Annotated in this window: 52 protein-coding genes, 1 tRNA gene and 1 other annotated feature (1 of these 54 running past the window's edge); of the genes, 45 read left to right on the forward strand and 8 right to left on the reverse strand. The window is 42.2% G+C overall.

What is annotated here, in order from left to right:
• Nucleotides 1–244 precede the first annotated feature (244 nt).
• On the forward strand, nt 245–2,188 hold the full coding sequence (locus tag HMPREF0623_RS00585) for a PTS sugar transporter subunit IIA (RefSeq protein WP_002831314.1): 1,944 nt from the start codon (nt 245–247) through the stop codon (nt 2,186–2,188).
• Between the two features lie 212 nt (nt 2,189–2,400).
• On the opposite strand, the gene HMPREF0623_RS00590 is transcribed toward HMPREF0623_RS00585, so the two are convergent.
• Together HMPREF0623_RS00590 and HMPREF0623_RS00595 are read right to left on the reverse strand one after the other, a co-directional pair.
• Nucleotides 2,401–3,360 carry a beta-galactosidase small subunit gene (locus tag HMPREF0623_RS00590; RefSeq protein ID WP_002831316.1) on the reverse strand — a complete coding sequence of 320 codons (960 nt, stop codon included), beginning with the start codon at nt 3,358–3,360 and terminating at the stop codon, nt 2,401–2,403.
• Complete coding sequence (locus tag HMPREF0623_RS00595) at nt 3,344–5,224, reverse strand: glycoside hydrolase family 2 TIM barrel-domain containing protein (RefSeq protein ID WP_002831317.1); 1,881 nt, start codon at nt 5,222–5,224, stop codon at nt 3,344–3,346. The genes HMPREF0623_RS00590 and HMPREF0623_RS00595 overlap by 17 nt, the downstream gene beginning before the upstream one ends.
• Nucleotides 5,225–5,503: 279 nt before the next feature.
• Between HMPREF0623_RS00595 and HMPREF0623_RS00600 the strand changes: the two genes are divergently transcribed.
• The 3 genes from HMPREF0623_RS00600 to HMPREF0623_RS00610 are packed head-to-tail and all read left to right on the forward strand — an operon-like array spanning nt 5,504 to nt 9,190.
• Nucleotides 5,504–6,667, forward strand: a complete 1,164-nt coding sequence (locus HMPREF0623_RS00600; protein WP_002831319.1) for a galactokinase — start codon at nt 5,504–5,506, stop codon at nt 6,665–6,667.
• 55 nt (nt 6,668–6,722) lie between these two features.
• Nucleotides 6,723–7,712, forward strand: a complete 990-nt coding sequence (gene galE / locus HMPREF0623_RS00605) for a UDP-glucose 4-epimerase GalE (RefSeq protein ID WP_002831320.1) — start codon at nt 6,723–6,725, stop codon at nt 7,710–7,712.
• A 14-nt stretch (nt 7,713–7,726) separates the two neighbouring features.
• Nucleotides 7,727–9,190, forward strand: coding sequence for a UDP-glucose--hexose-1-phosphate uridylyltransferase (locus HMPREF0623_RS00610; RefSeq protein ID WP_002831321.1), 1,464 nt, complete (start codon nt 7,727–7,729; stop codon nt 9,188–9,190).
• Between the two features lie 297 nt (nt 9,191–9,487).
• On the opposite strand, the gene HMPREF0623_RS00615 is transcribed toward HMPREF0623_RS00610, so the two are convergent.
• The gene (locus HMPREF0623_RS00615) at nt 9,488–9,826 is read right to left on the reverse strand and encodes a helix-turn-helix domain-containing protein (RefSeq protein WP_002831322.1); all 339 of its coding nucleotides are present in this window, start codon (nt 9,824–9,826) and stop codon (nt 9,488–9,490) included.
• A gap of 298 nt (nt 9,827–10,124) precedes the next feature.
• Here HMPREF0623_RS00615 and HMPREF0623_RS00620 point away from each other — a divergent pair, with 298 nt between their 5' ends.
• The 7 genes from HMPREF0623_RS00620 (at nt 10,125) to HMPREF0623_RS00650 (ending at nt 17,724) form a co-directional block, all read left to right on the forward strand.
• Nucleotides 10,125–11,570 (forward strand): amino acid permease, encoded by a 1,446-nt coding sequence (locus tag HMPREF0623_RS00620; protein WP_002831323.1) that lies wholly within the window; start codon nt 10,125–10,127, stop codon nt 11,568–11,570.
• Nucleotides 11,571–11,790: 220 nt separating this feature from the next.
• Complete coding sequence (locus tag HMPREF0623_RS00625; RefSeq protein ID WP_002831324.1) at nt 11,791–12,036, forward strand: hypothetical protein; 246 nt, start codon at nt 11,791–11,793, stop codon at nt 12,034–12,036.
• 1 nt (nt 12,037) lies between these two features.
• Entirely contained in the window at nt 12,038–12,334 is a 297-nt protein-coding gene (locus HMPREF0623_RS00630) for a hypothetical protein (RefSeq protein ID WP_002831325.1), read from the forward strand.
• Nucleotides 12,335–12,571: 237 nt separating this feature from the next.
• Nucleotides 12,572–14,044 (forward strand): Na+/H+ antiporter NhaC family protein, encoded by a 1,473-nt coding sequence (locus tag HMPREF0623_RS00635; RefSeq protein ID WP_002831326.1) that lies wholly within the window; start codon nt 12,572–12,574, stop codon nt 14,042–14,044.
• A complete protein-coding gene (locus tag HMPREF0623_RS00640; protein ID WP_002831327.1) occupies nt 14,037–15,224 on the forward strand; it encodes an NAD(P)/FAD-dependent oxidoreductase in 1,188 nt (395 codons plus the stop codon). Before HMPREF0623_RS00635 ends, HMPREF0623_RS00640 begins: the two co-directional genes overlap by 8 nt.
• 11 nt (nt 15,225–15,235) lie before the next feature.
• A complete protein-coding gene (locus HMPREF0623_RS00645) occupies nt 15,236–17,047 on the forward strand; it encodes an aryl-sulfate sulfotransferase (protein ID WP_004165660.1) in 1,812 nt (603 codons plus the stop codon).
• A gap of 23 nt (nt 17,048–17,070) precedes the next feature.
• Nucleotides 17,071–17,724: a Crp/Fnr family transcriptional regulator gene (locus HMPREF0623_RS00650; protein ID WP_002831329.1), complete on the forward strand. Its 654-nt coding sequence runs from the start codon at nt 17,071–17,073 to the stop codon at nt 17,722–17,724.
• A 317-nt stretch (nt 17,725–18,041) separates the two neighbouring features.
• On the opposite strand, the gene HMPREF0623_RS00655 is transcribed toward HMPREF0623_RS00650, so the two are convergent.
• A tRNA-Gly gene (locus tag HMPREF0623_RS00655) sits at nt 18,042–18,112 on the reverse strand.
• 194 nt (nt 18,113–18,306) lie between these two features.
• Here HMPREF0623_RS00655 and HMPREF0623_RS00660 point away from each other — a divergent pair.
• The 9 genes from HMPREF0623_RS00660 to HMPREF0623_RS00700 all read left to right on the forward strand — a co-directional run bounded on the left by HMPREF0623_RS00660 (nt 18,307) and on the right by HMPREF0623_RS00700 (nt 30,205).
• On the forward strand, nt 18,307–19,167 hold the full coding sequence (locus tag HMPREF0623_RS00660; RefSeq protein ID WP_002831331.1) for an aldo/keto reductase: 861 nt from the start codon (nt 18,307–18,309) through the stop codon (nt 19,165–19,167).
• A 247-nt stretch (nt 19,168–19,414) separates the two neighbouring features.
• Nucleotides 19,415–21,103, forward strand: coding sequence for an arginine--tRNA ligase (argS, locus tag HMPREF0623_RS00665; RefSeq protein ID WP_002831333.1), 1,689 nt, complete (start codon nt 19,415–19,417; stop codon nt 21,101–21,103).
• A 257-nt stretch (nt 21,104–21,360) separates the two neighbouring features.
• Entirely contained in the window at nt 21,361–22,032 is a 672-nt protein-coding gene (locus HMPREF0623_RS00670) for a Crp/Fnr family transcriptional regulator (RefSeq protein ID WP_002831335.1), read from the forward strand.
• Nucleotides 22,033–22,051: 19 nt separating this feature from the next.
• Nucleotides 22,052–22,516 (forward strand): arginine repressor, encoded by a 465-nt coding sequence (locus tag HMPREF0623_RS00675; RefSeq protein WP_002831336.1) that lies wholly within the window; start codon nt 22,052–22,054, stop codon nt 22,514–22,516.
• Nucleotides 22,517–22,728: 212 nt separating this feature from the next.
• Nucleotides 22,729–24,876 (forward strand): PBP1A family penicillin-binding protein, encoded by a 2,148-nt coding sequence (locus HMPREF0623_RS00680; protein WP_002831338.1) that lies wholly within the window; start codon nt 22,729–22,731, stop codon nt 24,874–24,876.
• Nucleotides 24,877–24,939: 63 nt separating this feature from the next.
• Entirely contained in the window at nt 24,940–25,284 is a 345-nt protein-coding gene (locus HMPREF0623_RS00685) for a YlbF/YmcA family competence regulator (RefSeq protein WP_002831341.1), read from the forward strand.
• Between the two features lie 176 nt (nt 25,285–25,460).
• Complete coding sequence (locus HMPREF0623_RS00690) at nt 25,461–26,672, forward strand: metallophosphoesterase family protein (RefSeq protein ID WP_036671182.1); 1,212 nt, start codon at nt 25,461–25,463, stop codon at nt 26,670–26,672.
• Between the two features lie 2 nt (nt 26,673–26,674).
• Nucleotides 26,675–29,242: an ATP-binding protein gene (locus HMPREF0623_RS00695; protein WP_004165664.1), complete on the forward strand. Its 2,568-nt coding sequence runs from the start codon at nt 26,675–26,677 to the stop codon at nt 29,240–29,242.
• Between the two features lie 15 nt (nt 29,243–29,257).
• Nucleotides 29,258–30,205, forward strand: a complete 948-nt coding sequence (locus HMPREF0623_RS00700; RefSeq protein WP_004165665.1) for a 3'-5' exoribonuclease YhaM family protein — start codon at nt 29,258–29,260, stop codon at nt 30,203–30,205.
• Nucleotides 30,206–30,434: 229 nt separating this feature from the next.
• On the opposite strand, the gene HMPREF0623_RS00705 is transcribed toward HMPREF0623_RS00700, so the two are convergent.
• From HMPREF0623_RS00705 to HMPREF0623_RS00715, 3 genes are all read right to left on the reverse strand, one after another.
• Nucleotides 30,435–31,328 (reverse strand): peptidylprolyl isomerase PrsA, encoded by an 894-nt coding sequence (locus tag HMPREF0623_RS00705; RefSeq protein WP_002831349.1) that lies wholly within the window; start codon nt 31,326–31,328, stop codon nt 30,435–30,437.
• Between the two features lie 106 nt (nt 31,329–31,434).
• Entirely contained in the window at nt 31,435–31,797 is a 363-nt protein-coding gene (locus tag HMPREF0623_RS00710) for a hypothetical protein (RefSeq protein ID WP_002831350.1), read from the reverse strand.
• Between the two features lies 1 nt (nt 31,798).
• The gene (locus HMPREF0623_RS00715; RefSeq protein ID WP_002831352.1) at nt 31,799–32,230 is read right to left on the reverse strand and encodes an HIT family protein; all 432 of its coding nucleotides are present in this window, start codon (nt 32,228–32,230) and stop codon (nt 31,799–31,801) included.
• 142 nt (nt 32,231–32,372) lie between these two features.
• On the opposite strand from HMPREF0623_RS00715, the gene HMPREF0623_RS00720 reads away from it, so the two are divergent.
• From HMPREF0623_RS00720 to trmB, 3 genes are read left to right on the forward strand one after another with little or no spacing between them, the layout of a single operon-like run.
• A complete protein-coding gene (locus HMPREF0623_RS00720; protein ID WP_004165668.1) occupies nt 32,373–33,110 on the forward strand; it encodes an ABC transporter ATP-binding protein in 738 nt (245 codons plus the stop codon).
• Nucleotides 33,103–34,302 carry an ABC transporter permease gene (locus tag HMPREF0623_RS00725; RefSeq protein WP_004165671.1) on the forward strand — a complete coding sequence of 400 codons (1,200 nt, stop codon included), beginning with the start codon at nt 33,103–33,105 and terminating at the stop codon, nt 34,300–34,302. Before HMPREF0623_RS00720 ends, HMPREF0623_RS00725 begins: the two co-directional genes overlap by 8 nt.
• An 11-nt stretch (nt 34,303–34,313) precedes the next feature.
• On the forward strand, nt 34,314–34,952 hold the full coding sequence (gene trmB / locus HMPREF0623_RS00730; protein ID WP_002831357.1) for a tRNA (guanosine(46)-N7)-methyltransferase TrmB: 639 nt from the start codon (nt 34,314–34,316) through the stop codon (nt 34,950–34,952).
• A 78-nt stretch (nt 34,953–35,030) separates the two neighbouring features.
• On the opposite strand, the gene HMPREF0623_RS00735 is transcribed toward trmB, so the two are convergent.
• A complete protein-coding gene (locus tag HMPREF0623_RS00735; protein ID WP_002831359.1) occupies nt 35,031–35,357 on the reverse strand; it encodes a PepSY domain-containing protein in 327 nt (108 codons plus the stop codon).
• An 81-nt stretch (nt 35,358–35,438) separates the two neighbouring features.
• Between HMPREF0623_RS00735 and ytpR the strand changes: the two genes are divergently transcribed.
• From ytpR to HMPREF0623_RS00845, 22 genes are all read left to right on the forward strand, one after another.
• Nucleotides 35,439–36,074, forward strand: coding sequence for a YtpR family tRNA-binding protein (gene ytpR / locus HMPREF0623_RS00740; protein ID WP_002831360.1), 636 nt, complete (start codon nt 35,439–35,441; stop codon nt 36,072–36,074).
• Nucleotides 36,075–36,090: 16 nt separating this feature from the next.
• The gene (locus HMPREF0623_RS00745) at nt 36,091–38,169 is read left to right on the forward strand and encodes a DNA translocase FtsK (RefSeq protein ID WP_004165672.1); all 2,079 of its coding nucleotides are present in this window, start codon (nt 36,091–36,093) and stop codon (nt 38,167–38,169) included.
• 43 nt (nt 38,170–38,212) lie between these two features.
• Nucleotides 38,213–39,529 carry a UDP-N-acetylmuramate--L-alanine ligase gene (murC, locus tag HMPREF0623_RS00750; RefSeq protein WP_004165261.1) on the forward strand — a complete coding sequence of 439 codons (1,317 nt, stop codon included), beginning with the start codon at nt 38,213–38,215 and terminating at the stop codon, nt 39,527–39,529.
• Nucleotides 39,530–39,543: 14 nt separating this feature from the next.
• Nucleotides 39,544–40,314: a Bax inhibitor-1/YccA family protein gene (locus tag HMPREF0623_RS00755; RefSeq protein WP_002831365.1), complete on the forward strand. Its 771-nt coding sequence runs from the start codon at nt 39,544–39,546 to the stop codon at nt 40,312–40,314.
• A 98-nt stretch (nt 40,315–40,412) separates the two neighbouring features.
• Complete coding sequence (gene polA / locus HMPREF0623_RS00760; protein ID WP_004165675.1) at nt 40,413–43,070, forward strand: DNA polymerase I; 2,658 nt, start codon at nt 40,413–40,415, stop codon at nt 43,068–43,070.
• Between the two features lie 15 nt (nt 43,071–43,085).
• A complete protein-coding gene (gene mutM / locus HMPREF0623_RS00765) occupies nt 43,086–43,925 on the forward strand; it encodes a bifunctional DNA-formamidopyrimidine glycosylase/DNA-(apurinic or apyrimidinic site) lyase (protein WP_002831369.1) in 840 nt (279 codons plus the stop codon).
• The gene (coaE, locus tag HMPREF0623_RS00770) at nt 43,918–44,538 is read left to right on the forward strand and encodes a dephospho-CoA kinase (RefSeq protein WP_004165259.1); all 621 of its coding nucleotides are present in this window, start codon (nt 43,918–43,920) and stop codon (nt 44,536–44,538) included. Before mutM ends, coaE begins: the two co-directional genes overlap by 8 nt.
• A 1-nt stretch (nt 44,539) precedes the next feature.
• Entirely contained in the window at nt 44,540–45,016 is a 477-nt protein-coding gene (gene nrdR, locus HMPREF0623_RS00775; RefSeq protein WP_002831371.1) for a transcriptional regulator NrdR, read from the forward strand.
• Entirely contained in the window at nt 45,016–46,404 is a 1,389-nt protein-coding gene (locus HMPREF0623_RS00780) for a replication initiation and membrane attachment family protein (RefSeq protein ID WP_004165257.1), read from the forward strand. Before nrdR ends, HMPREF0623_RS00780 begins: the two co-directional genes overlap by 1 nt.
• Before the next feature lie 3 nt (nt 46,405–46,407).
• A complete protein-coding gene (gene dnaI / locus HMPREF0623_RS00785) occupies nt 46,408–47,337 on the forward strand; it encodes a primosomal protein DnaI (RefSeq protein WP_004165677.1) in 930 nt (309 codons plus the stop codon).
• Nucleotides 47,338–47,633: 296 nt separating this feature from the next.
• Nucleotides 47,634–49,577 carry a threonine--tRNA ligase gene (gene thrS, locus HMPREF0623_RS00790; protein WP_004165255.1) on the forward strand — a complete coding sequence of 648 codons (1,944 nt, stop codon included), beginning with the start codon at nt 47,634–47,636 and terminating at the stop codon, nt 49,575–49,577.
• Between the two features lie 161 nt (nt 49,578–49,738).
• Entirely contained in the window at nt 49,739–51,484 is a 1,746-nt protein-coding gene (locus HMPREF0623_RS00795) for a LytS/YhcK type 5TM receptor domain-containing protein (RefSeq protein WP_004165254.1), read from the forward strand.
• Nucleotides 51,484–52,218 (forward strand): LytR/AlgR family response regulator transcription factor, encoded by a 735-nt coding sequence (locus HMPREF0623_RS00800; protein ID WP_004165678.1) that lies wholly within the window; start codon nt 51,484–51,486, stop codon nt 52,216–52,218. Before HMPREF0623_RS00795 ends, HMPREF0623_RS00800 begins: the two co-directional genes overlap by 1 nt.
• A 287-nt stretch (nt 52,219–52,505) precedes the next feature.
• Nucleotides 52,506–52,916, forward strand: a complete 411-nt coding sequence (locus HMPREF0623_RS00805) for a CidA/LrgA family protein (protein ID WP_002831377.1) — start codon at nt 52,506–52,508, stop codon at nt 52,914–52,916.
• Nucleotides 52,916–53,644 carry an LrgB family protein gene (locus HMPREF0623_RS00810; RefSeq protein ID WP_004165679.1) on the forward strand — a complete coding sequence of 243 codons (729 nt, stop codon included), beginning with the start codon at nt 52,916–52,918 and terminating at the stop codon, nt 53,642–53,644. The genes HMPREF0623_RS00805 and HMPREF0623_RS00810 overlap by 1 nt, the downstream gene beginning before the upstream one ends.
• 58 nt (nt 53,645–53,702) lie before the next feature.
• Nucleotides 53,703–53,828 (forward strand) — a sequence feature (ribosomal protein L20 leader region).
• A 41-nt stretch (nt 53,829–53,869) separates the two neighbouring features.
• Nucleotides 53,870–54,370: a translation initiation factor IF-3 gene (infC, locus tag HMPREF0623_RS00815; RefSeq protein ID WP_002831380.1), complete on the forward strand. Its 501-nt coding sequence runs from the start codon at nt 53,870–53,872 to the stop codon at nt 54,368–54,370.
• A 24-nt stretch (nt 54,371–54,394) separates the two neighbouring features.
• Nucleotides 54,395–54,595, forward strand: a complete 201-nt coding sequence (rpmI, locus tag HMPREF0623_RS00820; RefSeq protein WP_002831382.1) for a 50S ribosomal protein L35 — start codon at nt 54,395–54,397, stop codon at nt 54,593–54,595.
• A gap of 53 nt (nt 54,596–54,648) precedes the next feature.
• On the forward strand, nt 54,649–55,002 hold the full coding sequence (gene rplT / locus HMPREF0623_RS00825; protein WP_002831385.1) for a 50S ribosomal protein L20: 354 nt from the start codon (nt 54,649–54,651) through the stop codon (nt 55,000–55,002).
• 249 nt (nt 55,003–55,251) lie between these two features.
• Entirely contained in the window at nt 55,252–55,776 is a 525-nt protein-coding gene (locus HMPREF0623_RS00830; protein ID WP_002831387.1) for a YqeG family HAD IIIA-type phosphatase, read from the forward strand.
• Nucleotides 55,777–55,778: 2 nt separating this feature from the next.
• On the forward strand, nt 55,779–56,888 hold the full coding sequence (gene yqeH, locus HMPREF0623_RS00835; protein WP_004165681.1) for a ribosome biogenesis GTPase YqeH: 1,110 nt from the start codon (nt 55,779–55,781) through the stop codon (nt 56,886–56,888).
• Nucleotides 56,889–56,936: 48 nt separating this feature from the next.
• Nucleotides 56,937–57,248 (forward strand): ribosome assembly RNA-binding protein YhbY, encoded by a 312-nt coding sequence (yhbY, locus tag HMPREF0623_RS00840; RefSeq protein WP_004165249.1) that lies wholly within the window; start codon nt 56,937–56,939, stop codon nt 57,246–57,248.
• Nucleotides 57,249–57,265: 17 nt separating this feature from the next.
• On the forward strand, nt 57,266–57,671 hold the 5' portion of the coding sequence (locus HMPREF0623_RS00845; RefSeq protein ID WP_002831391.1) for a nicotinate-nucleotide adenylyltransferase. The gene runs 236 nt beyond the window's last position; the window shows 406 of its 642 coding nt (coding positions 1–406); its start codon is at nt 57,266–57,268; the stop codon falls past the right edge of the window.

The raw sequence follows: 57,671 nt of genomic DNA on the forward strand, positions 1-57,671 counted from the left end.
ATCCCTAAAAAACTGTTTAAAAGCGCGAGGTAAAACTACGCAAAATATATTAAAAGTTTTGAAATTAAGACCCAAAGTGGTTGGAAAGGCTGTTTTATAAGGCTTGGTAATGGAGGGTGGAAAAATCATTTCAAGATTAATCTAATAAAATAATTAAGCAAATTTTACTAAAAATATATTGACATCTCTTCTGGAAACGATTACATTTAGTGCATAGATAATTAAAGGAGATTTGATAGAGATTATGGATGCAGAAGTTAAACAAAGTAAGGGTCGTAAGATCACTTCACGACTAGCTTACTCATTTGGTGCATTTGGTCATGATGCATTTTATGCAACACTTTCGACATATTTTATTATGTTTGTAACCTCCCATTTATTTGATAAAAGTAGTGGGGCACAAGGTACAAAGATGATCGCGTATATTACGATGATTATCGCGGTATTACGTTTCGTCGAACTGGCCATTGATCCGCTGATCGGAAATGCGATTGATAATACTAATTCACGCTGGGGACATTTTAAGCCGTGGATTGTGATCGGTGGGACAATCGGTTCGGTTGTTTTAGCGCTTTTATTTACCAGTTTAGGAGGATTGAACACTTCCAACCCAATTTTGTACTTGATCGTTTTTGCTATTTTATATATCACGATGGATATTTTTTATTCCTTCAAAGACGTTGGATTCTGGTCAATGATTCCTGCCATTTCATTTGATTCGGCAGAACGTGAAAAGACGGCAACCTATGCCCGGGTTGGTTCCAATATCGGACAAAACATCGTTGGTGTCGTCGTTATGCCAATCGTTTTAATGTTTTCAACGAAGGCTAACAGCGGCCAGGGTGATAATCGCGGCTGGATGGCCTTTGGGATTATCATCGCTGCGGTTGCCTTAATTTCAGCCTTTGCGGTAGCCATTGGAACTAAAGAAAACGATTCGGAATTACGTAAAAATACTGAAAAAACTACGTTCAAAGAAGTTTTCAAAGTGTTGGCCCGTAACGACCAGTTGATGTGGTTATCTTTAACTTACGGAATTTACACTGCCGGAATGGCAATTACCAACTCACTTGAACTTTATTACTTTACTTACATTTTAGGCGACGCTTCGAAGTTTACGTTGCTTGGTTCGTTAAATGCCATTATTGGGGTCTTCGCCGTATTGGCCTTTCCTCCATTGGCGAAGAAATTTAGCCGTCGGAAGGTTTTCTTCTTAGCAATTTCAGTTATGGTGATTGCGTTGGCAATGTTTGCCTTTGCGGGTCAATCATTACCAATGATATTAACCGCTGCCGTGCTATTCTATATTCCACAACCACTGATTTTCTTGGTTGTTTTGATGGTACTCAGTGATTCTGTTGAATACGGACAATTGAAATTTGGTCACCGGGATGAATCGTTGACGTTATCCGTGCGGCCATTACTTGATAAATTAGGTGGAGCTATTTCAAATGGTGTCGTTGGTTTAACAGCTGTTTGGGCTGGAATGACTGCTGGCGCAACAGCTGGTGACGTTACTTCCCATGGACAAGCAATTTTTAAATTGATGATGCTTGGAGTTCCTGCAGTAATGATTTTAACTGGAGCATTCATCTTCTTTAAGAAAGTTAAGTTAGATGAAAAGATGCACGCCCAAATCGTTGATGAACTCGAAAAAACTTGGTCAAAACATTTGGAAACGGATGAAACTCCTGCAGAAATCGAAACAAACTCTGAAGTAACCATTTACCATAGTCCCGTTGCTGGGAAACTGATCAGCTTAGATGAAGTTGCAGACAAGACCTTTGCCAGCGGTAGCATGGGGAAGGGATTTGCAATTCAACCAACGGATGGTCGGGTTTTGGCGCCGTTTGATGGCGAAGTGGTTGCAACCTTCCCAACTCGGCACGCCATTGGCCTTCGCTCTGATCAAGGGATTCTAACCTTAATTCATATCGGAATTGGTACCGTTAACATGCGAGGAACTGGTTTCGTTCAGTACGTTGAAGAAGGCGATCACGTTAAACAAGGCGAAGAGTTGATTGAATTCTGGCAACCGGCAATTAAAAAAGCTGGGCTTGACGATACCGTAATGGTAGTCATCACCAACAAAGAAATGCCTGAATTTGAGTATCTTAAAGACATGGGCAACCTTGTTCAAGATAATGAAAACGTTTTGAAGTTATCGAATACGGAATTACCGGATTAAATTTTAGTTATAAGAAGAACTTCTCCATTTGAGGAAGTTCTTTTTTGTATGTCCCAAAGACGCTGTAAAAAATATTTCGATATATAGATTTGGTAGGGACCAAACGTGGGACAAAAGTCAATTTGTTCCGGTTAGCTGCAAAATAGCCATTATGCCAGTTTCGGGCATAATGGCTATTTTTACTTTAACGTTCGCAAACTACCGACTTTTATTTAGAAATGGATATTGAAATCGAAATCAATGTCTTGGTCAGCGGGAATGTGGTAACGTTGTTCGACATCCGCACCCCAACTGTCGATCCCACCGACACCGCGAACTGCGCCGTATATGGAGAGCACGGTGCGCCTTGGTAATGGAAGCTCTTCGATGTGCGTGGCATTTTCAAGTTCTGCGGCGGTATACGGTAAACAACTGAAGGCAAATGGCTTTTTGGTTTGGCTAAAAGTCAGGCTAAACGGTTGAGAATCGGGATCTGCATTGTTTTGGGTGGTTGAGCGGGTCACGGTTAGTTGACTGGTTTGCATGTGCATCCCGCATTCTTGAGGCACCAGGTAGGGGGTGACTGGTAATCCGGCAACGTGAAAATGTCCATGAGTTGCGCCTGCTAGCCGGTCGGGATAGGTTTCTCCCGAAAGCCCCGTATAATCAAAACTAGTGGCTGTCGTGGACATAATAAAGCGTAGACCAAACGCGGGTAGTTCAGGCAAATCTGCCCGTCCGGTGAAATGAACCGCCACGTTAATATTACCGTCACTAGTAACGGTGTAAGTGATCGTTACCGAAGTACTTGGTACGGTCGGCGTAACCAAATGGTAGGCTAGGGCAACCTCATTTGCGTACTCCCGGTTAGTGTAACGATTATTAAACGGCGCGATGGGCAAGGGTTGTAGCGCCTGGCCATCAACCGCTAATTCAATTTTTTGACAAGTGGTGAACCGGTCGGCTGCGTACCATTGAGCTGCCTTAACGTCAAAACCATTTCCATGGTCGTTATCAGTAGTTGCCCGCCAGAATAGCGGAGTCGGGGTGCGATAGAGCCATTCTTTATTATCAACCACTAAAGACTCGAGGCCCCCGCGCTCGTAGCTAAAAAGATAGTGAAAATTGGGGCCGGCCACTCCTAAACTACCGTCACCATATATTACGTGTAATTGGCTATTTGTGTAATCCATAATAGTATTTCACCTCCTGCATTGCTGGTTTGGGTGTTCGATCAGCAAACAATAATCCATCTCCCGAAAACTCATAGTCAGAATGGCGTTCATCGAAGTCACCGCCGTAACGAAGGACTTCTTGATTGGTTACCGGATCGTGAACCAAGAGGGCTTGGTCAATGAAATCCCAAATAAACCCGCCTTGGTACATTGGATACTGATCAATTAAGTCGTTATATGATTGCATGCCACCCAAAGAATTACCCATATCATGCATGTATTCACAGTTTAGGAAGGGTTTATCCGGGTTATTTTCTAGGTAACGCGCAATGTTAGCTGGGGTTTCGTACATCCGACTTTCCACGTCAGAAATGCGATCCCGAAATTCGGGCGCCCGGACCACCCCTTCGTAATGAACTAGACGCGAAGAATCGTGTTCTTTATAGAAAGCTTGCATGGCTGCAATGTCTTCTCCCGCAAAGGATTCGTTACCGAGGGACCAGAAAATGATTGATGGATGATTTTTAAACCATTCGTAATTAGAACGGGCACGGTCAACCACGGCTGCTAACCAGTGGGGATTATCGCCGGGAACGTTATAAGAAGGCTCCACTGCGCCCATTTTTTGCCAGGAGCCGTGAGATTCCAAATTGTTTTCGGCCATCACGTAAAGCCCAGCTTTGTCGCAAAGGTGATACCAGGGAAGCTGGTCCGGGTAATGGCAGGTTCGGACAGCGTTGATGTTGTTATCCAGCATAATCTGAATATCCTTGCGCATGTCATCCACTGAAATGACTCGACCACTGTGAGCATTCCATTCGTGACGGTTAACCCCGTTGAGAATTAGACGGTGGTTGTTAACGTAAATAACCTTGTCCTCGCGCAATTCCACTTTCCGAAAGCCGAATTGATAGGGAACCGCTTCTAAGAGTTGGTGCTGATCATCATAAACTTTAATCAGTAATTGATATAAAGTCGGTGAGGTTGGTGACCAGAGTTTTAAGTTGTTGAAGGCAATCTTTTTAAATGAAACTTTACCAGTTCCCGTTTGGGTTTGCGTTGCTAGAAGCTGTTGATCTTGATCAGTCACGCTTAACTCTAAAGTAGCGTTAGTGCCAGAAACAGTAGCCTTAACCGTAAGAATGCCACTCTTAAAATCGGCGTTCACCTCGGGTTTAAGATCTAAATCAACAATGTGCGCATCGGGAAGGGCAAGTAAATTAACGTCCCGGAAAATCCCGGAAAAACGGTACATGTCTTGGTCTTCGATAAAGGAAGCGGTACTCCGTTTATAAACGCGCACGGCCAGGAGATTATCACGATCCTGAACGTAAGGGGTTAGATCGAATTCAGAAGGGGTAAAACTGTCTTCAGCATACCCAATAAAATGCCCGTTTAACCAAACGTAGAGGGCTTCCTCGACCCCTTGAAATTGAATGATAACCCGGTGATTTTTAAAAGAATCGTCAAGGTCGAATTTTTTCAAGTATGAGCCAACACTGTTGTCGCTCGCGTCGCTAAATAAACCAGGTTCTAGTTGATCTTGATTAAGTGTGTACGGCGGGCGCCGATATATTTTACCTTCCCAGGGATACAAGGTATTAATATATTGGATCTGGCTGTAACCTGCTAATTCGATGTGTCCGGGGACTTGAATGGTATCAAAGTCGGCATCATCAAAATTAGGTGAATAGAACTGGAGCGGGCGTTCGGATGGCGTCGAAGCAAAATGGAACCGCCAAGTCCCGTTAAGGCTTTTCACAAAGCTACTGCCGCGATTAAGTTCAGCTAAATTGCGGTAGTAATGATGATCGCTGTGGGCGGGAAGTTGGTTCACCCGAAAAACCTCAGGATCATCAAGCCATTGGAGGTTTGCTTGCATAATAAAACTCCTTTCGTAATTAAAAATAAAACGCTTACAACAAAATGATAGAACATAAAGTTAAGTTTGTATACATAGTTTTAGTTAAATTTTAACCAAAAATAATAGTTTCTTGGGGTTCAAAAAATGACTTTATCGGAAAAATTGGAGTTATTGGTTTTTTTGTGTAAAAACGCTACCATTTTCGTTTATAAAGGGTTAAGCGGGTGTTGACAAGTGACCTTTAAAGCTATATATTCAAGTTAATAAAATTTTAGTAAAACACGGAGGATACATATTATGAACGCAACCGACTTAAAGAAAGAATTTTCCGAAATTTTTGACACTAAACCTGAAAGGGTTTTCTTCTCCCCGGGACGGATTAACTTAATTGGTGAACACACTGACTACAATGGTGGTCACGTATTCCCATGCGCAATCACAATCGGAACTTATGGTGTTTACGCACCCCGGACGGATAGTACGGTCAGAATGTACTCGGCTAATATTCCGGATTCAGGAGTAGTTACGTTTGACGTGAATAACTTGGAATATGACAAAGCAGCGGGTTGGACGAATTATCCAAAAGGGATGATGAACGAATTGGTTAAAACGGGAGCTAAGTTTGACCATGGATTTGACCTTTACGTACACGGCAACATGCCAGATGGTGCAGGTTTATCTTCCTCAGCTTCCATTGAATTATTGACCGGAGCAATTTTAAACACCGCTTTTAATTTAGGCGTTAGCCAATTAGACTTAGTCAAAATTGGCCAAAAGTGTGAAAATAACTACGTAGGGGTTAACTCTGGAATTATGGACCAATTCGCAGTTGGAATGGGTAAGCAAGAACAAGCGATTTTACTGGACACTAATACCTTAGATTATTCATACGCTCCAGTTAAGTTAGGCAATCACGTAATCGTAATTATGAATACGAACAAACGCCGTGAACTTGCGGACTCTAAATACAACGAACGCCGTTCAGAATGTGAAGAAGCGTTGCGTCGTTTGCAAACTAAGCTAGACATCAACTCTTTAGGTGACTTAACAAATGATGAATTTGACGAAGCAGCTTACTTAATTAACGATGAAACTTTAATTAAACGTGCTCGTCACGCCGTTTCTGAAAATCAAAGAACCATTCGGGCAGCTAAGGCGTTGGCAGACGACGATTTGAAGACGTTTGGTGACTTAGTTACGGCTTCCCATGTTTCACTCCACTTTGATTACGAAGTAACTGGTAAGGAACTAGATACTTTGGCAGAAGCAGCCTGGAAACAACCCGGCGTACTTGGAGCTCGGATGACCGGTGCTGGTTTTGGTGGTTGCGGTATTGCAATCGTGGAAAAAGACCAAGTAGAAGCTTTTAAGGAAAACGTGGGCAAAATTTATCGCGATAAAATCGGCTACGACGCTGACTTCTATATTGCAGAAGTTGCCGATGGACCTAAAGAACTTTAATACTAAAAGAATTTTAAGTGACGATTACGCATTGAGAGATTGAGGAGGAATTAGAATGGCTGTCTTAGTTTTAGGTGGTGCTGGTTATATTGGCTCACATGCAGTTGATCAATTGATTACAAAGGGTTACGACGTGGCGGTGGTTGACAACCTTGTTACCGGACACCGCGCAGCAGTAAACGACCAGGCTCGTTTTTACGAAGGAGATATCCGAGATACTGAATTTATGGATTCAGTTTTTACTAAAGAAGATGTGGAAGGCGTGATTCACTTTGCGGCCTTTTCAGTTGTCCCGGAATCAATGAAAAATCCTTTGAAATACTTCGATAACAATACTGCTGGAATGGTGAAGCTTCTCGAAGTAATGGCTAAGCACGGGGTGAAACGGATTGTATTTTCATCTACTGCGGCAACCTATGGTGAACCTAAGCGGGTGCCGATCCAAGAATCGGATCCCCAAGTGCCTACCAATCCATATGGTGAAAGTAAGTTAGCGATGGAAAAAATTATGCATTGGTCAGACATTGCCGACGGAATTAAGTTTGTCGCGTTACGCTACTTCAACGTGGCGGGGGCTAAACCAGACGGTAGCATTGGCGAAGATCACCATCCCGAGACCCACATAGTACCAATTATTTTACAAGTGGCAGCTGGCGAACGCGACCAGTTACAAATCTTTGGGGGCGATTACCCAACTGCTGACGGAACTAACGTGCGCGATTACGTTCACGTGGTTGACTTAGCAAATGCTCACATCTTGGCATTGGAATATCTCAAACAAGGTCATGATAGCGACGTATTTAACTTAGGATCGTCAACTGGTTTTTCAAATAAGCAGATGTTGGATGCCGCTCGTGAAGTAACCGGAAAAGAAATCCCTGCAGTTATGGCACCTAGACGTGCAGGTGACCCCAGCACTTTAGTAGCCGCTAGCGAAAAGGCCCGGAAAGTGCTCGGTTGGCAACCGCAATATGATGACGTTAAGGAAATTATTAAAACCGCTTGGAATTGGAAAGTAAGTCATCCCAAGGGTTACAATGATTGAGGAGGACAAGCATCATGAATAGTTTAGAACAATTTGTCCAAGCCGTAATTGATTCAACATCGCAGTACACCAACTTGGACCATATTTATGTTTATAATCGTGTTTTAGGCTTGGTTGGCGAAGGTGAACCAGCTGAAGCCGTTGATGGACAGTTGACGAGTTTGGTAGATGCGTTAGTTAAGACGGCTATCCAAAACGGTAAAATTGAGGATACTCAATCAGATAAGAGCATTTTAGCAGACCAACTAATGGACTTGGTGACGCCGTTGCCTTCCGTTTTAAACCAGCTTTTTTGGGATAAATATCAGGTGAGTCCTAAAGCGGCTACGGATTATTTCTTTAAATTAAGTAAAGATAACGACTACATTAAAACCCGGGCAATCGCTAAAAACGTATCTTTTCCGGCTAAGACGGACTTTGGGCAACTTGAAATTACCATTAATCTCTCGAAACCGGAAAAGGATCCTAAGGCGATTGCCGCGGCCCGTAACCAACCGCAAAATGGCTACCCTTTGTGTCAACTATGCATGCAAAATGAGGGCTATTTAGGTAGGTTAGGTTACCCATCCCGCAGCAATCACCGGATTATTCGGATGACGGTAGGCGGCGAAACTTGGGGCTTCCAATACTCACCGTACGCGTACTTCAACGAACATTCGATTTTCTTAGATCAAGTTCACCGACCAATGGTGATTAACCGACAAACCTTTGCCAACTTATTGGAAATCGTTAAACAGTTACCACATTATTTTGTGGGCAGTAATGCTGATTTGCCAATTGTTGGGGGATCAATGTTGTCACATGAACACTATCAAGGTGGCCGACATGTATTTCCAATGATGAAGGCGCCGGTTGCTAGAACCATTGAATTAGGGGTGAATGGCGTAGAAGCTGGAATCGTGAAGTGGCCAATGTCGACCATTCGCTTGACCAGCAAAGATCCGGTTGCGCTGACGGATGCGGCCGTTAAAATCCATAATACTTGGATGAATTATACCGATGAAAGTGTGGATGTCAGAGCGTATACCGATGGAACGCGTCATCATACAACTACTCCGATTGCCTATAAAGATGGGGAGAACTACGTGATGGACGTGGTATTGCGGGATAATCAGACTTCGGCAGCATTTCCAGACGGCATTTTCCATCCGCACCAAGACGTACAACACATTAAAAAAGAAAATATTGGCTTGATTGAAGTAATGGGGAGGGCAATTTTACCAGCTCGGTTAAAGACGGAATTGGTAGAAGTGGAAAAGTACCTGTTAAATCAAGACAACCAAATGGCAGAAATGCATAAAACTTGGGCTGATCAATTAAAAGAAACTAAGTCGATTACGCCAGCAAACGTTACTGAAGTGGTCAATACGGCCGTTGGTAATGTTTTCGCGCGGGTTTTAGCTGATGCCGGCGTTTTCAAATGGGATGAAGCTGGTAAGGCAGCCTTTGCTCGTTTCATTTCCGCAGTTAAGCAATAGGACCGGAATAGGGACCGCTGAACACCTTGGTTTAAACATCCCCACGAATCTTTATACGCTTAGCGCGGTAAAGTCAATAAAATAAGAGGCTGGAAAAAATAAAGCAATATTTTCAAGGATAAAAAGATTCTTAACAAGCTGTTTTGGCGGCAAGTAGGGTCAAAGCATGCGCCAAAATCCAGTCTGTTCCGTTTAACCAAAAAACGACCGTTACGCCAAATTCAGGCATAACGGTCGTTTTTGACTAGAGCAAACTACCCGACTTTTGGCGCACGCTACTTTTAGGCCGTGGTTAGATTAATCCTTCCGCAAATAGGCCTTCGCAATGGCTTTTAAACCACGTCGCTTAAAATCGGTAACCGGCTCGCCGTTAAAGTAGCGAATGCCGTCGACGGCTTCTTCAATAGTCATACTTACGGGGTGGTTTTGAATTTGGGAATCTTCCGAGCGTCCCATTAAGTAATCAAGGGACACGTCAAGAGCTTCCGCAACCTGAAGTAACTTGTCAGCTCGGGGAGCTTGCGTTTTCCAACGGTAAATACTATTAACCCCAATTCCAGCGTGTTGCGCGGTGGTTTTAAGATTCCAATTTTTCTTTAGCTTTGCGGTTAATTTGATCCGGTCGACGAGGTCCATCGAATTCCTCCATTCTAATTATCGAATTCAGTACTTTTAGCGATAACAAATTTTGCTAAAAGTCTGCAGAATAAATAAAAAAATTTTTACGCGGGCTAAATCCCCAAACAACGGGCTTTTAGGGCGTTATTATGCCAAAATTATTTTACTGAATTCAGTACTTTTTTGTCAATTTGGTTATCTTAAGCGTTGTTAAAGCAAACAAAATTAAAATTTAATTAACTTTTTAATGGAAATCTATTTATTTTTACAGCGTTTTCTGGTGTAATAGGGTATAAATATTTAAGGAGGACAATTTATGGAAACTACGGGTAACAACCGCAATTTTCGTTGGTACAACATTGCTTTGATTTCGTTTACGGCCGTTTGGGGCTTGAACAACGTGGTCAATAACTTTGCTAATCAAGGCCTCGTGGTCATCGTTTCTTGGATATTGATCATGGCGCTATATTTTATCCCTTATACTTTAATGGTTGGTCAGTTGGGAGCTACTTTCCAAGATGCGGAAGGTGGCGTTTCTTCTTGGATGAAGGAACTCTCCACTAGTCGGTGGGCTTATTTAGCAGCTTGGACATATTGGATTGTGCACGTGCCTTACTTAGCCCAAAAACCACAGGCGATCCTAATTGGGTTTAGTTGGCTTTTCCAGAGTAACGGGAACTTTGTTAACCAAACCCCGTCATACGTTGTTCAAGCACTAAGTTTAGTAATATTCTTAATCTTCTTATGGATGGCTACTAAAGGTGTCACCACGCTTAATCGCGTGGGGAGTATTGCAGGGATTGGGATGTTTACCATGTCGATTCTCTTCATTATTTTAGGTTTAGCGGCGCCGTTTATTGCGCATTCATCGATTGCTACGGCACACATGGATCAAGTCAGCACTTATATGCCAAAATTTAATTTTAACTACTTCACCACGATTTCCATGTTAGTTTTCGCAGTTGGGGGAGCGGAAAAAATTTCCCCGTACGTTAATAAGACGCGAAATCCTTCCAAAGAATTTCCTCTAGGGATGATTTTACTTGCAATCATGGTGGCACTGTCTGCTGTCCTAGGTTCGTTTGCGATGGGGATGATTTTTGACGCCGACCACATTCCTAATGATTTGATGGCGAACGGGTCGTATACGGCTTTCCAAATTTTAGGAAATTACTTCCACGTGGGGAACTTGTTGACCTGGATTTTTGCAATTTCCAATATTTTATCGACTTCGGCAGCGCTTGCGATTTCAGTTGACGCTCCGTTACGAATCTTTTTAAATGACGCTGATAAAAACTTTGTGCCGGCAAGTTTGCGGCGGAAAAATAAGAACGGCATCGCGATTAACGGTTACAAATTAACTGGAATTTTGGTTTCGATCATTATTATCGTTCCTGCATTGGGAATCGGTGGAATGAATGATTTATATAACTGGTTAATGAACCTTAACTCGGTTGTAATGCCAATGCGCTATCTCTGGGTATTCGTAGCGTACATGCTATTGTCGAAGCAAATCAAGAAGTTCAACTCCGACTACGTCTTTGTTAAAAACTCGAAGATTGGCTTTGCTTTTGGATTATGGTGCTTCTTATTTACGGCATTTGCATGTATTTTAGGGGTGATTCCTAAGATTGACTACGCAGCAAATCCAACAACTTGGTGGTTCCAATTGGCAATGAATATCATCACGCCATTTGTTTTAATCGCATTAGGGGTCATTATGCCAATGATTGCCAAACGACAAGTTAAGGAAGAACTATAAAGATCACGGATAATTTAGGAATAAAGCTGGTAGTTATTGATAACTGTGTTAGCTTGGCGAAAGCTTTGGATTCGATTTTAAAATTAAGGGCTTCTCAAGAATTTTAGATTCTGAGAGGCCTTTTTTAGACTCAACGACCTTACTTTTAATGCTGAAAAATTTGACAAATACGAACGTACGTTTGTATAATTAACCCAATATATTAGTGAGGGTGATGGTTATGCAAAAGTTAAGCGGAATTATTACTTCGTCGATTAAAATCATTAGTTATTCGCCACTCTTAATGCGGTTTCAGCTGACGGATCGTCGGCAGCAAAAATACAATATGCTGATCCATACACACGCGCTACGGTTTTTCCAAGAAGCACGTCCTGGATCAGCGTTAACCGCATTGGTGCGGCCTAACCAACGTGGCCAAATGGTGGTTCGCCAGTTTACAGTCTTCAACGCGGAAGTGCTGGTTTAAAATGAATGCGGATGCTAGGGTGATTTTACAGCGAATTCAACGGTATTTTAAAAAGATTCCGAACACATATTATGCAATTAACATTGTCGACGACCGGTTTGACGATTGTTATAACTTCTTTTTCATTGTTCATAAAAAGAACAGTCGGCCACATTCGATTCCTTTGCGGAGGGTGACCCCTTATGATCTTGAATCTTTGAAAGAAGTGGTACGTGAGGTTCGGAAAGTCTATCAATTAACGATTAAGTACACTGGATTTACAACGGAACAAATTCGATGGTTGCAGTCTCCTAAGTAGTGTGTGTTGGCGGACGATTTGCATTAGAGTAGCGGTAATCATCTTCAAAAATTATTCAATAATGAATTAATCTCTTCCCACTGTGGAAGGGATTTTTTAGTACAGGTATAAAAATAATTACTTTATTTGGGGAACTGTTGGGTATCGAACAGTTTTTTTAGCAGAATTTTGGTAAATTAATTGTGAAATAAATATCAAACTTTCGCTTGGATTTTATCGAAAAAGGGGGTTGGTGGAGTGGATAGTTTAAAAGGCGGTGAGCAAGGGTACGCAATTGAGTTTTATGGTGGCAAAAAAATGGGGATGGTCCCCATCGTGGTTTACATCATCATTAGTGCCGGGTTAGCAATCTTTTTCCAAGTGTATTCAATGAAAGGTTTGGCTGTAGCCTCGGTAATTGGTCTCTTTGCGGACTTTTTCTTTGTAAAGGAGAAGGCTAAGTATTGGAAAGTCATCATTAAAGGGTTAACGCAGTTTGGTAACTCTAAATTGATTTTTACCTTCATTTTAATTGGGTTATTTACCAAATTGCTAACGGTAGGCAACATTGGCAGTGGCTTTGTCTGGTTAAGTACCCAACTGGGAATTACCGGAAGCGGCTTCGTGGTTTTTACGTTTATCGCCTCCACAATTATTTCCATGGGAACCGGTGCTCCCATTGCGGCGGTATTTGCGGTAGTACCCATTTTTTATCCGCCAGGAATTATGTTAGGAGCCAAAGCAGCGGTTTTAGTAGGTGCAATTTTAAGCGGCGTTTTCTTCGGGGATGCAATGTCGCCCAGTTCGCAGGTGATTAATACCACCATTGATACACAGCATGACAAACAGACCCATAAGCCCGCTGATTTACAAGCCGTGATGAAAGCCCGGAGTCCGTACTTGGTGGGGGTTGCACTACTGAGCGCAATTTTGTTTTACATGTCTGGCGCGACGGGTGCGGTGATTAATCCAGCTAAATTGGCGATAATTAACCAAAATGCCGATGGAAAAGGTCTGTTCATGCTGATACCGATTGTAATTTTATTGGTGATTAGTTTTATTAAGAAAGATTTGTTTTTAGGGCTATCATACGCCACAGTAATTGGATTAATTTTAGGGGTCGTTTTAGGTAACTTTCAAATGAGGGACATTCTAATGACTAATCGGCAACATGAACTCCTGGGAATTTTGACCACCGGGACCTTTAGCATGACTGATATTATTATTTCTTCCATATTATTGTTTGGCATGATTGCGGTGGCCGTGGAGTCGGGATGCTTGGACATGTTGTGCGAATGGATTTTAAAAAAGAAGGTTATCCAATCTCCAATGGGGGCTGAGTTGGTTTTAGTGCTTAGTATTGGGGTAATCAATATTTTGCTTTCAGGCTGTGTTTTACCAGCCATTCTACTGTTTAGTAACGTGGCGGACCAAATCGGGCAGAGTGCGAATATTTCACCCAACAAGCGCTCGTATCTACTAACTGGGGCAGCAACGACGGTGACGGCGATCATTCCCGTTAATAGTGCATTTGTTATGGGTGCAGTTACGTTAATTAATCAAATTAATGTAACCGGTTACGGCAAGGTAGCGGTTAATCCGTTTGAGATTTTTGCTTCCAGTTATTACTGCATCTTGCTAACCCTCGTTTGTTTCTTATGGGTCTTTAAACGAGAAAAGCAAAATAATACGGAAAAAGTAGGGATTAAAGGAGTATCGAGAAATGCGTAAAGAATATGATGTGCTAATTGTCGGTGGCGGGCCGGGTGGTTTAACGGCGGCAATCTATGGCGGACGCGCGGAACTAAAAACCCTTTTAATTGAAAAAAGTGGTTATGGCGGCCGAATTACCGAAACGGCCGAGGTTAAAAACTACCCTGGGGTCGAACTAGATTCTGGAAATCACCTAATGGAAACTTTTAAAAAGCACGCTGAAGATGCAGAGAGCGTGGAATTGAAACGTACCACGGTAACCAGGGTTCAGCCCGTTGAAGATGGATTTATTGTATCAACGAAACGGCGGGGCGATTTTACAGCTAAAACGGTGATCTTAGATCTGGGGACTGTCCCGCGTGAATTAAACATTAGTGGTGAAAAAGAATTTGTCGGCCAAGGGGTTTCGTACTGCGCTACCTGCGACGCGGAATTTTTTAAGGACCAAGAAATTTTCGTGGTTGGAGCAGGGGACCAAGCCATCGAGGAATCCGAATATTTAGCTAAATTTGCTAAAAAAATTAACATTGTCGTGCTCCATGATGGAGGCATTTTGGATTGCAATGAGGTGGCTGCTAAGAATATTAAGAACAATCCGAAGGTTAGCTTTATTTGGAATTCAACGTTAGCGGAAATCAAAGGAGGCGAAAAAGTTGAAGAGGTAGTTGTTAAAAATGTAAAAACTGGAGCATTAACTACCCACACGACCAAGGGGGTGTTCTTCTTTATCGGAATGACGCCCCAAACCAGTCTGGTAAAGGGATTAGTTGAAATGAATGGACACGGATACATTCACGTAAATGAGAAGCAAGAAACTAACCTTCCAGGATTATACGCAATTGGGGATTGCACGGATAATTATTTAAAACAAGTAATTACAGCTTGCGGTGATGGCGCTTGCGCGGTGGTCGCAGCGGAACGCTACCTGACTGAAGAAAAACAGCTAGCTCAAATTTTAAACGATTTCGATGCGAAAGTGGCGTTCATCTTTTTCAATCCATACGAATCCCAGGACATTGACCAAGCAACCAAGTTTGAAAATGCCCTGGTAGAAAAATATAAAGTCTACCGTCAGGACGTTTCACACCAAACCGTCTTATTTAACCAATTGAAACTTAATCACACAGTGGTGGCAGCGCTATACGAACATGGACAGTTAACGAAAATTATTAATAGCATTGAAGAATTAGAAAAATAGGGGTGAATAAAATGGGACAACCTTCAGTATTTCCACACGGAACCACAATTTACAAACCAGAAAAATGTTTTAACGGTTACACAATCGTGCCGCTGATTAACGACGGGGTTTTACTATTTGACATGAACGGAAATGAGATTCGCCGTTGGAATATGCATGCGATGCCGCCTAAACTCTTTAAGGGTGGCTATGTAATGGGATCTTCGGGGAACCGTCACCCTGATTATGGAATGCAAGATGGAGTTAACTTGATTGAAATTGACTACGACGGCAACATTGTTTGGAAATTTGATAAACTTGAAAAAATTGACGATCCGGGCCGGGATCACCGCTGGATGGCGAGGTCACACCACGATTTTCAACGGGAAGGCAACCCGGTTGGCTATTACGTTCCGGGCCAAGAAGCAAAGCCACTTTCGGGCAATACGTTGATTTTAGGGCACCAAACGATCCATAACCCTAAAATTTCTGACAAGCGGTTGTTAGACGAAATTATGTATGAAGTGGATTGGCAAGGAAACATCGTTTGGCAGTGGTCCATTAACGAACATTTTGATGAACTAGGGTTTGATGAGGCTGCCAAAAACGTCTTGTTCCGCGACCCTAACATGCGTTCATCTGATGGGGGCGTGGGGGATTACCTGCACGTTAATTGCATGAGCTACTTAGGGCCAAACAAATGGTACGACGCTGGAGACGAGCGTTTCAAACCAACCAATATAATTTTTGATAGTCGGGAAGCAAATATCCTAGCCATTTTAGATAAGGATACGGGAAAGATTGTTTGGAGAATCGGTCCGGACTTTAATGCTTCACCAGAGCTAAAGAAGTTAGGGTGGATTATTGGGCAACATCACCTGCACATGATTCCTAGAGGACTACCTGGCGAAGGTAACTTACTAGTTTTTGATAACGGCGGTTGGGCAGGTTATGGTCTTCCTAATCCGGCTTCTCCAATTGGAACGAAGAACGCAACCCGGGATTATAGCCGGATTATCGAATTTGACCCAACTACTTTAAAGGTGGTTTGGGAAGTTACCCCTAAAGATTTTGGACACGCTATTCCAGTGGACGCAAGTAAATTTTATAGTCCGTACGTTTCTTCGGCACAACGGTTACCAAATGGGAACACGCTGATTGACGAAGGGTCGGATGGGCGCTTAATTGAAATTACAAACGAAAAAGAAATCGTGTGGGAATGGATTTCACCATACTATTCACATACCGAACCTGGCCAGCCTAAAAATAACATGATTTACCGTGCGTACCGCTATCCGTATGACTATGTACCGCAAGAACCAGTTCCTGAAGAAGTGGCGATTGAACCGATTGACAACCCGACTTACCGGGTCCCGGGAGCTGGTAAACTAGGTGCTAAGAAAGTTATCGATGTAGAAGGAACTTTGCCGTATTACGCTGACGTTGCTTTGTGTGTGGCTACGGATGACGAGGATGATACAATTAATAAGGAAAAAGTGTTTGACGTTGATAAAGACTTTTTTGCGCCCCTGACCACTGCTAACTTCGACGAAGCTGTCTTAGGAAACCAGGAGAAGCCGGTTCTAGTCCTATTCGGCGCAGAAAGATGTGTACACTGTAAGGCTCTGCATCCAGTTTTAGAAGAAGCGTTAAAAGAAGACTTTGCTGATGACTTTATAATTCACTACGTAGACGTGGATGCCGAAACTAAGTTGGCTGAACAGCATAAAATTGCGGGAATCCCGGTTGTAGCCATCTTTAAGGATGGAAAGGAATTACAACGCTTTAATGGTGAACGTGATTACGATGACGTTTGTGATTTTCTGGAAGATGCCCTGAAATAACTGATGGACAGGAGGGATTCCTGATGGAACAGCGCGATTTTGTGAAAAGTATTTTGCAGCATCCCTTAATTCGAAATCATTGTCGAATTGAAGAATACAAAAGAAATATTATCGTAAAGACCCCAGGGACCCTAATTACGGAGATTGGAATTGTACTTAAGGGTTATCTTAAAGCAATAATCTACTCTAGGTGCGGTAAAGAAATGTGTGAAACGATTTTCGGACCCAACAGCATTGTTTTAGAATATTTACATTTCTCGGGAGATAAACGGTCCACGTACAATTTAGGTTCAATTAACCAATGCCAGATTTGTTGGATCCCCATTGAAAATTTTTCAAAAGTAGTTCTTGAAGACCCCGAATTTTCTAAAATGTATATCCGCCAGTTAGCAAAACGGGGGTTGGAGAATCAACGTTTGATCACTTGCTTAGGTTATAAAACGGTGCGCGAGCGGATTGCTTACTGGATTATTAGCGGTGGCAACTCAGCGATGGAAAGTACCGAAGCAACTGAGCTCGAATTCCCAGTTTCACAAGAAGTGTTTTCGGAGATTTTACACGTGACCCGTTCATCTTTGAATCAAGAGCTCCAAAAAATGAGTGCTGACGGACTTTTTGCGGTGAAGCGAAACGTGTTGAAGAATATTGATTACGCTAAATTAGTTAACGAGATTTAAAAACAAAAGACAGTTATACGAAATACCTCCTGCCTAAAAAGCCCCCGATCTTTGTGGATCGGGGGGGTTATTGAAGTGCAAGTTTATAAATGTTTGTATTTGTTTTGGAAAAAGGTAAGATGCGACGTTAAAGGTATCCCAAACTGTTTTTACTTCAGGAATATTTGATATTTAGTTGTCAGCTTGGGAACAAAGGATTAATTTTTGCCAAGTTTCTCAAATAATTCTCCAAAAACAAAAGTGCCACAATCCCAGTATTACCAGAGGATTGTGACACTTTTGATTTATTTCCGTAAGGTTCCCAAAACATCTAAAAAAGCGAACGACGGGAATCGAACCCGCGACACAAGCTTGGGAAGCTTGGATTTTACCACTAAACTACGTTCGCAATTGCAAAATTCATTTTAGTCCAGTTTGGAAAAAATGTAAAGTAGAATTTAGTTAATTTACATGGTAAAACGGGTTAGCAAAAAGATTGATTATCTTGCTACTTCAACGGGTGCAAATTGGCTAGTTTTGGTGCCAATTTATTTTTTCGCGGTTATAATAGATTTGAAACCATCGCATTAACGGAGGAAAACAATGATAAAACAGACATTTGAATTTGATGATGAGTTACGGGTAAATCGTTTAGGATACGGAACGATGCAATTACCTGGACACGGTGTCTGGGGGCCCAGTGCCGATGAAGCCAATGCGGTTGCCGTAGCGAAGCGGGTGTTAGATAGTGAAGTTAACTTCATTGACACTGCGGATGCGTACGGACCGTTTTATGCAAATTTATATCTCAAAGAAGCGTTAAGGGACTATCAAGGACCACATAAAATGATTGCCAGCAAAGTTGGGTTCACCCGACAAGGACCGGACGTGTGGACGGTGGTTGGCGACCCTAATTATTTGCGGCAACAGGTAGAATTGAACTTATGGTCTCTAGGACTGGACTCGATTGACTTGATGCAATTGCACCGGGTGGATCCCCGTTTTTCAATTGAAGAACAGGTCGGTGTCTTAGCAGACATGCAAAAAGAAGGTAAAATTAAGCACATTGGTTTGAGCCAAGTTTCAGTAGAAGAAATTAAACGTGCACAAGCGATAGCCAAGATTGCTTCAGTACAAAACCGGTATAACCTGATTGACCGCCGTGACGAAGCAGTTCTCGATTATGCCGAATCCCAACACATGGCGTTTATTCCGTGGTTCCCGTTGGCAACTGGAAAGTTGGCTTCAGACCAAAATAGCATTTTGAACCAAATTGCCCAAAATCACTTGGCAACGCCGAGTCAAATTGCGTTAGCTTGGCTATTACAACGTTCGGAAGTGATTTTACCAATTCCTGGAACCTCAAATATTAAACACTTTGAAAGTAATATTCAAGCAGCGTACATTACGTTGGCGCCTAATGAATTTGAGGCCCTTAATCAATTAGCTGGAAAAGTTAATTAGCAAATCAAAACATACTCTGTTATAATGATTCAGTAATAAGTAGAATAGTAGTAATCTTCAGCGTTATCCTAGCGAGTCTGAGTTGATGGGAGTCAGATATAAGGCGGAGATGAAGGCGTGATTCTACGGATATTAAATTAAATAAATAAGTGGATTATTTTAATCAAGTAGAGTGGTACCGCGGGAAATCTCGTCTCTTACATTTAACGATGTAAGGGGCGTTTTTTTTCGCAGAAAGGACGGAAATATGGATTATAAGAATCAAGTTGTTGCAGCATTAAAACCAGTTTTAAACGAATACCTATCAGATAGCGAAATCTATGAAAAGATTGAAGTGCCTAAGGAAAGCAAGCTAGGTGATTTGGCTTTCCCAACCTTTACGCTAGCTAAGGTTTTGCGCAAAGCACCTCAAATGATCGCACAAGATTTAGTTGAAAAAATTGACCAAAGCGACTTCGAAAAAGTTGAAGTTGCGGGTCCTTACATCAACTTCTTCCTAGATAAGCAAGCCTTTGGTGAAGAAGTTTTAAGAACGGTTCTTGACCAAAAGTCAGCTTATGGTGATAACGACAATGGTCAAAATGGGAACGTTCCAATTGATATGTCATCGCCTAACATTGCTAAGCCGATTTCCATGGGTCACTTACGTTCGACCGTAATTGGTAATTCTTTAGCTCTAATTATGGAAAAAAATGGTTATCACCCAATTAAGATTAACCATTTAGGTGACTGGGGTACGCAATTTGGTAAATTAATTACCGCATACAAACTATGGGGTAGTGAAGAAGATGTAAAAGCTGATCCAATCAACAAACTTTTGGAATACTACGTTCGTTTCCATAAGGAAGATAAGGAAAAGCCTGAACTAGACGACATTGCTCGGGACTGGTTCAAGAAGCTGGAAGATGGTGACGAAGAAGCTACTAACCTATGGAAATGGTTCCGTGAAGTTTCGTTACAATCCTTCAAGCAAATTTACGATAAGTTAGGGATTACGTTTGATTCTTACAAAGGGGAAGCCTTCTATAACGATAAGATGGATGAAATTGTCCAAATTTTGGAAGACAAGGACCTCTTAAAGGAAAGCCGGGGAGCGCAAGTTGTCGACCTAGAAAAGTACAACTTGAATCCAGCCTTAATTAAGAAGACTGACGGAGCTACCCTGTACATTACTCGGGACTTAGCAGCAGCCCTTTACCGTTACCGGACTTACAACTTTGTACAATCGCTATACGTGGTTGGTGCCGAACAAACTAACCACTTTAAGCAATTAAAGGCTGTATTAAAAGAAATGGGCTATGATTGGTCTGACGACATCCACCATATTCAATTTGGTTTGATTACGCTGAACGGAAAGAAATTGTCTACTCGTTCAGGTCGGGTTGTTCTCTTGGATGAAGTCTTGAATGATGCGGTAACCTTAGCGAAGAAGCAAATCAACGAAAAGAACCCTGATTTAGCTAACGCTGACACGGTTGCAAAAGAAGTTGGGGTTGGCGCGGTAGTCTTCCACGATTTGAAGAACGAACGGACAAACTCCTTTGACTTTAACCTTGAAGATGTTGTTCGTTTTGAAGGGGAAACAGGCCCATACGTACAATATAGTCGGGCTCGGGCAGAAAGCATTCTTCGGAAGGCAGATACGGAAGTTACAACCGATCAATTGAAGATTACGGATGCCAATGCTTGGGATACCTTAAAAGCATTGCAAGAATTCCCAAGCGTGGTTCAACGAGCAGCTGCCCAATATGAACCATCAGTTATTGCGAAGTACGCCTTGAGTTTGGCGAAATCCTTCAATAAGTACTACGCAAATTCTCGGATCTTGGCGGACGATGCTGAAAAGCCAGCACGCTTGGCATTGGTTAAGAGTGTTAGTTTAGTGCTTGAAGAAGCACTACGCTTACTTGGCGTTAAGGCACCGGACGAAATGTAAAATTAACCAACTGAAATTCAATATAAAAACCAAGCGCGCAAGTGCTTGGTTTTTTTAGTGGAAGAAAACGAAGTAAAATTGGGCGGGTGCTCTTAATTAAAAGCACATCAATCTCACCAAAATTTAATATAATGGACAAACTACATTTTTTTTAACAAAAATTGCGGATTTTAGTCTTTTACCGTCAAGTTACTGGGGTGGTAATTTTTTTCTAACATAGTAGGCGTCAAATCAATTTTAAAAAAAGGAGTTTTTCTATGATTTCGCCAACCATCCAAACGGAAATCAAAAAATTTTATATGGCTCAACCAGATTTTGGAAACTTACCCATGCAGGAATTAGATCGACTAAGTGAAGCTACGCGTTTTAAACGGGTGCACCGGGGACAATGGATTTTTGATCAGGGGGATGAGCTTAGTAACGTGTATTTCTTAAAGGAAGGTCACGTAAAAGTTACGGCAATGAATGCGGAGGGAGACTTAACATATTTATCATTTTTAACGCCACAGGCAATTTTTCCACTGAGGGGCATTCTTAATGGGGAAGAATACTGTTATAATTCAATTGCGATCACTGATTTAGAAGTGTACATAGTTCCGGTAACGGAAATCCGACGGGTAATTATTCATAATTACGCTTGTCTAGTTTCGTTTATCCAGCGGATGGAAAGGCTAGTTGAACGTACAACTAGCTTAATTGAACAGACTACGAGTTCGAACGCCACCCAACGGGTTTGCCAGGTGTTAAGCGGCTTAAAGGCTGAATACGGACAAAAAAGAGGGGCGGTGCGTCAAATTCCGTTTCAAATTTTGCTAAAAGACTTAGCGGTGTTGAGTGGGACCACTACGGAAACGGTGACGACGGTTGTAAAACAACTTCAGCAACAAAATAAGATAAGGTATAATCGAAAATTGATTTCGTTTATTTGATTTAGGACGGGGATGAATTATGAAAAAAGAAGTACGACGCGAGAAAATTTTAGATTTAATTAACGAAAAACCGATTTCTACGCAATTGGAATTATTGCAGGCACTGGCGGATGCGGGGATTAAGACAACCCAAGCAACCCTTTCGCGAGATATTAAAGAAATGCACTTAGTTAAGCAGGCCGACATTACGGGTGCACTAACGTACCGGGTGATGGACTCCAAAGAGCAAATTGAGCCGGACAATAGTCCTATTCGGGAAATTTTTCAAGAGAGCGTGACTAAAATTACGCAAGTCCAGTTCATCAACATTGTTAAAACTGAGCCTAACCACGGAAATCGGGTGGCAGCGGTGATTGACGATGCCGATATTGAAGAAATTCGGGGAACGCTTGCCGGATTTGATACGTTGGTAATTTTTAGTGCGGACGTTGACGAAGCTACCGTTTTAAATCAAAAATTAAACGAACTAATGCAAACTAACTAAACAACGGGAAAACCTCTAAAATCCTTGAAATTAGCAAGCTTTAAGAGAATTTACTCTTAAGATGAAGATTCGGGCTAATTAACGGAATCAACGGGAGGCTTTCTCGTTTTTACTTATTAAGACCAGTTTAAAAACCTTCGGTAGGTAAAGGAAACCTTATAGAATATGATAAAATACCAACAGTATCGTAATCTGTAATGAGGTAATATTAAATGGAAAATTTTTGGAATGCGATTAAAGTATTTCTGCAAAAAATTGGGGGCTTTTTTAGCTGGATTTGGCAAAAGATTCACCCATTTTTACACAAGTACTGGCATCGTTATCAATTAACCCGCTGGATTATCGTGATTGTTTTAGCGGTTATTTTTGTCACCAGTGCAGTTTTAACGTATCAAGCCAAAACTGCAAACGTTAAAAATTTAAAAGCGGCCTTATCGCAGCCAACGTTAGTTTACGACAAACATAATGAAAAAGCGGGGAGCTTATATTCCCAAAAGGGAACTTGGGTAGATTTAGATAAAATTTCACCCAACGTCCAAAATGCGGTAATTGCTACCGAAGATCGCAATTTTTATAAGGAATACGGTTTTTCGGTGAAAGGAATTGCCCGGGCCTTCGTGATGTACGGCATGAATAAGGTGTTGGGGCGCAATTACATTTCCGGTGGTGGGAGCACGTTAACCCAGCAGCTGGTAAAGAACGCCTTTTTGTCCCAACAGCAGACCTTTACGCGAAAGGCTAAAGAGTTATTTTTATCAATTGAAGTGGAAAATGTTTATACCAAAAAAGATATTTTGGCAATGTACTTGAATAACGCCTACTTTGGTAATGGCGTTTGGGGAGTGCAGGATGCGTCCGAACGTTACTTTGGGGAGAGCGCTGCCGAATTGACGGTTCCGCAAGCCGCCGTGTTAGCGGGAATGCTAACTAATCCTAGCGCGTACAACCCGGATGATCACCCTAAAAACGCTCTTTCTCGACGAAACGTGGTCTTAAACTTGATGGCGGAGACGGGAAAAATTTCGGATTCTCAAGCTAAAAGTTATGCGCAGACCCCGATTGTTACGTCTAATAACTATTCCAATGAAGACGGTTATAAGTATCCCTACTACTTTGATGCGGTGATTGACGAAGCAATTAACCGTTATGGCCTGACCGAATCGGACATTATGAACCGCGGTTACAAGATTTACACCTATCTGGATCAAGGTAGTCAAGCGGGAATGCAGGATACGTTTGATAACGCGAATAATTTCCCAAGCAATGCTACCGACGGTACTAAGGTTCAAGCCGCTTCGGTAGCGGTCAATGCTGATGATGGCGGAGTAGAAGCCATTGTTGGGGGGCGTGGCGAGCACGTCTTCCGGGGTTATAACCGGGCAACCCAAATTAAACGTCAACCGGGCTCGACGTTGAAGCCAATCGCGGTGTACGCGCCCGCACTCGCTAGTGGTTACCGGTACAGTTCGATTTTGGAAGATAAATTACAATCGTACGGGACTAATCACTATAAACCGGAAAATTACAACAACCAGTATTCTGGAAAGATTCCGATGTATCAAGCACTTGAACAAAGTAAAAATGCCCCGGCCGTTTGGCTATTAAATAAAATCGGGGTTGATAAGGGATACGATTACGTTAAGAAATTTGGCCTTAACCCGAGTGAGGGCGACAAAAATCTTGCCATGGCTCTTGGAGGGCTGACTAAAGGGGTCTCCCCAATTCAACTTGCTTCGGCATACACGGCCTTCGCTAACGATGGAAACATGTCTAAACCACGTTTTATCCGCAAAATCGTGGATGCTTCCGGAAAGACAATCGTTAATAACACCCCTGAAAAGAAACGGGTAATTTCCAAGAAGGTCGCTAATGAGATGACTAGCATGATGCTGGGGGTTTATGGTGATAGCGCTGGAACTGGGTACGGCGCGGAACCAAGCGGTTATACAATTGCTGGTAAGACTGGTAGTACCGAAGCCGATACCAGCGGAAATTCGGAAGCTACCCGGGATAAATGGATGGTTGGCTACACTAAGGACGTGGTGGTCGCTACTTGGGAAGGATTTGACGACACTAATAAAGACCATCATTTGGAAAATATAACTGGTGTAGGGATGAACAGCATGTTCAAAGCCGAAATGAGTGAAATTCTACCAAATACTAAGGGCACGTCGTTCCAAGTTAAATCTGCGTCATCGCTAGCTAACAATAATGGCAACAGTAATGCGGGAAATCTTTGGGATAATATTGAAGATGGAACTTCTTCCATTAAAGACAGTATTTCCAAAGGTGCTAGCGGTGTTAAAGAAAAGGCTGGTGAACTTTTCAAAGACGCGAAAAAGTTTATCATGGGGCAGTGATTCCAGTATTAAAAATTAGTTCTAAATGATATAATTGAACTGTTAAATCAGAGGAGGCGCACTATGACTGTAAACATTTATGATACCGCAAATAAAATGGAACAAGAGCTCCGTCTAACCAACGAATACCAAAATTTGAAACAATCTTTTGAAAAAGTTCAACAAGACGAGAACGCAAGTGCTTTGTATAAGAAGTTTCAAGATATTCAAAGTTCGCTTCAACAAAAACAAATGAACGGCGAAGAGTTAACCGAAGACGAAATTAAAAAGGTTCACGAAGTTGCTGGTGAAATCGAAAAAGTGGACTTGATTAAAGACTTGATGGACAAAGAGCGGAGTCTTAATCAGTTGATTAATGACGTTAATCAAATCATCATGAAGCCGATCCAAGAGTTGTATCAAGGATAATTCTTGGCCGGCGACGTGATGTTGTTCGTTCGGTAAATTGCTGCGTAAGTAGTAGGCCGATTTAAAATTGGTAAGGATAATAAAACGAAAAAGAGGCTGGAAAAGAAATTCCTTGATTAAGGATACTTTTTCCAGCCTTATTTTTGATAAAAGTAATGCTGATAAGGGGGATAAAAATGAAGTTTATGCACGTAGCGGACGTCCATTTAGGTAGCCCGTTTCGGGGCTTAAAAAACATACCGGAACGCTTACGTAAGGTAGTGGTTAATTCGACAAAATCGGCTTTTGCAAAGTTAGTGCAGACAGCCATCGAACAACGGGTTGACTTTGTTTGTATTGTGGGTGATCTATTTGATAATCCTAGTCCCGATATTGATACGTTGAGTTTTGCGGTGGACCAGTTAGACATACTAAACCAAGCTAAAATACCAGTCTTTTTGAGTTACGGAAATCACGATTACCTTAACGCTAAAATCCCAACAACTATCTTTCCAGAAAACGTCACGATATTTGGTCCAGAAGTAGAAACTAAAAAATTAACGACGACGGACGGAACGATCGTGGGATTGACTGGTTTTAGCTACGCCAAACGGGCGGAAGTAACTTCGCGAATTGAAGAGTACCCAACTAATGACGGACAATTTGATTTCCAAATTGGTCTTTTACACGGGAGTATGGATGGGTTACACGCCAGTGAAGCAAGGTACGCGCCGTTTACCCTTAGCCAATTATTAGATAAAAATTACGATTACTGGGCTTTAGGACACATCCACAAGCGCCAGATTTTGCACGAGGATCCCGTAATCGCTTATGCTGGAAATACGCAGGGACGACACATTAATGAGCCTGGGGCGAAAGGTGCCAGCCTCGTTACTTTGGAATCTAACCAAAAGGCTAAGGTAGAATTTGTCCGTAGCGACGTGGTGGAATGGCAGAGTTTGACGGTGGCTGTTGAAGAGGGAGCGGACTTTCAAAGCGTATTGGGCAACATCTTACAAAAAGCCAATACCATTACGTCTCCCTCCTTTAAATTAATGAGTGTTAGTTTAGCCGGAAGTAACCATCTGGCACCCGAAGTTTTGGAAGAATTAAGTAATGGCCTGGGACTATCTCAGCTACAAAAGCAATTAGACTCCGCTGAAGAGTGGGTATACCGCATTTTACTGAAGGTTGATGAGCAAACGCCAGTATTTTCCGAATTGGACCGTACTTATTGGCAACAGGCCGCTGAACAGGTTTTTACTCCTAAAACGGTTCAAAAGCAACTAGGCCGGCTAATGGAGTTGGATTTTATCGCTGAAGCTTATCAAGCCGATTTTAATCCAGAAGAACTCCGCGAACGAGTTGAAATTATGCTACAACAACGCAATGCGCTGGGGGATGATTAACGATGAAAATTAAGCGAATTGAAATCTATGGATTTGGTAAATGGCAGAACGTGACGTTCGATTTACAAAACGATTTACAAGTGTTTTACGGGCTTAATGAAGCTGGTAAATCGACCCTGCGACAGTTCATTTACAGCGTTTTCTTTGGTTTTGCTCAAGGAAGGGGTAGTAACAAATATTTGAAATACGTACCCAAAAAAGGACGTGGTTCGGCTGGATATGGCGGGGCTATTGAAATTGACTACCAAAATCACCCGTATCGAATTGAGCGCGTGAAGGGAAAAAATGGCGGTACGGTAACCATCAAGGATTTACTTGATCAAAGTACGGTTACTAACGATTTCTTAAGTGAGATGTTGGGCCCAATTGACCAACATACATACGAACGTTTGCTAGGTTTTAACCAAAGTGACTTAGATGATTTTAACGACTTGGGAAACCGGGACGATTTACGTCGCCATATTTTACGCATGGGCGCCGTGGGCAGCGAAGAATGGATTCAATTTGAAAAAGATTTAAAAAAAGATGCTGATAAAATGCATACAGCTAGTTCACGGACCCGCGAGCTAGATAAAAAAATTAAGCATTATGAGAAAGCTAAACAGCATTTACAAGATGACCGTGATCAATTACCGGATTACCAAAGTGCAAAGGCTTTAGAAGATCAAAACCGCGCAGAATTACAAGAAATCCGGCAGCAAATTAGTCAATTATCCAAGCAAACTAGCCACCAGCAAAAATTATTAGACGCGTGGAGTAACTACCAAAAAATCACTACGTTACGGCAAAGAGTTCAAAAGGCATCTAAAGCTGATTTGCAATTGGATTTAGGACAAATTAGTCGACTAGCGGATCAAATTCGGAAAGTAGAGGAAAATTGCCAACGGACTCAGCAAAAGCTACAAAACTTGCCGCCTTTAGCGCAGAAAGCGGATGATTTAGATCAGTTAATGGATCTGCAAGCTAAGCTACCGGTAGCTAAGGTTAATCGGGATGAATTAGATAAAGCACAGCAGCAACAAACCGAATTAACCAACCAACTTGCCGAATTACAAGAGAATAATTCGGTCGACTTAGGTAGCGTGGAACCAATGGATTCTGCCACCCTTAAGAAAGTTAAACAACTTTTGCAAGAACAAGCTCAAGTGGCTGCCAAAGTTAACCAATTGAGAAGTGTGCCGTCGCGCCAAACTGCTTCAACAAACAAGTCGACCGACGGCAACCTGATTTGGGGCGTGGGAGTTGTTTTAGCAGCGGTTGATTTCTTCTTACCGATTAACGCAATTATTAAACTAATTTTACTAGCCGTAATTATTTTGGGGGCATATGCGGTGGTTAAGCAAGTTGATCAGCCTGCTCAACCAGCAGACAATGCGACGGATGATTTGCAAACCGCGGAAACAAATGGGCGAAAAATTGATGAAAAGCTTCGTCAAATCGGTGGTCAAACTGGATTTGACGTGGTTCCGGCAACGGAGTGGGTATTTTTACAAAACGAAGTGGTGAACTATCAGCAGTTAGGACAACGGTTGGCCGAACTGAAACAACGGCAAGCAGTTTTACGGGAGAAGCTTGCTGATTTTTGGCAAACGGCAAAACCAATCTTACAAATTGACGAAGCCCAGCCCCAACCATCGCTAAACGAACTTACCAAATGGGTGACCGAGCGAATTCAGCAAATTCAACAACAGCAAAGCCAAGTGCAGACTCAGAAAATTTTGACGCAAAACTTGGCCGAGCAGCAGGCGGAATTAAAACAATTACGAACTAAGTTTGCGCAATTTGCAATACCGCCACTGGATGATCACTTTGACGAATGGCTGGCGCAATTAACTGAAACACAGAAGCAAGCGGTCCGGTTACGTGATTTAGAAAAAACGGTGGATCCCGCAATTCAGACGGAATTGCAAAAGTATCCGGAACTTACCGAACTACAAGCGCAACAAAGCAAACTAACGGCCGAATTACAGCAATTAAAGGCCCAAGAACAAGCGCTAGTGGATGAACGAACCCAGCGAATCGGGGAATTAACCGGTTTAAAGAACCAAATTGATATTTTAAATGAACAACAAGCCCTTGCCGAAGAAGAAACTGAGCTAAAAGATTTAATTGACGAGTGGTTAACGCTACAATTAGGGGCAAAGTGGGTTGATGAAACCCTTGGAGTGGCTACCAAAGGACGGCTGCCCTTAATTATTCAACAAGCCAACGAGTACTTTGCTAAAATTACGAACCAACGTTATCATCAAATTGAATTTGATAATGACGATGCTATTCACGTGGTTGACCAAAATGGGCAAGCTTATGAATTAGGGGAACTGTCTAAAGGAACTTTGGAACAACTATATATTTCCATTCGTTTTGCGTTTATGCAGGCGTTTGCGGATACCGTGGATCTGCCAATTATTATCGATGACGCTTTTGTAGCCTTTGATGACCAACGTTTAGCAGAAACATTTGGTTTACTTAAGCAAATTGCTCAACAAACCCAGATTATTTACTTCTCGGCCAAAAAAGAAGTTTATCAACTGGTAGACCAACGTAACGTGGTTGATCTAAACGAAAAATAAGGGAGGAACGCAGGTTTGACTAAAAAATTAATTGATTTTCAGAATGACGAAGAAATGGAGCTTTTTGTCCTGATTAAAAATGCCGAAAAACGGGTGACCAAGACTGGCAAAGATTTTATTTCGCTCGTTTTCCAAGACCGTTCTGGTGAAATTCGGGGAAATTATTGGGATGCAACCGCCACTGATTTCGAACAATTTCAATCTGGGCGGGTGGTTCTTCTAAAGGGGAAACGTGAAACTTATAAGGGAGCTCCCCAGGTTAAAATTATGGCAATGCGTTTGGCAACCGAAGACGAACCTGCCGACCCCACGGCGTACACTGAAAAAGCTCCGGTTTCGGTGACTGAATTGCGGGAAGCCTTTGCACAATTAGTATTTGAAATTAGTAATCCGGATTGGAACCGGGTGGTCCGTTACTTGCTAAAGAAGTACGATCAGCAATTCTTTGATTTTCCGGCGGCTAAGTCAAATCACCACGCTTTTGAGGGAGGATTAGCTTTCCATACTTTATCAATCGTTAAATTGGCCAAGGCAGTTGCCCAACAATATGAAAATATTGATCAATCGTTATTAATTGCCGGTGCAATTCTGCATGATTTAGGTAAAACCATCGAACTTTCTGGGCCGGTTGCTACTCAATATACGGTGGAAGGGAATCTCTTAGGACACATTGTAATTATTGACGAAGAGGTAGTGGAGGCTGCCCAAGCACTGAAAATTGATCCAAATGGTGAATCTTTAGTGATATTACGTCATCTGTTAGTTTCTCACCATGGATTACGGGAATACGGGTCACCAATCGAGCCCCACATGCTTGAAGCAGTGGTGCTCCATTCGCTAGATGACTTAGATGCCCAAATCCAAATGGTCTCGGGAGCTTTGAAGAATACGGATGAGGGACATTTTAGTGAACGAATTTTTGGAATGAATGGCCGGCGGTTCTATAAACCAGAAACTAAGTAATTAAGTTATTTGATAGACTGAGTCTATTAATTAAGATCGGCAGATTCAAAAGTAAAAAACGCTTCTCAAGAAATTTAAAAATTCTTGAGAAGCGTTTTTAGTTTAGTAGATTAAGTTTCAATTCAGGCTCTTTAACCAAAAAGCGGCACTATGCCAGATTTAGGTATAGTACCGATTCAGGTTAAGGTTCCCAAACTACCAAAGGTTTGGAACACACCTTGTATATAAACTATTTACTGCTTGTTGATGAGGATGAAGAGTTACCTAAATATTCATCTAAGACGTTCTTAAGGTCCTTATCCTTGATGGTAACGTTACCCTTCTTAAGTACTTTGGTGATCACTTTACGAAGAGTAGGAGCATCGCTCATGTCTTTGTTCCAAATTCGTTCTTTTAATTCTTTAGTATGATCGGACATTTTACCCTTAGCAGGCTTGTCGAGCATCTTAATTACTTGGTAACCGTATTGAGTCTTAACAGGTTTAGTAGTGTACTTGCCTTCGTCAAGTTTAAATGCAGCATCCTTAAAGTCAGAATCTAAAGTAGTGTTAGTGTCATCGAATGGGGCAATTTTACCGCCCTTATTCTTACTTGAAGAATCTGTAGAATACTTCTTTGCTAATTTAGCAAAATCCTTGCCGTCGTTAAGTTGCTTAATAACGTCTTCAGCAGTTGATTTCTTAGAAACTAAGATTTGCGCTACGGTAACCTTTGGTTGGTATGACTTCCATTCTTTCTTAAGGTCTGAACTACTAATCTTATCGTTGTCCTTGACAGCTTCCTTTAGTAACGCATTAGAACGAATCTGCTTACGTAAAGAAGCTTCAGTCATACCGTTCGAAGCTAAAATGTCTTTAAATGAAGAGCCGTATTGATCTTTATAAGCATTGTACTGCTTATCGACAACCTTTTTAGTAACTTTGTCACCGTATTGCTTTTCAAGAACTTTGTTAACAATCATTTCTTGTAAAACTTGCTTACCGTTTGAAGTGTCCTTCAAACTGCTGTAATACTCATCCTGAGTAATTTTACCACCTGAAGTAGTGGCAACCGTCTTGCTACCACACGCAGCTAAGGTAAAAGCCATCGCAATGCTAGCGAATCCAAGTAAAACTTTTTTCATTAAATCCACACATCCTAACAATTAGTATTAGTTAAACTCAGCACCTATCATAACATAATTAAGGTTTCGATAAACTTTTTCGGATAATCTTAAGAAAAAATTTGGCTCATTTTCTTTTTTTAGCAACAACTTCCTTTTGCACCTGATTAAGCTCATTGCTAAGATGATTTTGCAACTCACTGATTTTTGCCATCCGAGGTTCTAGTTTGTATTGAAAACGGTCAACCGATTGCTGAATTTCGTTAAAGGTCTTTTCACTCTTTTTTATTTCAACCTTCATTTGAGCCGTGTTTAAACGTAGGCTTTGGAGAGCGTCTCCAAAGTCGCTAATGGCTTGAGCATAATTTTTTACCGAATGTTTTAAATCCCTTAAGAAGTGGGGGTGCTGGCTAACGTATTTAACCGTTTGCCAGCCTACCCAAGAACCTACAATTCCTTTTAGCCAAGGGTGCCGTTTGTTTTTTGCCATGTTATTCACCTAAATTATCTTTAATTTGATTTTGAATTTTGGTTAATTGAGCTTCGTCGTAGTGACTACTGTTGTCCACAAACCGCATGCCAAAATCATCATGGTCGGTATAGCGAGGAACGAGGTGGAAATGGGAATGGAAAACACTTTGGTAAGCAATTTTGCCATTATTGTTAATGATGTTCATTCCCTTAATATCTGGGTTACTGTCGCGAACGGCTCTAGCAATCTTAGGTATTCTGGAGAATACGTCGGCTGCAAGCTGAGGGTCGTAACTAAAGATATCCGGCACGTGTTTTTTGGGGATTACCAACGTGTGACCAGGGGTTCCTTGCGAAATATCTAGAAAAGCCTTTACCACGTCGTCTTCGTAGACGGTGTAACTAGGAATGTCACCAGTGATGATTTTACAAAATACGCAATTTTCGTCCATAAAATTACCTCCAATACAAAACTTGTCTTACACAGGCTAATTATACACGAAAATTGCGTAATTGTGCGGATTGGCGACCGGGTTTTCGAGTGGGATGTGGTATAATCGATGAGAGATTTTCAATACGATTGGGGATTATAAATTGACGCTAAAGATTGAGCATTTGACCGGCGGATACACGCAAACGCCAGTCATTAGAGATATAAATTTAGAAGTACACGAAGGCGAATTGGTTGGCTTGATTGGGTTAAACGGCGCCGGAAAGTCAACCACCATTAATCACGTAATTGGTTTGTTGCAACCCATGCAAGGAACTATTAGTTTGAATAATATCCAACTAAGCCAGCAACCGGCAGCTTACAAATCACAGTTGGCGTACATTCCCGAGATGCCGGTCTTGTACGACGAGTTAACGCTAAAAGAGCATTTAGAACTTACCATTAAAGCTTATGACCTGGATGAAAAGGCCGCGTGGAAGAATGCCATGGAACTTTTAGAAAAATTCCGTTTGGCAAACAAACTCGAATGGTTTCCTGCAAACTTCTCAAAAGGGATGCGCCAAAAGGTCATGATTGTTTGCGCGTTCATGACTGACGCCCAGCTTTTTGTGATTGACGAACCGTTTTTAGGGTTGGATCCGCTAGCCATTGATGACCTATTAGGAATTATTAACGAAAAGAAAAAACAGGGCGCGGCGGTACTAATGTCTACTCACGTGCTTGATACGGCAGAAAAGTACTGTGACCGTTTTGCTTTGCTTAACGAAGGGCAGTTAAAGGCGGTTGGTACACTGGATGACTTCCAAACGCAGTTTAATGCTCCCACAGCTAGTTTGAACGATATTTATTTGTCGATTGCAAAGGGTGAGCGTCATGAGTGAATTGTGGCAACAGCGAGCTAAAGCTTACCAATCTGAAATTCTCAAATATTTAAAATACGTATTAAATGATCATTTAGTTTTAGCCCTGCTATTTTTTGGGGGCGGCTTAGGGTTAGCGTACGCTAATTGGCTGAAGACTTTACAGCCTCTGCCAAATTATGGCCTGATTTTAGTGGCAGTAGTTAGTTTTTTACTAACTTTACCTGGTCAGCCAGTGCTATTGTTTAAAAATGCTGATTCCGTATTTTTAATGAGTCAGGAGAAAAATATTTCTGCTTATTTAAGGAAATCTTTACGTCGGACGTTAATTTCAGTTTTAATTCCGGTTGGCATCGGTAGCCTGTTGCTTTTTCCGTTGTTAGCTTTGGCTTACCACCAACTATTCTTGGTGGTGGGAGTTATCCTAACAGTTATATTAGGCAGTTTTACCAACGTATTAATTCGGTATCAAGGCTGTTACTTTGCAGGTCCGCGGTGGGACCGGAAAATCACGTTGCTCATTGACGCGATTATTATTAGCTTAATCATAAGATTCCCTTTAATAGCCGCAATGCTAATGTTGGGGTGGTTAGTATTAGAGTGGCAGCGCCTAAACCACCTCATGGAAAGTGGCAGTTTCAATTGGCAGGCGGCGATCGATGCGGAACAAAAACGAATGGGACGGTTATACCGCTTCTTCAGCCTATTTACCACCGTGAAAAATTTGACCGTTAAGGCTAAACGACGTCGCTATGCCGATGGTTTAGTGAAATTTTTGGCAGGAAAATCATCAATGTTTTCTTACCTATACTCAATTATGATTGTCCGGAGCGGTGACCTAGGAAGCTTGATGATTCGGCTCTTAATTGTGGGCATGCTAATTGTGGCGTACAGTGATCAGGAATGGTTGAAACTGATGGTGGGCGCGTTAACCACGTATTTAATCGTGATTCAATTAGTAGACGTTTACCGGCCCGTTCAGGCAAATTCAATGGTGCAAGTGTACCCAGTTGACGCAGAAATGGCACAAAAGGGCTTGTTATCCGTCTTAAAAAGAATCATACTATTAAGCGCGATTTTATTAACGCTGGCCGGCTGCGTGACTAATTGGTCATTCTCATTTTTAGGATGGGCAATCGTAGTCCAAGCAATCACGGCTTGGTTGCTAAGCCGGTGGTTAGTACCGCGTTATATTAAAAAAATAAACAGATAAAAGAGGTAATTATGCGAGTAAGAAATAAACCATGGGCTCCCAAGTTGATTGCGGAGCACCCTGAAATGGTTGTTGAAAATGGACAGGCTTATAAAGGAAAGTGGCATGAACGTTTTGCTAAGCAACAACCACTCTGGATCGAAGTGGGGACTGGTAAAGGACAGTTTATCATCAACATGGCTAAAAAGTATCCCCAATACAATTTTATTGGGATTGAAATTCAAAAGACAGTGGTGGCGATTGCGCTAAAAAACGCCTTAGCAGAAGAACTCCCTAATTTACAATTTTTACATGCGGATGGCGCAGAATTAACCGATTATTTTGCAGATGGTGAAGTAGACCAGCTCTTTTTGAATTTTTCAGATCCATGGCCTAAAACCCGGCACGAAAAACGTCGATTAACCTATAAAAGTTTTTTGAAAGTTTACGAACAAATTTTAGTCGAACACGGTAAATTAGAGTTTAAAACGGACAACCAGGGGCTTTTTGAGTATTCATTGACTAGTCTCAATAATTACGGGATGATTTTTGAAGGAGTCTGGTTAGACTTACACAATAGTCCCGAAAACGAAGACAACGTTGAAACGGAATACGAGCATAAGTTTAGTGAAAAGGGCCAACCAATTTACAAGTTAGTTGCTCATTTTTAGATTAGGCAACTAAACCGGCAGAGACACAAAAATAGCCGAGAAAATTTTTCTCGGCTTGCTTTGGTTATGATTAAGAAATTAACGACGGTAAATGTCGATAATTGTGCCGGTGTAGGCGTCGGCAATGAACTCGTATTGAATTAGTTCGTTATTTTCGTATTTGGTGATGCCGCCGTAATATACGGAGGCCTTTAGACCATGCCGATTAAGTGGAGATGGCTTGGACTCGATCCAAGCGCCTTCAACGGGCCCCTCTTCTTCAAAAGAACGCCGGACACGCGCAAGGGCGGCTTGGGGACGAACTTTACGATGTCCCTTAATCTGAGTTGCCACCAACGTGCCTACGGCGAACGAAGCTAAAGCGGTGATGGTTAGTGCAGTTAACGCAGATGTTTTAGATGACATGAAAACACTTCCTTTTCCATTAATTCTAACATTAATGGGAATGGTTTGAGAATTAAAAAGTAATATTTAAGGAGAATTGAGATGTTAGTAGCTAGTTATAATCCAAAAACAATGGGAGATATTTTAATTACCATGGTTAACCCTGACGCGGAAAAGCAGGCGGTGGAGCAAAAGGATAACGTAGTGCGGATTTTTGACGCCGATAGTAACGTTACCACCGGATATAATTTCTTAGAAGTTAGCAACGTGTTACCCGAGTTAGATGGCCACGGATCGGTTACCTTAACTGCCGCGCAAGTTACAAAGCTAAATGAACAGTTGCGGCAGGCAGGTTTTGCAGATGAATTGGTTGCTGACGAAAGTCCTAAGTTCGTGGTTGGGTACGTTAAAACGGTTAAGCCGCACCCCGATTCCGATCACCTTCAAATTACCGAAACCGAAGTTGACAATGGCGAAACACTTCAAATTGTTAGCGGCTCGCCGAACATGAAGGCTGATATTAAAGTTGTGGTGGCTAAGGTAGGCGCCATGATGCCAGATGGAATGATTATATGGCCTGGTGAACTGCGCGGTGTTTCTAGTGACGGGATGATTGCTTCCGGACGAGAACTGCACTTAAAAAATGCACCTCAGAAAAAGGGTGCCTTAATTTTACCAGATAATTTTGAAGTAGGAACGGCTTTTGATTTCGCAAAGGGAAATCATATTTTTGACTAATAAGGGAAGGATTTAAATGGTTAAATACGATGGACCGGCTTTTTTTCGCAAAAAAGGCCTCAAAATGGACGACCATTCGGTTAGAAAACCAACGGATTCAGCGAAGAGGTTGAAGTCGGATCATCCATTTACGCCCGCAATTCAGCAAAAATTGGCGCAAACGCAAGCCCCTGACACCGAAGCAAGTGATCTCAAAAGTACAGTTAGGTCTTCAGCACGTTTGGAATCCGATTCGACTAATTCGGTTGATAGTCGACCTGTACGTCGATTCCGGTTGCCAATTAGTAATTACGAATTAACTCGGCGACCTTTACCCAGATTGAATCAAGCCAAGCGCCAACTAACTAGTCGCCAAGAGTTAAACGACCCGGTACTTGATGAATCGGCGGCCAGCGATTCTAACACTACGACTTCGCGCGAGGAGCAAAGTCATTCATTAGCAAGCGCTGCTCCGGGAGCACCGGAAACTAAGCCGGTTACTCAATCGACCGCTCCGTCTGCAGCAATTCCGCCAGCTTCGGCGCAACAATTAGACGAACGTGCAAAAACGGCTAGTGGAACGTCGAAGAGTTTTACTCAGCCGGTGGAAGTACCTAAAAAAGTTACTAACCCAAAGCAAATGGCATGGGAACCCGCTCGTTCGGTTAAAGAACCACAAATTCCAGTAGCGCAAGAAACCACTAAACAAATGCTCGGGTACCATTTTCCGAGTTTAGACCTACTACCGGATCCTGTCGTTCAAAACGGAGATGAAGACCAATGGGTTGCCGACCAAGCGCAGCGGTTGGATGATGCGTTAAACGCCTTTGAAGTTACCGCGAAAGTAGTCAACTGGACGGTGGGGCCAACCGTCACCCAGTTTGAAATTGAACTTGGACGCGGAGTTAAAGTTAACAAAATCACTAATTTAACGGATGATTTAAAGCTGCAATTAGCGGCGCGGGATATTCGAATCGAGGCCCCAATTCCTGGGAAAAATACCGTTGGAATTGAGATTCCTAATCCGCATCCGCGGCCAGTTCCGCTTAGTGAAATTATTAAATCGCCCGTATTTCAAGAAAGTAAATCGCCACTTACGATCGCTCTAGGGGTCGATTTATTTGGTAAACCGCAAGTCTATGATTTACGGAAAATGCCGCATGGATTGATTGCTGGTGCCACTGGTTCTGGTAAAAGTGTGTTCATTAACAGTGTATTGGTATCCTTACTATATAAGGCAACTCCGCAAATGCTGAAGTTGTTGCTGATTGATCCGAAGGCCGTTGAAATGGCACCGTATAACCGGCTGCCGCATTTACTAGCACCGGTCGTTTCGGATCCTCAAGCGGCAGCTGCCGCATTGAAGTGGGTTACCAACGAAATGGATCAACGTTACGAACGCTTGGCAGCTGCTGGAGCCCGTAACTTAGAACAATTTAATGAAAAGGCCCGTCGCGCAGGAGACGATGCTAACCAAATGCCATACATTGTGGTGATTATTGATGAATTAGCTGATTTAATGATGGTCTCGGCAGCTGAAGTGCAAGATTACATCGTGCGGATCACCCAGAAAGCACGGGCAGCGGGAATTCATTTGCTGATTGCTACCCAACGACCTAGCGTGGACGTGGTCACGGGGTTAATTAAAAACAACATTCCAACCCGGGTGGCGTTCATGGTTTCTAGTCAAGTAGATTCACGAACCATCTTGGATCAAAGTGGAGCGGAACGATTACTTGGACGAGGAGACATGCTGTTCCTTGGTAACGGAAAGAGCAATCCGGTGCGTTTACAAGGAGCGTTTATTAGTGACGCAATTGATGATATTGCTGATTTTGTTCGTGAACAGGCGGCGCCGCATTACGCATTCAACCCAACCGAACTGAAGGAAAAGAGTGCGGAGCTAAATAGCACGGACGAGTTGATGGATGACGTCCTTGAATACATTGCTCAAGAAGACACCATTTCAACTTCAAAATTACAACGGGTTTTCTCAATTGGATATAACCGGGCGGCAACGATCATTGACCAGTTAGAGGAATCAGGATATATTTCGGCATCACGGGGTTCTAAGCCTCGCGAAGTTTTTTATCACCCAGAAGAAAATGATGATTAATATTGTGGTAAACTGAAAACAATTTATTATGGGAGTGGTAAAGGTGGATAAAGATACAATTTATTATTTTATTGGGATTAAAGGGTCCGGAATGAGCTCTTTAGCATTAATTTTACATGACGAAGGTTATCAAGTTGAGGGCTCTGACGTAGACGGCTACGTTTTTACCCAAGACGGTCTTGCTGCAGCAGGCATTAAGGTATTACCTTTCAACCCGGATAACTTACGTGAAGGTTTGACGGTGATTGCGGGAAACGCCTTTACTGATGACCATCCTGAAATAAAACGCGCTCGCGAAATGGGCTTAAAGGTCGTTCGTTATCATGAATTTTTAGGACAATTATTAGCCGCATACACCAGTATTGGAGTGGCGGGGACTCATGGAAAAACCAGCACCACTGGTTTATTGGCTCACGTGCTTGGCGGAGTAGACAAGACTAGTTACTTAATTGGCGATGGTACTGGTAAAGGGGTTCCCGATGCCCGGTTTTTCGTGTTTGAAGCTGACGAATATCGTCGCCACTTCATCGCATACCATCCGGACTATATGATCATGACTAACGTTGATTTTGACCACCCCGACTACTATAAAGATTTGGCCGACGTCGAAAGTGCCTTCCAACAAGCAGCTAGTCAAGTTAAAAAGGGACTTTTTGCTTGGGGAGAAGATACTAGCTTACGGAAATTGCATGCTGATGTTCCAGTTTATTACTATGGAACTGCAGACAATGATGATTTTCAGGCGAAAAACATCGTCCGAACCACGACCGGATCAGAATTCGACGTGGAACACCGCGGTGAACCAATTGGACATTTTAAAATCAACCTTTTTGGCGAGCACAACGTTCTCAATACGTTAGCCGTAATTGCAGTAGCTTACTTTGAAAAGATTGATTTGGCACTAGTCCAAAAGGAATTACTATCGTACCAAGGAGTTAAACGCCGTTTTTCGAAATCTACGGTAGGTGATAACATCTTGATTGATGATTATGCTCACCACCCATCAGAAATTAAAGCGACCCTAGATGCGGCACGGCAAGAATTCCCAGATAAGAAAATTGTTGCAGTATTTCAGCCACATACTTATACCCGGACAGCCGCGCTGCTAGACGGCTTTGCTAAGAGCTTGAGCCTTGCCGATCAAGTTGTTTTGACCGAGATTTTTGGTTCAGTTCGTGAAGCAAACGGGAAAGTTTCGTCACAAGATTTGGCTAATTTAATTGGTCATGACACAAAGATTATCCATGAAGACGACCTATCTGCGTTAGCAGACCAACACAATGCGGTGCTAGTTTTCATGGGTGCTGGCGACATTTTAAAATACGAAGATGCTTATAAAGCCCTGGTTAAGGAAAAGTAAAAATTTGACCTTTCTTGACTTTGATTGATAGCCTTTTAATTGCTTTCCTGTTACAATATGGGAAAGATTTAAATGGGGGGATCAATTTGGATCAACAACCAAGAGTAATAAATAATACAATCGGCTTAAACCGATTTTTAACTAAAATGTACGGTTGGATGGCGGCCGCGGTTGCTTTTTCTGGAATCATTGCTTATTTAGGCGCTACAGTATGGCGCCCAGCGGTGATGACCTTTCTAAGCCAAGGGCGGATGGGAATCTGGCTGATTTTCATTGCGCTATTTCTTTTCATGATTTTTGGGCAGAAGACGGCGCTACAAAATCCAACGGTTAGTTTCTTAATGTTGTTTGCGTTCTCGGGATTCTTTGGAATCACGCTTTCAAGCGTGTTTATGCTCTTCAGCATTGGAACGATTGCGGGAGCGTTCTTCTCGGCAGCTGCCGTGTTCGTCGTGATGAGCGTGATCGGATTAACCACTAAACGCGATTTGTCGCGGTTGGGGACGCATTTACTGGCTGCTTTAATCGCGATGGTGGTCGTTTCGGTGATTAACCTATTCTTCTTGCACAGCAGCGCAGTAACGTTCTTCTTTTCCTTGATTGGAATTGTAATTTTTGCTGGTTTGTCAATGTTTGATACGGCATCGATGAAGAATCTTTACTTGAGCTATGGCGACCGGGTTTCTGAAACGGGACTTGCCATTCAAGGGGCATTTAGTTTATACCTCGATTTCATTAACCTATTCCAGTACTTCTTAACCATTTTTGGTTGGAGTCGAGATTAATCAAAAATTTAATTTTCATTTAGAACCGAAGGTCAATCTTATTCACGTTGGCCTTCGGTTTTTGGTATGATTAAGGGAGATAGAAAACGGAGGAAGCTATGGCAAAAGATAAGTTATTGTTAATTGATGGGAACAGTATTGCATTTCGTTCTTTTTTCGCGTTGCATAATTCGCTAGAAAAGTTCAAGAATCCGGATGGACTGCACACTAACGCAATTTTTGGGTTCAATAAAATGTTGGACAGCATTTTAAAACAATACCAGCCCACGGCGGCATTGGTTGCTTTTGATGCTGGAAAAACGACTTTTCGGACGGAAATGTACGATGATTATAAGGGAGGTCGCTCAAAAACTCCGCCAGAGTTATCAGAGCAGATGCCTTATATCAAACAGTTGCTGACCGGTTACGGTATCAAAACTTATGAATTACCTAATTATGAAGCTGACGACATTATCGGTACCCTATCGTTAGCAGCGGAACGTGACAATTACGAAGTGGTGGTGGTTACCGGAGACCGAGATTTAACGCAATTAAGTAGTGCAGAAACTACCGTTGCGGTAACTAAAAAAGGGGTTAGCGAGGTCGAAGAGTATACACCGCGCCACGTCAAAGAAAAGCTGGGAATCACTCCTGAGCAAATTATTGACTTAAAAGGTCTAGCAGGTGACACTTCCGATAATTATCCCGGGGTAACTAAGGTCGGTGAAAAGACCGCCCTCAAGTTATTGAAGCAATTTGGGACAATTGAGAATCTTTACGACAATTTGGATGATTTGAAACCAAGCAAAATGAAGGAACACTTGATTGAGGATCGGGATGCAGCCTTCACTTCGAAGACGTTGGCAACCATTAAGCGGGACGCTCCCGTAGAAATCGGATTGGCGGATTTAAAGTATGACGGAAAAAACATCACCTTTTTACAAGAGTTCTACCAAAAGATGAAGTTCCGGACTTTCTTAGCAGCGTTACAGCAAAATAAACCAACGGAAGAAAAGGTAAGTGAAAAATTAGCGTATCACGTATTAACGAAGGATACGTTACCGGACTTTACCAAATGGGGGAAAGAAATTAACTTCTATTTGGAAATGCCAGAGAAAAATTATCACCTATCTGAATTTTGCGGATTCGCAATTGGAACTGATAAAGAGCTTTGGGTAAGCGACGACGTTGAATTATTACGAGAACCCGCGTTATCTGAAATATTAGCGAACCAAAAGGTGGTCGTAAACGTCTTTGATGGGAAGCGTACTTACGTAGGATTACATCGACTAGGCGTGACCTTAAATAGCATTAACTACGATATTTTATTACAGTCCTACTTGTTAGATACCAATGATAATTCTAACGATTTGGGGCAACTTGCTCACGAACACGACATTGAAGACATTAAAACCGATGCAGAAGTTTACGGTACCGGAGCTAAACGGGCGGTGCCCGCAAAAGACGTTTTATTAGAGCACCTCGCCCACAAAATTGACGTAATTGGTGAACTAGGGCGGCGCTTGCAAGAAGAGTTGATTAACAATCAACAGGCCGATTTATATTGGAAAATTGAACTACCATTATCGATTGTGCTGGCAAAGATGGAAATTAGCGGAATTAAGGTCGACCGCGAACGTTTAGGGGCTATGCAAAGCGAATTGACTGAACGGCTTAGTGAACTGGAAAGTCAGATTCATCAAGAGGCTGGAGAAGAGTTTAACATTAACTCGCCTAAACAATTGGGACACATTTTATTTGAAAAACTAGAATTTCCTGTAATTAAAAAGACTAAGACCGGATATTCGACAGCGGTCAACGTCTTAGAGAAACTACGTGGCTATTCGCCAATTATTGATCACATTTTAGATTACCGGACGATCGCTAAAATTAAATCGACGTACGTGGATGGTTTGTTGAAGGTGATTCATTCTACGGATCAAAAGGTGCACACTACCTACCAACAAACCTTGACACAAACCGGGCGGTTGTCATCAACAGACCCGAATTTACAAAATATTCCAATTCGGATTGAAGAAGGCAAGAAGATTCGACAAGCCTTTGTTCCGTCACACGAAGGTTGGCATATTTTATCTTCTGATTATTCGCAAATTGAATTGCGCGTGTTAGCACACATTACGGGCGATCATCATTTACAAGAAGCGTTTAAGAAGGACGAAGATATTCACTCCAGTACCGCGGTGCGGATTTTTGGTTTGAAGGATGCTAGTGAAGTGACTCCTAACATTCGGCGCCAAGCCAAGGCGGTTAACTTCGGGATTGTCTATGGAATTAGTGATTACGGGCTTTCCCAAAATATTGGAATTTCTCGTAAGGATGCCAAACGGTTCATCGACACTTACTTTAAAGAATATCCGGGAGTAAAAAAATATGTAGATGGTTCGGTAGAAACTGCGCGCGAGAAGGGTTATGTAGAAACGATTGCCCACCGGCGCCGGTACTTGCCTGACATTCACGCTTCGAATTTCAGTGTTCGGTCATTTGCAGAACGAACTGCGATGAACACCCCTATTCAAGGTAGTGCGGCCGACATTATTAAAATTGCAATGATTAACATGCAAAACGAGTTAGAAAAACGGCAGTTGAAAACCAGAATGTTGTTACAGGTGCACGATGAATTGATTTTTGAAGTACCTGATGAGGAAATGAGCGTTATTAAAGAATTAGTTCCTAAAGTGATGGATTCCGCAATTAAATTGGATGTTCCGTTAAAAGTAGAAACTTCATGGGGAAATAATTGGTACGACGCTAAATAACGGAGGAATGAATAAATGCCTGAGTTACCTGAAGTAGAAACGGTACGACGCGGATTGGTCGGTCTGGTAGAGGGCCGCACAATTCAACGGGTGGTGGTGCGATATCCTAAAATGGTCACCCCTGAAGCGGACCAGTTCGCGGCAGAATTAAAAAATAAAACAATTGAAACAATTCGCCGGCGAGGAAAGTACTTGATTTTTGATTTCAGTAATCAGCTTTCAATGGTTTCCCACCTCCGAATGGAAGGAAAGTATGCGGTGGTAGACCGCGACCAACCTTACAACAAACACGACCACGTTATTTTTGAATTAGATGATGGACAGGATTTACGCTATAATGACACCCGAAAATTTGGTCGAATGGTTTTAACCCCCACGGGGCAAGAAATGCAAGTCGGGGGATTGAAGACGATCGGACCCGAACCAACGCCAGAAACGCTGACGTTAGACTACCTTACGAAGGCCCTTCGAAGTCGTAAACGGGTGATGAAAAGCTTTCTTCTAGACCAGTCGTTAATTGCGGGATTGGGCAATATTTACGCAGATGAAGTTTTATGGCTAAGTAAAATTCATCCGCAGCGCCGGTCTAATTCACTTACCGATGCCGAAATTAAATTATTACGGGAAAGTATTTTTGCCGAATTAAACGAAGCCATTGCGGCAAAAGGAACCACCGTGTTTTCTTATTTGGATGCTACTGGACATGCCGGCAGTTTCCAAAACCAGCTGCACGTTTACCATCGCCAAGGATTACCGTGTCCACGCTGCCAAACTCCCATCGAACAAATTAAGGTAGCTCAGCGCAGTACTCATTTTTGCCCGCATTGCCAAGTTTTAACGCCAGAAAATGACTAAGATCCTTGGACTAACAGGTGGAATTGCGATGGGAAAGTCCACCATTAGTAATTTTTTGAGAGATAAAGGAATTCCAATTGTGGACGCTGACGAAATTGCCCACGCAGTTTTGGAATTTAAAGCGGTTAAGGTACAATTAGTTAAGGCATTTGGGACCCCAATTTTAAATGAACAAAAACAAGTTGACCGTAAGCAATTAGGTAAAATAGTTTTTGGGGAGTCAAAAAAACTAGGGGAGTTAAATCAAATTGTCCAACCCGTAATTCGCCAAGAGATCATCCGCCAGTTAAAAAGTTTTACGACGGAGCCCGTGGTCGTTTTAGATGCACCAGTTTTATTTGAACAAGGATACGAGACTTTAGTCGATTGCATTATGGTGGTTTCAACAACTCCAGCAGAACAGCTCCGACGACTGATGGAACGGGATCATTTGACTCGTGAGGATGCTCAAAAACGAATTGACGCTCAGATGCCGATTGAAATTAAACAAAAAAAAGCGGATGTAACCATCGATAGTAGTGGTAGTATTGAAGCCACACAAAAGCAAGTGATAGAATGGCTTGTTAAACAAAATTTACTCCAGACATCCGGAAAGACCGGCGAGGTGAAATAATATGAAATGCCCACATTGTGGTAATAATGGCTCGAGAGTAGTAGACAGTCGACCAACTGATGAAGGCCGCGTAATTCGTCGTCGGCGCGAATGTGAAGACTGTGGTTTTCGTTTTACAACTTTTGAACGGGTGGAAGCCACCCCGTTATTAGTGATTAAGAAAAATGGTTCGCGGGAAGAATTTGATCGCGATAAGATTCTTAAAGGGATTGTCCGGGCAGCAGAAAAGCGACCGGTAAAAATGGAACAAATGACTGATATTGTGGACAAGGTTGAAAATAAAATTCGTTCATTGGGAGAAAGCGAAGTTTCTAGTCAAGTGATTGGAGAATACGTAATGAACATTCTCGTTGATTTAGATGAGATCGCTTATATTCGGTTTGCCAGCGTATACCGGCAATTTAAGGACATGAACGTTTTCTTGAACGAACTCCAGGATATGGTCAAAAAAGATGAAGAAGAAAAGGATCATAAGTAATGACGGAACCAATGGGTAACTTAGCACCAAACGACTCGTTTATTGTGAATACTGATCGACAAATGACCGACTACGAAAGTCGGGCATTAACGGCGCTGTATCGTCCGTTATTATCTTCGGATGCGTACAGTTTAGCAATGACGCTTTGGGAACTAAGTGAAGAAGCGACGGTTTTAAATGAACAGTTTACCCATACAATATTACTGAATTGGCTGGGAATTGATTTACCAGCCATTATGGAAGCGCGAGGCCGGTTAGAAGCCTTGGGTTTGCTAAAAACTTTTCGTAAACAAGTTGATAATCGGGCGTTATTTTTGTACGTTTTGCAAGCGCCAGCTGACCCGATTACCTTTTTCAAAGACGACACGCTAAGCGCATTGTTGCTTGGTGCGGTTGGTGAAAATGAATTTGAACGGTTAAGTCGGCGGTTAATTAAACGCCAGGTTGAGCACGCCGATTTTTATGATGTCTCTAAAAATTTAGGCGACTATTTCCAAATTGGCAGCAGCGTGGTCGACAAACCAAGGCCAATCTCTGCCGTGCAAAAGCAAATTCAGCCGGACGAGCCACAAACGGATTCAGAAACGCTCAATAATAATTTTGACTTTAACTTACTTACTCAAATGCTTAGCACTAGCTTTGTGGATCGTCAAAGCCTAGAAGAAAACCGCCACCTCATTATGGTGGAACAAACTATTTACGGAATTACGGAAAGTGAAATGGCGGAACTGATTAAGTCGGCCACTAACTTTCAAGATAATCGGATTGATAGCCGAACTTTGAAGACTCGGATCGCCCAAAAATACGCCAATGCTAATCAGCAAGGTGCGAAGAAAACGGCTAGTTCAGCGGCTATGCCAACTTCGCCTACAAAGCTCAATTTAGAAGGGCTCACGGCCGAGGAGCAAACGGTGATTAAGTCAACGTATGCATTAGCTCCGGTAGACTTTATTGATCAGATTAAGCAAGAAACCGGGGGCTTTACCACTACGGCGGAAAGACGGGTAATTACCGGCATAGTGGAAACGGGTCAACTGCCGGTTAGCGTCGTTAATTTTTTGATTTTCTATGTATTGGTTGATCAGGGCCGGGCGACGCTGAATAAAAATTTAGTTGAGGCAATCGCCAACGAGTGGATTAAAAATGGCGTAAAAACTCCGCAAAAGGCGTTAGAATTTGTGCGTGAACGCCAGGCTAAAAAGCAAAAACAAGCTACCAAGTCGTATGGAAGACGTAAGCCGGTCGTTCAGCGCGAAACCCTACCAGATTGGGCCAAAAAGGATGCTAAAACTACAACTAACAATGCTAATGATTCTCAAGCGGTGCCGACTACTGCAGAAATTAATGCAAAACTGAAAAAATTACGTGAACGGCGAAAGGAGGAGTAACAAATGGAAAATATTCGCGAAGCAATTGAGGGATTGATGAATAAACGGAAACTCGACCAACGTTTCCAGTCGGTGATGAAAACTGTTTATCAGGATCCCGAAGTTGTGGCCTTTTGCCAAACACACCAAGCGGAGTTAACTACGGAAGCTTTGGAGCGGGGAGCGGCCAAACTATACGAATTTGTTAACGAACGCAGGAAGATTGCGCGGCACGAGCCCTCCTTTTTGCCGGGTTACGAGCCCCAGTTAGTACTCAGCAATCACCTAATTGATATTGAGTACGTGCCTACTAAAGAAATGACAATGAGACGCCAGGCGGCCCAGCGGCAAGCGCTGGTAAAGTCAATTAGTATGCCAAAGATGATTCGGCGGGCTGATTTTAGTGATTACTACCAAGAGCCTGACCGGAATATTGCTTTAAGTAAGACGATGGATTTTGTGGCCGCTTATGATCAGGCACCGGACCAATTTCACCGAGGCTTATACTTAACCGGTAGCTTTGGGGTAGGAAAAACCTACTTGATGGGTGCAATGGCTAATGAATTAGCCAAACATAATTACTCGACAACCATCGTTCATTTTCCTAGTTTAGCGGTGGAATTAAAAAACACGATTGGGGATTCTAAAGAAATTCAAAGCAAGCTTGACGCGGTCAAGCAGGCGCCAATTTTAGTGATTGACGACATTGGTGCAGATAGTATTTCTGCATGGGTACGGGATGATATTTTAGGCGTAATCTTAGAATATCGCATGCAAGAAGAGTTACCAACGTTCTTCACCTCTAACTTTTCAATGGAGCAACTAGAAAAGGAACACTTAACGGTCAACCAACGCGGGGAGGCCGAGCCTTTAAAGGCCAAACGGTTAATGGAACGGATCAAATTTTTAAGTGAAGAGGTTACTTTAATCGGAAAAAATCATCGACAGGGTTGACAAGCAATTTTGAATGGATATAATGAAGTTGTAAATCAGAGTCAAACATGTAGTTTTTAACCTCAGGGAGCCGCGCCATGGACTGTAAGCAAAGCAACTAAAAACTTCCCACTTGACTAGAGACTGATCGAAATATCAGTTCGGGTTGCCACCGTTATCGGTTTAATTAAGTGGTGGATTACGTTCTAGTAGTCTGCAACGAGGGTGGAACCGCGTGAAATAACGTCTAACACGTCCCTGGTATGAAAATACCAGGGATTTTTTTATACTATTTTTTGTAAAGGGAGCGTGTAATTATGGCAGAGATTAAGATTGAATTTCCAGATGGCAGTGTAAAACCTTTTGGTGCTGGTGTCACCGTACTTGAAATTGCGAAGTCAATTGGTACAAGTTTGGCAAAAAACGCCGTTGCTGGAAAAGTTAATGATGAATTGGTTAATTTGGACCAACCACTTGACCAAGATGGAAAGGTTGAGATCATTACCAAGGATTCCGAAGATGGACAATTGGTAAACTGGAATTCAGCAGCTTTAGTATTGACAAGTGCAATCAAGAGCATTTATCCGGAAATCCGGATTGGGGAAATTGGTAACATCGAACACGGTTTTTATGCTGACACCGATAAGGAAGGTCAACAAATTTCGGTCGACGAACTCCCCGCTATTGAAGATAAAATGAAAGATATGATTCAAGCAAAGGTTGCTTTGAGTCATGAAATGTTAAGCGTTGAAGATGCTTTAGCTAAGGTTGATAGCGATCCTTACCAAGCTAAGCTAGTTAAGAAAAACGCTAAAGACGGCAAGGTTAACGTATACGACGTTGATGGCAGCTTAATCGTCAGTGACTGTGTTGCATTACCAGATGCTTCGGGATTGAAAGCCATCAAATTGCTATCCGTTGCGGGTGCTTATTGGGAAGGTAAGTCAAGTAATCCAATGTTACAACGGATTTACGGTACTTCGTTCTTCAACCAAAAAGACTTGGATGCTGAATTGGCACGCCAAAAGGAAGCTCGTGAACGTGACCACCGGGTAATTGGTAATGACCTCGACCTCTTCTTTGTTGATCCAGAAGTGGGCGCTGGATTACCATACTGGATGCCAAACGGGGCAACCATCCGTCGGACAATCGAACGTTACATCATCGACAAGGAAGTCCAACATGGCTACCAGCACGTATACACACCAGTATTAATGAACCTTGACGCGTACAAGACTTCTGGTCACTGGCAACACTATCGGGAAGATATGTTCCCACCAATGGACATGGGTGACGGCGAAATGCTTGAATTGCGGCCAATGAACTGCCCATCCCATATTCAAGTTTATAAGCACCACATCCGTTCGTATCGTGAATTACCATTACGGATTGCTGAACTTGGAATGATGCACCGTTACGAAAAATCTGGTGCCCTTTCTGGTTTGCAACGGGTACGTGAAATGACGTTGAACGATGGTCACACTTTCGTTGCGCCTGATCAAATTCAAGAAGAATTCAAGAAAGTTCTACAATTGATGGTTGAAGTTTATCGCGACTTTGACATTACGGATTACACATTCCGGCTTAGTTACCGTGATCCTGAAAATACTGAAAAGTACTTTGACGATGACGAGATGTGGAACCACTCACAATCAATGCTTAAAGCTGCGATGGATGACCTTGGTTTAGATTACGTTGAAGCAGAAGGCGAAGCTGCTTTCTACGGTCCAAAGCTTGACGTACAAACAAAGACGGCACTTGGTAACGAAGAAACTCTATCAACAATCCAATTAGACTTCATGTTGCCAAAACAATTCGACTTACATTACGTCGGAGCAGATGGTGAAGAACACCGCCCAGTTATGATTCACCGTGGGTTAGTTTCAACTATGGAACGCTTCACGGCTTACCTAATTGAAATGTACAAGGGTGCCTTCCCAACTTGGTTAGCACCAAAACAAGTAACGATTATCCCAGTTAAGGATGACTTGCATGGTGAATACGCAGATAAGTTGCGTGAACAAATGGCTGACCAAGACATCCGAGTTGAAGTTGACCACCGCAACGAAAAGATGGGTTACAAGATCCGTGAAGCACAAACCCAAAAGATTCCATACATCTTAGTAGTTGGGGACAACGAAATGGATTCTAACGCGGTTAGTGTTCGTCGCTATGGTGAAGATGACTCACAAACTGTTTCAGTAGATCAATTTATGCAAGATATTAAAGCTGACATTGATAGCTACAGTCGCAAAAATTAAAAACTTTTAGCTTTCGGGAGCTATGTAAATCCAGGTGGGTTTACATAGCTCTTTTTAGTTGCCCAAATGGCTTTGAAAGATCGATTTACGGCTAAGCAAGGAAAGGCGTTTCATGTATAATTGAAGGAAAGGAACTTCTTAAGCACGAAAGAAGGATTCAAATGCTAAATTTAACCTTACTAATGATTGAACGGGTGGGCCTGATTATTATTTTGGCCTTTTTTCTCGTTAATTTTCCGCCGTTTCGAAAATTACTCTTTCGACAGGACGGCGCCGCTAAATTTCAGTTGATAATTATCTTTGCTTTCTTTACGATTACGGCTAATTTGATTGGGATTGAGCTTTCGCCTGACAACTCTATCCACTTTAATCCGTTATTATTACGAATTCCAGCAGGTTATTCGGTGGCTAACATCCGTATTTTAACGGTTACCGTTTCTGGAATCATTGGCGGACCAATGGTTGGTGGGGTTGTCGGCGCAGTTGCTGGAGTTCATCGTGTTTTACAAGAATCCTTAACTAACGACGCACTTTTTTATATTCCAAGTTCAATTTTGATTGGAATTTTATCGGGATGGTTTTCTAATCAAAAGCAGCATCGGTTTGCGACTATGAAGCCGTGGCACGGTTTTTTGATTGGATTATTGATGGAAACCATCCAGATGACTTTTATCCTAATTTTTAGTCCCACGGGTTGGCGATTGGTAAGGTATATCGCGATTCCCATGATTACGGTCAGCGCACTAGGGACTTCGGTGTTTTTATCAATCGTTGCATTATATTTTCGCCAAGAAGTGGATGTACAAGCAACCCAAACTCGTTCAGTGCTCCAGTTAGCATTAAAAACGTTACCGGCATTTCGCCAGGGACTTAATTACAAATCGGCCCAAGAAGTTGCCAATTTAATGCTTAAGTACACTAATTTTGATGCAATCGGAATTACGGATAAGCAAAAAATCCTCGCCTTCGTCGGGGCGGGGAGCGACCATCACATTGCTGGGCAACCGATTCGAACCGATCTGTCTTTGAAGGCGATTCAATCCGGAGAGGTACAAATTGCCAATAATTTTCACGAAATTAATTGTTCAGAGCCCAAATGCCCGCTCCATTCGGCAATTGTGGTCCCGTTGTTTATTAAAGAACAGATTATTGGCAGCTTAAAAGTTTACTATAAAGAACAGTGGCGATTAAGCCCGGTAGAAATTCAATTAGGGATGGGGCTCGGAGAAATCTTGGCCATGCAGATTATGCTGGGTGATATGGAAAGGCAGACTGAGCTAGTTAAGGACGCAGAAATTAAATCGTTGCATGCCCAAGTGAACCCGCACTTCTTCTTTAACGCAATCAATACAATTGTCGCGGTGATGCGTCAAGACAGTGAAAAGGCACGGGAGTTGTTGATTCAATTAAGTACCTATTTCCGGGCTAACTTGATGGGGAGCCGGGAGGTGGTAATTCCATTATCACAAGAATTTAAACACGTAAGAGCATATTTATCTTTGGAACAGGCTCGTTTTCCAGGAAGGTACCGGGTGCTGTTTAGCAACGCGGTGTCCGAAAATGCCCTAGTCCCACCGTTTACAATCCAAATTTTAGTGGAAAATGCGGTTCGCCACGCTTTTAATCCTAAAATGAAGGATCAACAGATTAAGGTGGGGGTTAGTCAAGTTGCCAACGCGTTAAAAATCGTGGTTGCGGATAACGGGCACGGAATTGACCCCCATATTTTAAAACAGTTAGGACACCAGGTGGTTGATTCTCAAAGTGGTAGTGGAACGGCTTTACAAAATTTAACCGCCCGGTTTGCGGGACTTTACGGTGAGGCAGCAAATTTAGATATTCAATCAAGCTCTGAAGGAACGACAATCACCGTGAAAATACCATTTCAAGAAGGGAAGCAAAAGTGATGAAAGTATTGATTGTTGACGATGAGCCATTAGCTCGCCAAGAATTAAATTACTTATTGGAGGAAAACCCCATCGTTGACCAGGTTGCGGAAGCTGATGGAGTGGTGGAGGCCGACCAGTATGTAGCAAATGAACATCCCGATTTGGTATTTTTGGATATTAAGCTTGAAGATGGTAATGGAATGGCTTTGGCGAAAAAATGGAAGAAAATGGCGGTTTCACCATACGTGATCTTTGCCACGGCGTACGACCAATATGCTTTAGATGCGTTTAGTGCTGAGGCAGTGGACTACGTACTCAAACCCTTTGAGCAAAGTCGCATTAATGAAGCGCTTGACCGAATCAAAAAATTATTGGATCGGCAGCAACGCGATACCGCCAATTACCAGCAAAAATATCTTAATCCGCGACTGTCAATTACTAATGAAGAACGAACGATCGTGATTAAGAAAAATAACATCATTTATTTAGAAGCGCAGGGGGGCACGGTAATTATTCACGTGGCCAATTTACCATTAGTTACCAGCAAACAGCCTCTCCGAAAACTATTGGCAGAATTGGATCCGCAAAAGTTTTTGCAAGTACATCGTAGTTACGTGGTTAACCTTGATTCAGTTTTTGAATTACAACCAAGTTTCAACCATACCTACCAATTGACGTTATCGAATGGAATTAAGATTCCGGTGAGCCGTTCGTACGTTAACGAAACCAAACGCCACTTAGGGATGAAGTGAGTAATAATTCAGGTGATTTAGTTGATGGAAATTAAAGTTATTCCATAAAGTTTTAGTTATCTTAATTTTTAAAAAGTGATCACAACTCTAGGTTAAATTGCTTAGAGAAGTGGTCACTTTTTACGTTGGAATTGTTAAGGGCATTTCATCTCGGGTAGTTGGTATTCTATCCATAATTAGGGTCAATTGATTGTGAAAACGGTTACAAATCGATCAAAATCACTTAGAATTAATGGTGAGCAAGGGAAGAAAAGCCCTTGAATCAAGTGTTTTAAGGAGGAATTCTGATGAAAAAAGATCAAGAGAAAAAGAAGACGCCAATCCTTGTTCAAATGGCGATTTTTGCGGCGATTTTATTCGTTTCGCAAATCATTTCTCAGCTATTTCCCGCAAACATTGTGGTTCCCACTCCGTTAATTGGTATGATTATTTTATATATTTTATTGGCGACCCACATTGTTAAACTCGAACAAGTTGAAAAATTTGGTGACTTTATGATTGGCTTAATTGCTTTCTTATTTGTTCCATCAGGAATTCAATTAGCCGGTAGTTTGGATTTAATGAAAAGGGAAGGGCTCCAGGATATTATCGTGGTGGTCATTTCGACAATTATTCTCCTGGTCGTAATTGCATACGTAGGAGCATTTTTCATTCGAATTCACCAAAAAATTACGGGTAAAAAGGGGGACGATGAATAATGGATGCAGCTTTAGCAACACCGTTTACCGGAATTTTTATTTCTTTAGTAGTTTATCTAATTGGAATGTGGCTTTTTAAAGTTAGCAAAGGCTTCTTCCTATTTACCCCGTTATTAGTTGGAATGGTTTTAGGAATTGTAATCTTAGTTCTTTGGGGAAAGGGAATTGGTTCCACAACTGTCGCAGTTTATAAAAAGTACTATTTACCAGGCGGCAACATGATTTTTTGGTTTTTAAACCCGGCTACCGTGGCATTTGCGATTCCGCTATATCGACGGAACGATATTTTTAAGAAGTACTGGGTAGATGTATTCCTAACCTTGTTCGTCGGTGGTTTTATTTCCTTATTTGGTATTCACATGGTCTCCAAGCTAATGGGACTCTCCCGAGTTTCGATTGCGGCAATGCTACCTCAAGCAGCAACTACCGCAATTGCCATGCCGATTGCAAAGGGAATCGGCGGGGATCCGGCAATTACGGCGATGGTCTGCATTATCAACGCCGTAATTATCTACGCGTTGGCCGAATTCTTAATTAAAATCTTTAAGCTCAAAAATATCTCTAAAGTGGGAACTGGATTAGGACTGGGAGTTTCCGGACACACCGTTGGTTCAGCCAAAGCGGTTCAATTAGGTTCAATTGAAGGTGCAATGGCATCCGTAGCGGTTGTAATCGTTTCAGTAGCGATGGACATTCTAGTTCCAATCTACGTAAACCTCTTTATGTAAAAATAATTTTTTAGTTTAGTTGACAGAGACTGATTATTTTGGTATCTTAGTAAACGTTGAGAAAAAGCAGAGGCCACCGCTTCTCGCCTTGTAACTTAGAAGTTGCTGGGCTAAAGAACGTTGAATGGATGTTGAAGATCCAAAAAAAGCGGGTGGCGTGTGCCATCCGCTTTTCTGCATTCTCGATAATTTTCCTGGAGGTGAAGAACCATAGCAAAAGATACAATGGTAAATGAAACCATTCGGGCTCGTGAAGTCCGCTTGATTGGTGTTAATGGTGATCAATTAGGGGTTAAGTCAAAAGCAGAAGCAATCCAAATTGCTGAAGAAGCTAATCTTGACGTTGTCGTAGTTTCCCCAAAGGCAAAACCACCAGTAGCCAAGATTATGGATTATGGGAAATATCGTTTCGAGCAACAAAAGAAAAAACGTGAAGCTCGTAAAAAGCAAAAGACTGTCAGCATTAAAGAAATCCGTTTGAGTCCGACAATTGATACAAACGACTTTAACACTAAACTTAAGAACGCTAAGAAGTTCTTAGGCAAAGGAGATAAAGTTCGGGTATCAATTCGTTTTAAGGGTCGGGCAATTACCCATAAAGACATTGGTCGTAAAGTACTTGAACGGATGGCTGAGGAGACTTCTGACATCGCTCGGATTGAAGCTCGTCCAAAGATGGACGGTCGGAGCATGTTCTTGGTATTGGCTCCTAATGCTGATAAATAATTTAAATTTCTGGAGGAACAGATTATGCCTAAAATGAAGACAAACCGCGCTGCTGCAAAGCGTTTTAAGAAAACTGCTAATGGCGGTCTAAAGAGTGCAAATGCTTTTACAAGTCACCGTTTCCATGGAAAGACTAAGAAGCAACGTCGTCAATTACGTGGTACAGACATGATGGACAGTACTAACGTAAAACGTTATAAGAAGTTACTTTCAAACATCAAGTAATTAAATTAAACAGAAAAGTAAATGACCTGCGGGTGATTTAAGGAGGAATTATTATGCCACGAGTAAAGGGTGGAACAGTAACACGTCGCCGTCGTAAGCGCGTATTAAAACTTGCTAAAGGATATCGCGGAGCAAAACATATTCAATTTAAGGTTGCTAAAGACCAAGTAATGAAGTCTGGTTTGTACGCATTCCGTGACCGTCGTAACCGTAAGGGCGAATTCCGTCGTCTTTGGATTGCACGGATCAACGCTGCTGCAAGAATGAACGGTTTGAGCTACAGCAAGTTAATGCATGGTCTTAAGGAAGCTGGTATCGACATGAACCGTAAGATGCTTGCTGACCTTGCCGTAAACGATGCTGACGCATTTAAGGCTTTGGCTGAAGAAGCTAAAAAAGCTCTTTAATTAGATACTTAATTAAGTGACTACTAAAAAGGATCGTCCGCTCCATGGTGAGCGCGGTCCTTTTTATTTTGAAGTGAGTCAATTTGGATGAAAATGTGCCAACACATTAAGTTGTCCAAGTAATCACCGCTTACTGTCTTAATTTAACGAAAAGTCCGGAATGGAAGTAGAATTAAGGTTGGCTTCTCTTTTCAAAAAGCATTCCTATCGTTTATAATTGAACAGACAGTAATCATGGGGAGAAAGATTATGAACATTTTTAAACCAACGTGGATGATTGAAAGAATTTACAATCTATCCGCTAAAGATTTAAAGGCCAAGGGAATCACCACCGTGTTAACCGACCTAGATAACACTTTAATTGCCTGGAACAATCCGGATGGTACGCCAGAATTAAAGCGGTGGATTAGTGAATTGAAACGGGAAGGCATTCGGGTAATTGTAGTTTCAAACAATAGTCACAGTCGGGTTTCCAAGGCGGTAGCTGGCTTTGGTTTAGAGTTTGATGCCCGAGCTTTAAAACCGTTAACGGTAGGTATTAAACGAGTTTTACGACAATATCGTCTAAAAAAGGCCGAGACCATCATGGTGGGAGATCAACTCCTTACTGACATGGTAGCGGCCAATTTATCCGGAGTACGGGGAGTGCTAGTGAAGCCCTTAATTGAAACGGATGCTTGGAATACCAAGTTGAATCGTTTTTTAGAGCTATTCATTAAGCGGTCTTTGAAGAAAAAGTATCCGGAATTAGTTTGGCATAAGGAGTTATTATAAGAATGAACGAAGAAGAAATTCGGTGTATTGGGTGCGGGGCAACGTTACAAACGGAAGATGCTCAGCTTCCGGGGTACACGCCGGCGTCGGCCTTAAAAAAAGGTCTAGAAAGCGGACAATTATATTGTCAACGTTGCTTCCGGTTGCGTCATTATAATGAGATTGCACCAGTTAGCATTAGTGATGACGACTTTAGAAAGCTATTGAGTCAGATTAGTGATTCAGATTCGCTAGTGGTTTACGTGGTGGACATGTTTGACTTTAATGGTAGCTTAATTCCCGGACTGCACCGTTTTGTAGGGGACAATCCGGTTCTCTTAGTTGGTAATAAGGCGGATGTTTTCCCTAAATCGATCAAACGGCACCGGATGCGGGAATGGCTACGGCAACAAGCAAAGGCTAACGGAATTGAACCGGTAGACGTGATGATTACCAGTGCTAAACAACGTCCTGCGGTAGAACAATTGTTTGATAAGATTGAACAACTCCGCGATGGACGTGATGTTTACGTCGTAGGGGTTACCAACGTTGGTAAATCAACCTTAATTAACAGTTTGATTGCCTTACGCAACGGGATTAAAGACGTAATCACGACGTCCCGTTTTCCTGGAACTACGTTAGATCGGATTGAAATTCCATTTGACGATCACAGTAAAATGATTGATACACCGGGAATTGTGCATAACGATCAGATGGCACACGTGTTAACGGCGGAAGATCTTAAGTACATTTCGCCGAAAAAGACGATTAAACCGCGCGTTTATCAATTAGGTGATGAGCAAACTTTATTTGCGGGTGCTTTGGCGCGCTTTGACTACGAAAATTCAACGGGCTCAGTCACTGCCTATTTTGATAACAATCTAATGATTCATCGCACTAAGCTAGCTAATGCCGATCATTTTTATGAAAAACACGCTGGAGAACTTTTGACACCACCTGCGGCAGAAAATCTGGCCAATTTGCCTGAATTAGCACGCCACCATTTTAAGATTGAGGAAGATAGTGACGTGGTCTTTGAAGGTTTAGGTTGGATTGCAGTTCCCGCGGGAAGCGTGGTTACCGCTTGGGCACCAAAGGGTATTTCAGTAGTAATCCGGCGGGCTCTAATCTAAGAACGAAGTACCATCGCTGGTAAGTAACTAAATAAAGGGAGTATTGATTTGAAATTAAGAGGAAAACAAAAACGTTATTTACGTGCTCAAGCACACCATCTCCGACCCGTTTTTTCGGTTGGTAAAAACGGACTGACCAAGAGTTGGCTTGCTCAATTAGGCGGCGCGTTAGATAACCACGAATTATTAAAGATTAACTTACAGCAAAATACCGACGTAACGACTGCCGAGGTTAAGGAGTTTATTGAACAGCAAACCGACATCCAAGTCGTCCAAACGATCGGTCACGTTTTGGTTTTGTTTAAAGTTTCTGCAGACCCAGATAAAAGAGAGATTTCAGAAAACGTTCAAAAGATATAATGGTAAGGTGATTAATATTGATTTCGACAAAGTCAAAAAGTGTTTCGGGAGTTCAAGTAGAGGTGGTTGAAGAACCACTAACACAAGCAAAGGGCAAGAAAATTGGTATTTTAGGCGGAACGTTTAATCCGCCGCACCTTGCGCATTTAATGATTGCAGAACAGGTGGCTAGCCAATTAGGATTGGATAAAATTCTGTTTGTCCCAGATTATCTGCCACCTCACGTGGATAAAAAAGAAGCGATTGCTGCGGAGCACCGGGTTGAAATGGTTCGCTTGGCAATTCAGGGGAACCCTAACTTTGATTTAGATTTAATCGAAATTAATCGCGGGGGGACCAGTTATTCTTACGATACGGTCAAGGCATTAAAAGAAATGCACCCCGAAAACGACTACTACTTTATTATCGGTGGTGACATGGTCA

This window comes from Pediococcus acidilactici DSM 20284 (genome assembly GCF_000146325.1).
Lineage (GTDB): Bacteria > Bacillota > Bacilli > Lactobacillales > Lactobacillaceae > Pediococcus > Pediococcus acidilactici.

What these genes read in the sequence shown, in the direction of transcription:
- thrS (WP_004165255.1), top strand. Translation starts at nt 47,634, where the DNA reads ATGGCAGAGATTAAGATTGAATTTCCAGATGGCAGTGTAAAACCTTTT.
- HMPREF0623_RS00685 (WP_002831341.1), top strand. Translation starts at nt 24,940, where the DNA reads ATGACTGTAAACATTTATGATACCGCAAATAAAATGGAACAAGAGCTC.
- HMPREF0623_RS00810 (WP_004165679.1), top strand. Translation starts at nt 52,916, where the DNA reads ATGGATGCAGCTTTAGCAACACCGTTTACCGGAATTTTTATTTCTTTA.
- HMPREF0623_RS00710 (WP_002831350.1), bottom strand. Translation starts at nt 31,797, where the DNA reads ATGGCAAAAAACAAACGGCACCCTTGGCTAAAAGGAATTGTAGGTTCT.
- HMPREF0623_RS00600 (WP_002831319.1), top strand. Translation starts at nt 5,504, where the DNA reads ATGAACGCAACCGACTTAAAGAAAGAATTTTCCGAAATTTTTGACACT.
- HMPREF0623_RS00585 (WP_002831314.1), top strand. Translation starts at nt 245, where the DNA reads ATGGATGCAGAAGTTAAACAAAGTAAGGGTCGTAAGATCACTTCACGA.
- polA (WP_004165675.1), top strand. Translation starts at nt 40,413, where the DNA reads ATGGCAAAAGATAAGTTATTGTTAATTGATGGGAACAGTATTGCATTT.
- rpmI (WP_002831382.1), top strand. Translation starts at nt 54,395, where the DNA reads ATGCCTAAAATGAAGACAAACCGCGCTGCTGCAAAGCGTTTTAAGAAA.
- HMPREF0623_RS00780 (WP_004165257.1), top strand. Translation starts at nt 45,016, where the DNA reads ATGACGGAACCAATGGGTAACTTAGCACCAAACGACTCGTTTATTGTG.
- HMPREF0623_RS00805 (WP_002831377.1), top strand. Translation starts at nt 52,506, where the DNA reads ATGAAAAAAGATCAAGAGAAAAAGAAGACGCCAATCCTTGTTCAAATG.
- HMPREF0623_RS00795 (WP_004165254.1), top strand. Translation starts at nt 49,739, where the DNA reads ATGCTAAATTTAACCTTACTAATGATTGAACGGGTGGGCCTGATTATT.
- HMPREF0623_RS00800 (WP_004165678.1), top strand. Translation starts at nt 51,484, where the DNA reads ATGAAAGTATTGATTGTTGACGATGAGCCATTAGCTCGCCAAGAATTA.
- HMPREF0623_RS00590 (WP_002831316.1), bottom strand. Translation starts at nt 3,360, where the DNA reads ATGGATTACACAAATAGCCAATTACACGTAATATATGGTGACGGTAGT.
- HMPREF0623_RS00650 (WP_002831329.1), top strand. Translation starts at nt 17,071, where the DNA reads ATGGAACAGCGCGATTTTGTGAAAAGTATTTTGCAGCATCCCTTAATT.
- HMPREF0623_RS00615 (WP_002831322.1), bottom strand. Translation starts at nt 9,826, where the DNA reads ATGGACCTCGTCGACCGGATCAAATTAACCGCAAAGCTAAAGAAAAAT.
- nrdR (WP_002831371.1), top strand. Translation starts at nt 44,540, where the DNA reads ATGAAATGCCCACATTGTGGTAATAATGGCTCGAGAGTAGTAGACAGT.
- HMPREF0623_RS00680 (WP_002831338.1), top strand. Translation starts at nt 22,729, where the DNA reads ATGGAAAATTTTTGGAATGCGATTAAAGTATTTCTGCAAAAAATTGGG.
- HMPREF0623_RS00610 (WP_002831321.1), top strand. Translation starts at nt 7,727, where the DNA reads ATGAATAGTTTAGAACAATTTGTCCAAGCCGTAATTGATTCAACATCG.
- HMPREF0623_RS00620 (WP_002831323.1), top strand. Translation starts at nt 10,125, where the DNA reads ATGGAAACTACGGGTAACAACCGCAATTTTCGTTGGTACAACATTGCT.
- rplT (WP_002831385.1), top strand. Translation starts at nt 54,649, where the DNA reads ATGCCACGAGTAAAGGGTGGAACAGTAACACGTCGCCGTCGTAAGCGC.
- HMPREF0623_RS00715 (WP_002831352.1), bottom strand. Translation starts at nt 32,230, where the DNA reads ATGGACGAAAATTGCGTATTTTGTAAAATCATCACTGGTGACATTCCT.
- infC (WP_002831380.1), top strand. Translation starts at nt 53,870, where the DNA reads ATGGTAAATGAAACCATTCGGGCTCGTGAAGTCCGCTTGATTGGTGTT.
- coaE (WP_004165259.1), top strand. Translation starts at nt 43,918, where the DNA reads ATGACTAAGATCCTTGGACTAACAGGTGGAATTGCGATGGGAAAGTCC.
- argS (WP_002831333.1), top strand. Translation starts at nt 19,415, where the DNA reads ATGGATTATAAGAATCAAGTTGTTGCAGCATTAAAACCAGTTTTAAAC.
- HMPREF0623_RS00725 (WP_004165671.1), top strand. Translation starts at nt 33,103, where the DNA reads ATGAGTGAATTGTGGCAACAGCGAGCTAAAGCTTACCAATCTGAAATT.
- HMPREF0623_RS00830 (WP_002831387.1), top strand. Translation starts at nt 55,252, where the DNA reads ATGAACATTTTTAAACCAACGTGGATGATTGAAAGAATTTACAATCTA.
- HMPREF0623_RS00595 (WP_002831317.1), bottom strand. Translation starts at nt 5,224, where the DNA reads ATGCAAGCAAACCTCCAATGGCTTGATGATCCTGAGGTTTTTCGGGTG.
- HMPREF0623_RS00745 (WP_004165672.1), top strand. Translation starts at nt 36,091, where the DNA reads ATGGTTAAATACGATGGACCGGCTTTTTTTCGCAAAAAAGGCCTCAAA.
- dnaI (WP_004165677.1), top strand. Translation starts at nt 46,408, where the DNA reads ATGGAAAATATTCGCGAAGCAATTGAGGGATTGATGAATAAACGGAAA.
- HMPREF0623_RS00705 (WP_002831349.1), bottom strand. Translation starts at nt 31,328, where the DNA reads ATGAAAAAAGTTTTACTTGGATTCGCTAGCATTGCGATGGCTTTTACC.
- trmB (WP_002831357.1), top strand. Translation starts at nt 34,314, where the DNA reads ATGCGAGTAAGAAATAAACCATGGGCTCCCAAGTTGATTGCGGAGCAC.
- mutM (WP_002831369.1), top strand. Translation starts at nt 43,086, where the DNA reads ATGCCTGAGTTACCTGAAGTAGAAACGGTACGACGCGGATTGGTCGGT.
- HMPREF0623_RS00670 (WP_002831335.1), top strand. Translation starts at nt 21,361, where the DNA reads ATGATTTCGCCAACCATCCAAACGGAAATCAAAAAATTTTATATGGCT.
- galE (WP_002831320.1), top strand. Translation starts at nt 6,723, where the DNA reads ATGGCTGTCTTAGTTTTAGGTGGTGCTGGTTATATTGGCTCACATGCA.
- yqeH (WP_004165681.1), top strand. Translation starts at nt 55,779, where the DNA reads ATGAACGAAGAAGAAATTCGGTGTATTGGGTGCGGGGCAACGTTACAA.
- HMPREF0623_RS00630 (WP_002831325.1), top strand. Translation starts at nt 12,038, where the DNA reads ATGAATGCGGATGCTAGGGTGATTTTACAGCGAATTCAACGGTATTTT.
- HMPREF0623_RS00645 (WP_004165660.1), top strand. Translation starts at nt 15,236, where the DNA reads ATGGGACAACCTTCAGTATTTCCACACGGAACCACAATTTACAAACCA.
- HMPREF0623_RS00660 (WP_002831331.1), top strand. Translation starts at nt 18,307, where the DNA reads ATGATAAAACAGACATTTGAATTTGATGATGAGTTACGGGTAAATCGT.
- HMPREF0623_RS00690 (WP_036671182.1), top strand. Translation starts at nt 25,461, where the DNA reads ATGAAGTTTATGCACGTAGCGGACGTCCATTTAGGTAGCCCGTTTCGG.
- HMPREF0623_RS00640 (WP_002831327.1), top strand. Translation starts at nt 14,037, where the DNA reads ATGCGTAAAGAATATGATGTGCTAATTGTCGGTGGCGGGCCGGGTGGT.
- HMPREF0623_RS00735 (WP_002831359.1), bottom strand. Translation starts at nt 35,357, where the DNA reads ATGTCATCTAAAACATCTGCGTTAACTGCACTAACCATCACCGCTTTA.
- HMPREF0623_RS00625 (WP_002831324.1), top strand. Translation starts at nt 11,791, where the DNA reads ATGCAAAAGTTAAGCGGAATTATTACTTCGTCGATTAAAATCATTAGT.
- HMPREF0623_RS00675 (WP_002831336.1), top strand. Translation starts at nt 22,052, where the DNA reads ATGAAAAAAGAAGTACGACGCGAGAAAATTTTAGATTTAATTAACGAA.
- ytpR (WP_002831360.1), top strand. Translation starts at nt 35,439, where the DNA reads ATGTTAGTAGCTAGTTATAATCCAAAAACAATGGGAGATATTTTAATT.
- HMPREF0623_RS00695 (WP_004165664.1), top strand. Translation starts at nt 26,675, where the DNA reads ATGAAAATTAAGCGAATTGAAATCTATGGATTTGGTAAATGGCAGAAC.